56 protein-coding genes, 8 tRNA genes and 1 pseudogene (1 of these 65 running past the window's edge) are annotated in these 57,671 nt (G+C 38.4%); 16 read left to right on the top strand and 49 right to left on the bottom strand.

Annotation, left to right across the window (positions count from 1 at the left end; genetic code table 11):
• The 16 genes from dnaK to HMPREF0848_RS09675 form a co-directional block, all read right to left on the bottom strand.
• On the bottom strand, nucleotides 1–1,784 hold the 5' portion of the coding sequence (dnaK, locus tag HMPREF0848_RS09755) for a molecular chaperone DnaK (protein ID WP_002888263.1). The gene continues 40 nt to the left of window position 1, outside the view; only the first 1,784 of its 1,824 coding nucleotides appear in the window; its start codon is at nucleotides 1,782–1,784; its stop codon lies beyond the left edge, outside the window.
• A gap of 478 nt (nucleotides 1,785–2,262) precedes the next feature.
• Nucleotides 2,263–2,787: a nucleotide exchange factor GrpE gene (gene grpE, locus HMPREF0848_RS09750; RefSeq protein WP_037609553.1), complete on the bottom strand. Its 525-nt coding sequence runs from the start codon at nucleotides 2,785–2,787 to the stop codon at nucleotides 2,263–2,265.
• Nucleotides 2,788–2,825: 38 nt separating this feature from the next.
• Entirely contained in the window at nucleotides 2,826–3,860 is a 1,035-nt protein-coding gene (gene hrcA / locus HMPREF0848_RS09745) for a heat-inducible transcriptional repressor HrcA (protein WP_008536274.1), read from the bottom strand.
• 188 nt (nucleotides 3,861–4,048) lie between these two features.
• Nucleotides 4,049–4,633 (bottom strand): glycoside hydrolase family 73 protein, encoded by a 585-nt coding sequence (locus HMPREF0848_RS09740; protein ID WP_008536272.1) that lies wholly within the window; start codon nucleotides 4,631–4,633, stop codon nucleotides 4,049–4,051.
• Nucleotides 4,630–5,427, bottom strand: coding sequence for a M15 family metallopeptidase (locus HMPREF0848_RS09735; RefSeq protein ID WP_008536271.1), 798 nt, complete (start codon nucleotides 5,425–5,427; stop codon nucleotides 4,630–4,632). Before HMPREF0848_RS09735 ends, HMPREF0848_RS09740 begins: the two co-directional genes overlap by 4 nt.
• A complete protein-coding gene (locus HMPREF0848_RS09730) occupies nucleotides 5,414–6,118 on the bottom strand; it encodes a histidine phosphatase family protein (protein WP_008536268.1) in 705 nt (234 codons plus the stop codon). The genes HMPREF0848_RS09735 and HMPREF0848_RS09730 overlap by 14 nt, the downstream gene beginning before the upstream one ends.
• A gap of 115 nt (nucleotides 6,119–6,233) precedes the next feature.
• The gene (locus tag HMPREF0848_RS09725) at nucleotides 6,234–7,571 is read right to left on the bottom strand and encodes a PFL family protein (RefSeq protein WP_002888271.1); all 1,338 of its coding nucleotides are present in this window, start codon (nucleotides 7,569–7,571) and stop codon (nucleotides 6,234–6,236) included.
• An 18-nt stretch (nucleotides 7,572–7,589) separates the two neighbouring features.
• On the bottom strand, nucleotides 7,590–7,856 hold the full coding sequence (locus HMPREF0848_RS09720) for an ACT domain-containing protein (protein ID WP_002888272.1): 267 nt from the start codon (nucleotides 7,854–7,856) through the stop codon (nucleotides 7,590–7,592).
• A 379-nt stretch (nucleotides 7,857–8,235) separates the two neighbouring features.
• A complete protein-coding gene (locus HMPREF0848_RS09715; RefSeq protein WP_037609552.1) occupies nucleotides 8,236–9,453 on the bottom strand; it encodes a CapA family protein in 1,218 nt (405 codons plus the stop codon).
• 168 nt (nucleotides 9,454–9,621) lie between these two features.
• Nucleotides 9,622–10,458, bottom strand: coding sequence for a class B sortase, LPKTxAVK-specific (gene srtB / locus HMPREF0848_RS09710; protein ID WP_008536263.1), 837 nt, complete (start codon nucleotides 10,456–10,458; stop codon nucleotides 9,622–9,624).
• 86 nt (nucleotides 10,459–10,544) lie between these two features.
• Entirely contained in the window at nucleotides 10,545–10,961 is a 417-nt protein-coding gene (locus tag HMPREF0848_RS09705; protein WP_008536262.1) for an LPKTxAVK-anchored surface protein, read from the bottom strand.
• Nucleotides 10,962–11,601: 640 nt separating this feature from the next.
• Complete coding sequence (locus HMPREF0848_RS09700) at nucleotides 11,602–11,811, bottom strand: helix-turn-helix transcriptional regulator (RefSeq protein WP_008536260.1); 210 nt, start codon at nucleotides 11,809–11,811, stop codon at nucleotides 11,602–11,604.
• Between the two features lie 3 nt (nucleotides 11,812–11,814).
• Entirely contained in the window at nucleotides 11,815–12,396 is a 582-nt protein-coding gene (locus HMPREF0848_RS09695) for a hypothetical protein (protein ID WP_008536258.1), read from the bottom strand.
• A 543-nt stretch (nucleotides 12,397–12,939) separates the two neighbouring features.
• Entirely contained in the window at nucleotides 12,940–13,875 is a 936-nt protein-coding gene (locus tag HMPREF0848_RS09685; protein WP_008536255.1) for an IS30 family transposase, read from the bottom strand.
• A gap of 149 nt (nucleotides 13,876–14,024) precedes the next feature.
• A complete protein-coding gene (locus HMPREF0848_RS10890) occupies nucleotides 14,025–14,933 on the bottom strand; it encodes a hypothetical protein (RefSeq protein ID WP_008536254.1) in 909 nt (302 codons plus the stop codon).
• Nucleotides 14,934–15,107: 174 nt separating this feature from the next.
• Nucleotides 15,108–15,410, bottom strand: a complete 303-nt coding sequence (locus HMPREF0848_RS09675) for an ArsR/SmtB family transcription factor (RefSeq protein ID WP_008536253.1) — start codon at nucleotides 15,408–15,410, stop codon at nucleotides 15,108–15,110.
• Between the two features lie 226 nt (nucleotides 15,411–15,636).
• On the opposite strand from HMPREF0848_RS09675, the gene HMPREF0848_RS09670 reads away from it, so the two are divergent.
• The 3 genes from HMPREF0848_RS09670 (at nucleotide 15,637) to HMPREF0848_RS09660 (ending at nucleotide 17,761) form a co-directional block, all read left to right on the top strand.
• Nucleotides 15,637–16,791 (top strand): MFS transporter, encoded by a 1,155-nt coding sequence (locus tag HMPREF0848_RS09670; RefSeq protein WP_008536252.1) that lies wholly within the window; start codon nucleotides 15,637–15,639, stop codon nucleotides 16,789–16,791.
• A gap of 177 nt (nucleotides 16,792–16,968) precedes the next feature.
• Complete coding sequence (locus tag HMPREF0848_RS09665; RefSeq protein ID WP_000171299.1) at nucleotides 16,969–17,157, top strand: hypothetical protein; 189 nt, start codon at nucleotides 16,969–16,971, stop codon at nucleotides 17,155–17,157.
• Entirely contained in the window at nucleotides 17,150–17,761 is a 612-nt protein-coding gene (locus tag HMPREF0848_RS09660) for a Fic/DOC family protein (RefSeq protein ID WP_008536251.1), read from the top strand. The genes HMPREF0848_RS09665 and HMPREF0848_RS09660 overlap by 8 nt, the downstream gene beginning before the upstream one ends.
• A 180-nt stretch (nucleotides 17,762–17,941) precedes the next feature.
• Here HMPREF0848_RS09660 and HMPREF0848_RS09655 read toward each other — a convergent pair whose 3' ends face one another.
• Nucleotides 17,942–18,697, bottom strand: coding sequence for an SDR family NAD(P)-dependent oxidoreductase (locus HMPREF0848_RS09655; RefSeq protein ID WP_008536250.1), 756 nt, complete (start codon nucleotides 18,695–18,697; stop codon nucleotides 17,942–17,944).
• A gap of 254 nt (nucleotides 18,698–18,951) precedes the next feature.
• Between HMPREF0848_RS09655 and HMPREF0848_RS09650 the strand changes: the two genes are divergently transcribed.
• Both HMPREF0848_RS09650 and HMPREF0848_RS09645 read left to right on the top strand, forming a co-directional pair.
• Nucleotides 18,952–19,314, top strand: a complete 363-nt coding sequence (locus HMPREF0848_RS09650) for a MerR family transcriptional regulator (protein WP_002888280.1) — start codon at nucleotides 18,952–18,954, stop codon at nucleotides 19,312–19,314.
• 134 nt (nucleotides 19,315–19,448) lie between these two features.
• Nucleotides 19,449–19,841 (top strand): annotated as a pseudogene (locus HMPREF0848_RS09645) (tyrosine-type recombinase/integrase); the annotation flags it as partial.
• 110 nt (nucleotides 19,842–19,951) lie between these two features.
• On the opposite strand, the gene rpsI reads toward HMPREF0848_RS09645, so the two are convergent.
• The 13 genes from rpsI to pnp form a co-directional block, all read right to left on the bottom strand.
• Nucleotides 19,952–20,344, bottom strand: a complete 393-nt coding sequence (rpsI, locus tag HMPREF0848_RS09640; RefSeq protein WP_002888293.1) for a 30S ribosomal protein S9 — start codon at nucleotides 20,342–20,344, stop codon at nucleotides 19,952–19,954.
• A gap of 27 nt (nucleotides 20,345–20,371) precedes the next feature.
• Nucleotides 20,372–20,818, bottom strand: a complete 447-nt coding sequence (gene rplM / locus HMPREF0848_RS09635; RefSeq protein ID WP_008536246.1) for a 50S ribosomal protein L13 — start codon at nucleotides 20,816–20,818, stop codon at nucleotides 20,372–20,374.
• Nucleotides 20,819–21,060: 242 nt separating this feature from the next.
• Nucleotides 21,061–21,261: a helix-turn-helix transcriptional regulator gene (locus tag HMPREF0848_RS09630; protein ID WP_008536245.1), complete on the bottom strand. Its 201-nt coding sequence runs from the start codon at nucleotides 21,259–21,261 to the stop codon at nucleotides 21,061–21,063.
• Nucleotides 21,262–21,270: 9 nt separating this feature from the next.
• Nucleotides 21,271–21,741: a hypothetical protein gene (locus HMPREF0848_RS09625; RefSeq protein WP_008536244.1), complete on the bottom strand. Its 471-nt coding sequence runs from the start codon at nucleotides 21,739–21,741 to the stop codon at nucleotides 21,271–21,273.
• Between the two features lie 152 nt (nucleotides 21,742–21,893).
• On the bottom strand, nucleotides 21,894–22,754 hold the full coding sequence (locus HMPREF0848_RS09620) for a DegV family protein (RefSeq protein WP_008536243.1): 861 nt from the start codon (nucleotides 22,752–22,754) through the stop codon (nucleotides 21,894–21,896).
• An 8-nt stretch (nucleotides 22,755–22,762) separates the two neighbouring features.
• On the bottom strand, nucleotides 22,763–23,278 hold the full coding sequence (locus HMPREF0848_RS09615) for an NYN domain-containing protein (RefSeq protein ID WP_008536242.1): 516 nt from the start codon (nucleotides 23,276–23,278) through the stop codon (nucleotides 22,763–22,765).
• A 2-nt stretch (nucleotides 23,279–23,280) separates the two neighbouring features.
• A complete protein-coding gene (gene rlmB, locus HMPREF0848_RS09610; protein ID WP_008536241.1) occupies nucleotides 23,281–24,024 on the bottom strand; it encodes a 23S rRNA (guanosine(2251)-2'-O)-methyltransferase RlmB in 744 nt (247 codons plus the stop codon).
• Between the two features lie 47 nt (nucleotides 24,025–24,071).
• Entirely contained in the window at nucleotides 24,072–25,751 is a 1,680-nt protein-coding gene (locus HMPREF0848_RS09605; protein WP_008536240.1) for a hypothetical protein, read from the bottom strand.
• Nucleotides 25,752–26,043: 292 nt separating this feature from the next.
• On the bottom strand, nucleotides 26,044–26,445 hold the full coding sequence (locus HMPREF0848_RS09600; RefSeq protein WP_008536239.1) for a Mini-ribonuclease 3: 402 nt from the start codon (nucleotides 26,443–26,445) through the stop codon (nucleotides 26,044–26,046).
• Complete coding sequence (cysS, locus tag HMPREF0848_RS09595) at nucleotides 26,438–27,781, bottom strand: cysteine--tRNA ligase (RefSeq protein WP_008536238.1); 1,344 nt, start codon at nucleotides 27,779–27,781, stop codon at nucleotides 26,438–26,440. Before cysS ends, HMPREF0848_RS09600 begins: the two co-directional genes overlap by 8 nt.
• A 376-nt stretch (nucleotides 27,782–28,157) precedes the next feature.
• Nucleotides 28,158–28,778, bottom strand: a complete 621-nt coding sequence (gene cysE / locus HMPREF0848_RS09590) for a serine O-acetyltransferase (protein WP_002886354.1) — start codon at nucleotides 28,776–28,778, stop codon at nucleotides 28,158–28,160.
• A 72-nt stretch (nucleotides 28,779–28,850) separates the two neighbouring features.
• Entirely contained in the window at nucleotides 28,851–29,621 is a 771-nt protein-coding gene (locus HMPREF0848_RS09585; protein WP_008536233.1) for an SseB family protein, read from the bottom strand.
• Complete coding sequence (gene pnp / locus HMPREF0848_RS09580) at nucleotides 29,618–31,855, bottom strand: polyribonucleotide nucleotidyltransferase (protein WP_008536231.1); 2,238 nt, start codon at nucleotides 31,853–31,855, stop codon at nucleotides 29,618–29,620. Before pnp ends, HMPREF0848_RS09585 begins: the two co-directional genes overlap by 4 nt.
• A 208-nt stretch (nucleotides 31,856–32,063) precedes the next feature.
• Between pnp and pbp3 (HMPREF0848_RS09575) the strand changes: the two genes are divergently transcribed.
• Together pbp3 (HMPREF0848_RS09575) and pbp3 (HMPREF0848_RS09570) are read left to right on the top strand one after the other, a co-directional pair.
• Nucleotides 32,064–33,311, top strand: a complete 1,248-nt coding sequence (gene pbp3 / locus HMPREF0848_RS09575) for a D-alanyl-D-alanine carboxypeptidase PBP3 (protein WP_037609545.1) — start codon at nucleotides 32,064–32,066, stop codon at nucleotides 33,309–33,311.
• Nucleotides 33,312–33,455: 144 nt separating this feature from the next.
• Nucleotides 33,456–34,712, top strand: a complete 1,257-nt coding sequence (gene pbp3 / locus HMPREF0848_RS09570; RefSeq protein ID WP_037609542.1) for a D-alanyl-D-alanine carboxypeptidase PBP3 — start codon at nucleotides 33,456–33,458, stop codon at nucleotides 34,710–34,712.
• Between the two features lie 127 nt (nucleotides 34,713–34,839).
• On the opposite strand, the gene HMPREF0848_RS09565 is transcribed toward pbp3 (HMPREF0848_RS09570), so the two are convergent.
• Nucleotides 34,840–37,290 carry an ATP-dependent Clp protease ATP-binding subunit gene (locus HMPREF0848_RS09565; protein WP_008536228.1) on the bottom strand — a complete coding sequence of 817 codons (2,451 nt, stop codon included), beginning with the start codon at nucleotides 37,288–37,290 and terminating at the stop codon, nucleotides 34,840–34,842.
• Nucleotides 37,291–37,746, bottom strand: a complete 456-nt coding sequence (locus tag HMPREF0848_RS09560) for a CtsR family transcriptional regulator (RefSeq protein ID WP_008536227.1) — start codon at nucleotides 37,744–37,746, stop codon at nucleotides 37,291–37,293. It lies immediately after the preceding gene.
• Between the two features lie 313 nt (nucleotides 37,747–38,059).
• On the opposite strand from HMPREF0848_RS09560, the gene HMPREF0848_RS09555 reads away from it, so the two are divergent.
• On the top strand, nucleotides 38,060–38,530 hold the full coding sequence (locus HMPREF0848_RS09555) for a COG2426 family protein (RefSeq protein ID WP_002888314.1): 471 nt from the start codon (nucleotides 38,060–38,062) through the stop codon (nucleotides 38,528–38,530).
• 98 nt (nucleotides 38,531–38,628) lie between these two features.
• On the opposite strand, the gene tsf is transcribed toward HMPREF0848_RS09555, so the two are convergent.
• Together tsf and rpsB are read right to left on the bottom strand one after the other, a co-directional pair.
• Nucleotides 38,629–39,669 (bottom strand): translation elongation factor Ts, encoded by a 1,041-nt coding sequence (gene tsf / locus HMPREF0848_RS09550; protein ID WP_008536226.1) that lies wholly within the window; start codon nucleotides 39,667–39,669, stop codon nucleotides 38,629–38,631.
• Nucleotides 39,670–39,785: 116 nt separating this feature from the next.
• Entirely contained in the window at nucleotides 39,786–40,553 is a 768-nt protein-coding gene (rpsB, locus tag HMPREF0848_RS09545) for a 30S ribosomal protein S2 (protein WP_002886342.1), read from the bottom strand.
• A 273-nt stretch (nucleotides 40,554–40,826) separates the two neighbouring features.
• Here rpsB and ahpC point away from each other — a divergent pair, with 273 nt between their 5' ends.
• The 3 genes from ahpC (at nucleotide 40,827) to HMPREF0848_RS09530 (ending at nucleotide 43,182) form a co-directional block, all read left to right on the top strand.
• Nucleotides 40,827–41,387, top strand: a complete 561-nt coding sequence (gene ahpC / locus HMPREF0848_RS09540; protein ID WP_008536222.1) for an alkyl hydroperoxide reductase subunit C — start codon at nucleotides 40,827–40,829, stop codon at nucleotides 41,385–41,387.
• A 21-nt stretch (nucleotides 41,388–41,408) separates the two neighbouring features.
• Complete coding sequence (gene ahpF, locus HMPREF0848_RS09535; RefSeq protein ID WP_008536221.1) at nucleotides 41,409–42,941, top strand: alkyl hydroperoxide reductase subunit F; 1,533 nt, start codon at nucleotides 41,409–41,411, stop codon at nucleotides 42,939–42,941.
• A 170-nt stretch (nucleotides 42,942–43,111) separates the two neighbouring features.
• A tRNA-Cys gene (locus HMPREF0848_RS09530) sits at nucleotides 43,112–43,182 on the top strand.
• Between the two features lie 188 nt (nucleotides 43,183–43,370).
• On the opposite strand, the gene HMPREF0848_RS09525 is transcribed toward HMPREF0848_RS09530, so the two are convergent.
• From HMPREF0848_RS09525 to HMPREF0848_RS09490, 8 genes are all read right to left on the bottom strand, one after another.
• Nucleotides 43,371–43,799 carry a MarR family winged helix-turn-helix transcriptional regulator gene (locus HMPREF0848_RS09525; protein WP_002888341.1) on the bottom strand — a complete coding sequence of 143 codons (429 nt, stop codon included), beginning with the start codon at nucleotides 43,797–43,799 and terminating at the stop codon, nucleotides 43,371–43,373.
• Between the two features lie 132 nt (nucleotides 43,800–43,931).
• On the bottom strand, nucleotides 43,932–44,162 hold the full coding sequence (locus HMPREF0848_RS09520; protein WP_008536220.1) for a GlsB/YeaQ/YmgE family stress response membrane protein: 231 nt from the start codon (nucleotides 44,160–44,162) through the stop codon (nucleotides 43,932–43,934).
• A 19-nt stretch (nucleotides 44,163–44,181) separates the two neighbouring features.
• Nucleotides 44,182–45,423, bottom strand: coding sequence for an aminopeptidase (locus HMPREF0848_RS09515; protein ID WP_008536218.1), 1,242 nt, complete (start codon nucleotides 45,421–45,423; stop codon nucleotides 44,182–44,184).
• Nucleotides 45,424–45,591: 168 nt separating this feature from the next.
• Nucleotides 45,592–49,986: a PolC-type DNA polymerase III gene (locus tag HMPREF0848_RS09510; protein WP_008536216.1), complete on the bottom strand. Its 4,395-nt coding sequence runs from the start codon at nucleotides 49,984–49,986 to the stop codon at nucleotides 45,592–45,594.
• Between the two features lie 364 nt (nucleotides 49,987–50,350).
• Entirely contained in the window at nucleotides 50,351–51,163 is an 813-nt protein-coding gene (locus HMPREF0848_RS09505; protein ID WP_004182153.1) for a hypothetical protein, read from the bottom strand.
• Entirely contained in the window at nucleotides 51,160–51,816 is a 657-nt protein-coding gene (locus tag HMPREF0848_RS09500; protein ID WP_008536214.1) for a hypothetical protein, read from the bottom strand. Before HMPREF0848_RS09500 ends, HMPREF0848_RS09505 begins: the two co-directional genes overlap by 4 nt.
• A gap of 79 nt (nucleotides 51,817–51,895) precedes the next feature.
• Nucleotides 51,896–52,552, bottom strand: coding sequence for a hypothetical protein (locus HMPREF0848_RS09495; RefSeq protein ID WP_008536212.1), 657 nt, complete (start codon nucleotides 52,550–52,552; stop codon nucleotides 51,896–51,898).
• 148 nt (nucleotides 52,553–52,700) lie between these two features.
• Nucleotides 52,701–53,153: a helix-turn-helix domain-containing protein gene (locus HMPREF0848_RS09490; RefSeq protein WP_004182172.1), complete on the bottom strand. Its 453-nt coding sequence runs from the start codon at nucleotides 53,151–53,153 to the stop codon at nucleotides 52,701–52,703.
• A gap of 320 nt (nucleotides 53,154–53,473) precedes the next feature.
• Between HMPREF0848_RS09490 and HMPREF0848_RS09485 the strand changes: the two genes are divergently transcribed.
• Genes HMPREF0848_RS09485 through HMPREF0848_RS09465 form a run of 5 tightly spaced genes read left to right on the top strand, consistent with a single transcriptional unit; the run spans nucleotide 53,474 to nucleotide 56,964 of the window.
• Complete coding sequence (locus HMPREF0848_RS09485) at nucleotides 53,474–53,947, top strand: hypothetical protein (protein WP_008536210.1); 474 nt, start codon at nucleotides 53,474–53,476, stop codon at nucleotides 53,945–53,947.
• Between the two features lie 40 nt (nucleotides 53,948–53,987).
• Complete coding sequence (locus HMPREF0848_RS09480) at nucleotides 53,988–55,184, top strand: replication initiation factor domain-containing protein (protein WP_004182182.1); 1,197 nt, start codon at nucleotides 53,988–53,990, stop codon at nucleotides 55,182–55,184.
• Nucleotides 55,185–55,186: 2 nt separating this feature from the next.
• A complete protein-coding gene (locus HMPREF0848_RS09475; protein WP_001096844.1) occupies nucleotides 55,187–55,573 on the top strand; it encodes a hypothetical protein in 387 nt (128 codons plus the stop codon).
• Between the two features lie 59 nt (nucleotides 55,574–55,632).
• The gene (locus HMPREF0848_RS09470; protein ID WP_000598356.1) at nucleotides 55,633–55,827 is read left to right on the top strand and encodes a DUF3173 domain-containing protein; all 195 of its coding nucleotides are present in this window, start codon (nucleotides 55,633–55,635) and stop codon (nucleotides 55,825–55,827) included.
• A gap of 3 nt (nucleotides 55,828–55,830) precedes the next feature.
• Complete coding sequence (locus tag HMPREF0848_RS09465) at nucleotides 55,831–56,964, top strand: tyrosine-type recombinase/integrase (RefSeq protein WP_004182166.1); 1,134 nt, start codon at nucleotides 55,831–55,833, stop codon at nucleotides 56,962–56,964.
• Between the two features lie 73 nt (nucleotides 56,965–57,037).
• On the opposite strand, the gene HMPREF0848_RS09460 is transcribed toward HMPREF0848_RS09465, so the two are convergent.
• From HMPREF0848_RS09460 to HMPREF0848_RS09430, 7 genes are all read right to left on the bottom strand, one after another.
• Nucleotides 57,038–57,121: transfer RNA gene (locus tag HMPREF0848_RS09460), tRNA-Leu, on the bottom strand.
• 9 nt (nucleotides 57,122–57,130) lie between these two features.
• Nucleotides 57,131–57,202: transfer RNA gene (locus tag HMPREF0848_RS09455), tRNA-Gln, on the bottom strand.
• Nucleotides 57,203–57,209: 7 nt separating this feature from the next.
• Nucleotides 57,210–57,282: transfer RNA gene (locus HMPREF0848_RS09450), tRNA-His, on the bottom strand.
• An 11-nt stretch (nucleotides 57,283–57,293) separates the two neighbouring features.
• Nucleotides 57,294–57,364 (bottom strand) — tRNA-Trp (locus HMPREF0848_RS09445).
• 5 nt (nucleotides 57,365–57,369) lie between these two features.
• A tRNA-Tyr gene (locus HMPREF0848_RS09440) sits at nucleotides 57,370–57,450 on the bottom strand.
• Between the two features lie 13 nt (nucleotides 57,451–57,463).
• Nucleotides 57,464–57,536, bottom strand: a tRNA-Phe gene (locus tag HMPREF0848_RS09435).
• Nucleotides 57,537–57,539: 3 nt separating this feature from the next.
• A tRNA-Met gene (locus HMPREF0848_RS09430) sits at nucleotides 57,540–57,613 on the bottom strand.
• Between the last annotated feature and the right edge of the window lie 58 nt (nucleotides 57,614–57,671).

Raw genomic sequence — 57,671 nt, 5'->3', positions numbered from 1 at the left:
GAGTTATCGGCTGTTTGTGCACCTTCTGCTCCTGCTTGAGCTTGTTGTGCTGCTGCAGCTTGTTCGTAAAGTTTAACGGCAAGAGCTTGAGCTTTTTCGTTAAGAGCTTCCAATTTAGCCTTCATATCATCAAGATTTCCTGATTCTTGAGCTTTCTTAAGATCGTCAAGGGCTGATTGAGCAGCATCACGTTCTGTATCGAAACCTTTACCTTCTGTTTCTTTGATTGTCTTTTCAGTAGCAAAGATAGCTTGGTCGACTTCGTTACGAAGATCTACTTCTTCTTTACGTTTTGCATCTGCTTCAGCATTTGCTTCGGCATCTTTCATCATTTTTTCAATTTCTTCATCAGTCAAGCCTGAGTTAGATTGGATAACGATGTGTTGTTCTTTTTGAGTTCCAAGGTCTTTAGCTTTAACAGATACGATACCGTTCTTGTCGATGTCGAATGTTACTTCGATTTGTGGGATACCACGAGGTGCAGCTGGGATATCTGTCAATTGGAAACGTCCAAGAGTCTTGTTATCTGCTGCCATTGGGCGTTCCCCTTGAAGAACATGGATATCAACGGCTGGTTGGTTGTCTGCTGCTGTTGAGAAGACTTGTGATTTAGATGTTGGAATAGTAGTGTTACGGTCGATGAGTTTTGTGAAGACGCCACCCATTGTTTCAATACCAAGTGACAATGGTGTTACGTCAAGAAGAACGACGTCTTTAACATCACCAGTGATGACACCACCTTGGATAGCAGCACCCATGGCAACAACTTCATCAGGGTTAACTGATTTGTTTGGTTCTTTACCAGTTTCAGCCTTAACAGCTTCTACAACGGCTGGGATACGAGTTGAACCACCAACAAGGATAACTTCATCAATATCTGACAAGCTCAAGCCAGCATCTGAAAGAGCTTGACGAACTGGAGTTTTAGTACGTTCTACAAGGTCACGAGTCAAATCATCAAATTTCGCACGAGTCAATGTCATTTCCAAGTGAAGAGGTCCAGCCTCACCAGCAGTGATGAATGGCAAGCTGATTTGTGTTGAAGTGACACCTGAAAGGTCTTTCTTAGCTTTTTCTGCTGCGTCTTTCAAACGTTGAAGAGCCATCTTGTCTGTTGACAAGTCGATGCCGTTTTCTTTCTTGAATTCTTCAACCATGTGATCGATGATTTTTTGGTCAAAGTCATCACCACCGAGTTTGTTATCCCCTGCAGTTGCCAATACATCAAAGACACCATCTCCAAGTTCAAGGATAGATACGTCGAACGTACCACCACCAAGGTCGAATACCAAGATTTTTTCTTCTTTATCAGTCTTGTCCAAACCGTAAGCAAGAGCTGCGGCTGTTGGTTCGTTAACGATACGTTCTACTTCAAGACCAGCGATTTTACCAGCGTCTTTAGTTGCTTGACGTTGAGCATCGTTGAAGTAAGCTGGAACTGTGATAACTGCTTTGGTTACTTTTTCACCAAGGTAATCTTCAGCGTAACCTTTCAAATATTGAAGAATCATAGCTGAGATTTCTTGTGGTGTGTATTCTTTACCGTTTGCAGAAACTTTTTCAGAAGTACCCATCTTAGATTTGATAGAGATTACTGTATCTGGATTTGTGACTGCTTGACGTTTTGCAGCGTCACCAACGATGATTTCACCATTTTTGAATGAAACAACTGAAGGTGTTGTACGGTTACCTTCTGGGTTTGCGATAATTTTTGATTCAGTTCCTTCAAGAACTGCTACTGCTGAGTTTGTTGTACCTAAGTCAATACCAATAATTTTAGACATATGTTTTTCTCCTTGAATCTATCTTCTTTTTTTCTTTTTGATACTTCCCTTAAGTGGTGGGGACGTGAGCAACTCCCTTCGGGATTTCATCACTTATTTTTGAGCCTACTGTCTCAAAAATCCCCTGTTTCAGTAGCACACGCTACTGAAACTTTCACCACGACGGGAAATATCTGCTTTGCAAGCCTATGGCTTGCTTCTTATCTTTCTTTCATAGTTTAGTGTCGTTTCGGACAAGTTTCCTATTATGTTACAACACGAGGAGTCGAAATCAATATTATTTCGACGACGAGTTAGTAAGGAGGCTAGGCAAACGCCATAGCGACTGCCGTTTTCTGACGAGTCGCTTTAGCTACCGTCAGAATTGCCTAGTTGAACACGCCCTAAGCTCTGGGTAAAAAAGATAGATTTCCTTGTGTTCATCGAACACTTCGTCAATCTCCTATTTTTACTGTGAGCTTTTTACGGGCTTTGTATCCTAGTTATAAACTACTACCATAGCCGGTCTTAGGACGCGTTCATGGAGTTTGTAGCCTTTTTGGAAGACTTGTGCAATGGTGTCTGCTGGATGTTCATCATCTGCTGGCATGGTTTGAATAGCCATATGGAAGTTGTGGTCAAAATCACCATCGGCTGGGATTTCTTCGATTCCTTCCTCTTTCAGAGCATGTACCAAACTTTCTTGGACCATCTCCAAGCCCTTCTTCACATCATCTGTCAAACCTTCAACGGCAAGAGCACGTTCGAGATTATCCAATGATGGCAAAATAGCTTTTGCCAAATCCTGACTACGATATTTTTGCAGTTGTTGACGTTCTTCATTTGCACGACGCTGAATATTTTGCATTTCTGCATGGGCACGGAGATATTTGTTTTCCAACTCCTCTGCACGCGCTTGTGCTTCTTCAAGTTCAGAAGGGTCTTTTGCTTCCTCTACAACTTTTTCAGTTGTTTCAGTAGTTTCCTCTTCTTTTACTTCTTCTTTTTTAATATCTTCTGTCAAGGCATACACCTCTTTCTATGCTTTTTAAACTTTATATATTAGTTAACTTCGTAATGGTTACTATTGAGATACCGATAATAATCCGTCAACTTCATAACCAAAACCCTACCGATAACATTGACCAAACTAATCATGCGATGATAATCCATTTCAACAGGACCAATCACATGCATAAGTGCCATCCCACGATAAGGAATCAGGAATTTATGACTGATGACTGTTATATTTTCAAGAGCTTCTTCAGTTAATTCAGCAACCGAAACCTTGGTCACTTCATCATCGGAGATAGCTGATCGAAGTTCAAGCGCCACATGTTGTGGATTATCCAAAAACTGATAAGTTTTTAAATCGGCATAGGTCAATGATGCAACCTTACCTTCGATGAAAATCAATTCCCTAAAGAGTTGTGAAAAGATATAATCAAACAAATCCAAAACATTATCTGTTGTTTTAAAATACTTTTGCACAATCTGAGGAATTTCTGTCCGTAATCGATAATGGATATCTAAAACAGTGTTCCCCAAGAAACGTTCTTGAACAAGTTTATGAAAAATTTCCAAATCACTAGACAAGAAATTCTTCGGAATAGCAAACTGAACTGTCACCGGCTTAGATTCATCCAAAGTAAGAACTGCTAAAGCATCATGATTAGACAACTGAACGATTTCAAATCCCGTCAGACGCTGTCTGGTCGGTTCCACATCTTGAATCACTGCTGTGCATCCTGTCATTTCTGCCAGCAACTTTGCTGCTGCGTCCAAAATGTCTTCAAGTTTAAAAGCCTCAAAGTCGAAGGCCTTGACAACTTGATAAACATCCTGCTCATCAATCGTATCAAGATTCAAAGAGTTAGCGACAAAATATTGAAAACCTGCTCGGCTTGGCATACGCCCACTAGAAGTATAGGCTTTTTCAAGATAACCCATTTTTTCTAACTTGGCCATGTCATTTCGAATAGTCGCTGAACTTGAATCGATAGATTCTTGCAAAGCTTTAGAACCAACTGGTTCATGGGTACGAGTGAACATCTCAACAATCAAATTCAAAATAGCGTTTTGTCTTTGCGTAATCACGATGTCACCTCATTTCTATTTATTAGCACTCTCATATGCCGACTGCTAACTTATGATTCTATTATACACCTAAACTCTAACATGTCAACACAAAAAACCAAAAAATTAGCACTCTTTTTGCAAGAGTGCTAAAAATACATCTAAAGACCTAGAAAAAATAAAAAATACCCTCAAGGGGCATTTAAATCTCAGCGATCATATTTTGACAAATGATAGGTTTCAACAATAGAAATGAGATGCTTAGCATAGTCCGGATCACTGTTGAAACCTGCAGCTTGTAATTTTTCCGCCGCAACTTTATAACTAGTCGTTCCTGCTACCTCTTTATAGGTTGATTCACCCCATCTTCCCTGACGAAGACCTTCCAAATAAGCCAACATAGAACTTGACCAATCCTTGAAGACTGCAAAATCTACCTTTTGATATTGCCATTTACCTTTACTATAAACGTTATCTTTCAGAAGGATATGCTCCTGACCCGGCTGAGCAGATAGACTATATAGATTATGATATTTGACCGACAAAAGACTGCTACCATAATTAGACTCATACGCCGCTTGACTGAGGAGAATAGAGGCAGGCACACCGTAGGTTTTGGACATCTTTTGCGCTGTAGGAGCCAAGTTGTCAACGAATTCTTTCTGTGTGTAGGCAACTTTGACTGAACGAGCATTGTCATCCGTAGACGCATGCAAGATGAGTGGCAAGAGGATACCTAGAGCGAAAACAGCAACTAAGATTATGAAGGCTTTTAGTTTAAAACGTCGTCTCACTTAGTCTTCTCCTTTAATAGTGCCAGATATTCTTCTAAGGTAAGGTCATGCTTGGTCATATACTCTGCCGACTTTTTACCAACATAACGGAAATGCCAGTCCTCATAATCTACGCCTGTTGATGACGCCTTTCCTTCTGGGAAGCGAAGAACAAAGCCATATTTTGGTGCTAATTCCTTGACCTTAGCAACCGTATCAGGATCTGCTTCGTTTAGGCTATCAACGGTACTCATATCAATTGCAAGACCTGTTTGATGTTCACTAGCACCAGGAGGTTGTGAGTACGTTTGAACCTTTTTCTCTGCTTGAGATTTCGTCAAACTTGGATCTGTAGCCATTTCTTGTTGAACATAGGTGTTATAAAGTTCTGTTTGGTAAGCAACACTGCGGTAACCTGAAATGAGATGATAACTTGGATCAATTTCTTGAGCTGCTGCTAAAAATTCTTTGACGTTCTTAGCAATTCTTGAATCTACGGAAATACCATCAACATCTGCAATCTTTGGATTAAGCTCTTTAGACTTATTATCTCGATTTACCAAAAGCAATTCCCAGTCTTTCGGTGATACATCAGGAAGTCCTTTCGTATCTTTACTCTGAGTTGCACTTGCAGTTTGCTTGTCACTCTTTGTGACTGATGTTCCACTGGTTTGTTGAACCGTATGATGCACACCAAATAGTGAATAGGCTCCCGCCATAACTAGCAATACTACAATCAAGACACTACTAACAATCAAAAACCAATTGGTTTGTTTTTTCGCCTGACGACGACTTGGATACTTATTTTTTGCCATTTTCTTTTTCTATTATCTCTCGTCCAACCTGACGATAAGTCATCTCGCCAAGCGTTTCTAATGTGAATTTCCCATTGTCATATGTAACGACAGTTACCGAACCATTATCTAATGAAGGATGTTCGACAGAAGGGTCAATTAACCAAGCGAGGGTCGCAATAGTCATGCCGTGACTGACGACAATAGCATCACCACCACCAGCTTTTAACACATCCTCTGCAATAGCTGTAAAACCCTCTATAATACGTTTTTTAAGAACTTCCCAAGGTTCTGCCCAACCAGCCGTATCCACATCAAGAATACTCTGTGCAAGCTCGGGGTAGCTCACTTCGTATAAATCCTTACCTTGAAAAGCATCTGTTCTCGGTAGCACACCATAGAAAAGTTCGCCATCGTAGCCACCATCTAAACTACCAAAGCACCACTCACGAATGCGCTTGTCCCGTTTATACGGAATGCTCTCAAAACCAGTCTCACGTAAGATAATGTCCATGGTTTGAATGGTACGTCCCGAATCACTAGAATAGGCAGACTTGAAAGGAATACCTGCCGCTTTTAGACCTACACCCAGCTCACGAATGCCCTCTTCACCAGATGGCGTTAAAGGACTATCGGACCAACCTTGCGCACGTCCAATAGTATTAAACATGGTTTTTCCATGTCTCGCAATATACAACTTAACCTTACTCATGGCGCCCCCTTCTTTCCGTCATTTTGAATTCATTATAGCACAAATCTACCTGACTATCTAGCTAGCGAAACCATCAGAAAATGCTTCACCAATCGGTAAAGCACTTATCATCACTTTAGTTTTTAAAGCTATGAACAGGAGCTGGGATTTGACCACCACGCGCTATAAAATCAGCCGAAGAAGCTTTATTTACCTTCATTACTGGCGCATAGCCAAGGAGACCACCAAGTTCAAGCATATCACCTTCCTTACCATAAGGAATGATGCGAACAGCTGTTGTTTTCTGGTTAATGACACCAATAGCCGCTTCATCAGCAATCATAGCTGCAATTGTTGTATCTGGCGTATCAGCTGGAATAGCAATCATATCCAAACCAACAGAACAGATAGCCGTCATGGCTTCCAATTTTTCAAGGTTGATATGACCAGACTTAACAGCTGCAATCATCCCCTCGTCTTCAGAAACCGGGATAAAAGCACCTGACAAACCTCCGACTTGGTTACATGCCATGATACCACCCTTTTTAACTTGGTCATTAAGAAGGGCAAGAGCTGCAGTAGTACCATGCGTACCAACAACTTCAAGACCCATTGCTTCAAGTACACGAGCCACTGAATCACCAACTGCTGGAGTTGGTGCAAGAGACAAGTCTACAATACCAAATTCAACGCCTAGTCGTTCGCTAGCCATCTGACCAACCAACTGACCAACACGTGTGATTTTAAAAGCCGTCTTCTTAACTGTTTCTGCTAGAACATCGAAGCTTTCACCTGGAACCTTCTCAACAGCACGCTGCACCACACCAGGGCCTGAAACCCCAACATTGATTACAACGTCAGCCTCACCAACACCATGGAAGGCACCTGCCATAAAGGGATTATCTTCAACCGCATTGGCAAAGACCACCAATTTACCTGGGCCCATTGGATCTGCTTCAGAAGCTTCTTTGATGATACGTCCCATGTCACGTACTGCTGTCATGTTAATACCAGTCTTTGTTGAACCAATATTTACAGATGAGCAGACAAAATCAGTCTCAGCAAGCGCACGTGGGATAGAATTAATAAGAATCTCATCACCTTTTTGGTAGCCCTTTTGAACAAGGGCAGAAAAACCACCAATAAAGTTAACACCGATTTCTTTAGCCGCACGATCAAGTGCTCTGGCAAATGGTACATAGTCTGTCGCATCTGTCGCTGCACCAATGATTGAGATTGGCGTAACTGAGACACGTTTGTTAACAATTGGAATACCAAGTTCAGCCGCAATTTCGTCACCAACTGCTACCAAATTCTTAGCTTTAGAAACAATCTTGTTGTATACCTTTTCCGCAGCCTTATCAATATCTGAATCAATACAATCAAGGAGTGAGATTCCCATGGTAATGGTACGAACATCAAAGTTCTGTTCCTCAATCATGGCAATGGTTTCTGTAACCTGTTTAATATCCATTTTTTAGCTACTCCTATCTTACAAGTTGTACATAGCATCAAAAATCGCTGAACTTTGGATGTTGATTTTAACGTTCAATGATTCACCAAAGGCTTCCAATTCACCACGTAGGTGAGTAAAATCCTGCTTATCTTCTGATGATACCACTGCCATCATCGTAAAGAACTCATCAAGGACTGTTTGGGAAATGTCGTCAATGTTCAAGCCAAGCTCTGCAACCTTAGTCGCAACTCCTGCAACAATACCCGCTTTATCCTTACCTACAACTGTAATAATCGCTTTCATGACAAGCCTCCATCATTTTATTTTGTATAATTTTAGCATATTTTACGTAAAAAGGCTATTTTTTATAGAAAATATACCTTTTTAAGCGAAAAAGACGAATATTTTCACCCGTTTTAGCTAGTATCGTTTATGAATTAGATTCATACCAATATCTAAAAACGTGTGGATAACTAAATTTACAGCGTCAGTCTTTTTTATGATTTCTCATCTTAAAAATTCAATGATGCACACTGTCCACTGACTTATCCACAATTGTGGATAACTCTGTGGGTAACTTGTCGATAAATAAAAAATACCACCCCAATTGAACGGCATCCCAAAAGTTAGACAGAAAAAATCTAACTTTTGAGATCAATACAATTCAGGTGATATTATCAATTTATTTCCACTTTAAATTAACATGAGCATTCATTTCTTTATAGGCAGTATCCACACGTTCTTTGGTTTCTTCGTCTAGTTGATTTCTATATTTTCCACCTTTGATGAAATCCTCTAAGATGTAGGTTTGGTAGGTATACAAAGGATAACCTTCCGGTGAAACTGTTCCCTTAGGTGTACGGTTAACCCAGGTTGGGTGCGCTTGAGCTGTCTTAATCGTGGTTTGACCATTTTTCTTTTCAAGAGTCAGGTCCATCAAAACACCTCTCTCCGTCCATTTCGCGCTATCCACACCGTCCATTGTCTCTATACGCTGGTTAGAAATGAAATTCCCCATCGAGTAAATGATAAGCTTTTGCTGTCCATCTTTTTTTACCACCTCAGACGGCTCAACCACATGAGGATGTCCTCCAAAGATAACATCAGCCCCCCAATCAATCATCTTATGATAAAGGGTAATCTGCTCTTTTGTCGGTTCCAAACGATACTCAACGCCCATCTGCGGCATGATAACAGTGATATCAGCTTCTTTTTCAGCACGTTCAATCTCAGCCTTCATACGTTTTTCATCTAGATTCGACAAATAATCCGCAACCTCTTTCTTAGTCAGATTTGAATCCAGACCGTTGTAACCATAAGAATAGGAGAGTATCGCAATCTTGATACCATTAACATTCTTGATGAGTAGGGGTGCCTTGTCACGCACAGGTTTTTCATAAACACCGATAGGGTCAATGCCTACTTTTTTAAAGGCATTAGCTGTTGTAAAAGCCCCCTCTAAACCAGAATCCAAAATATGGTTGTGGGCCAAATCCATGACATTATAGCCAGCATCCTTGATTGCCGTAGTCACTGCTTGAGGAGCATTAAATAAGGGATAACCCGACAGAGGATAATCAGGATTAATGGTCCCTTCGAAATCACCCAAAACCAAATCAGCCTGCTTTAACCACGGTTTCACATAAGTAAAATTTTCCGTAAAATCATAGCTACCATCTTCCTGAAGGGCACTCATATAAAGACCGTCGTGATAAAGCAAGTCACCATTTGCCATGATACGTGCCGTCTTTACTTGATTCGAACCATTTTTCCGCTGTTCATTATTCCCATTAACAATTAAAATTTCAAGAAAAAGCAAACCTAAGACGAGGGCAATCAACCCCATCAAAATCTTATTAGTCATTGCAATGTCACGCTTTTTAGCACGGCTCTGTTCCATAATAATCTCCTTTTTCACACTTCTAGTGTACCAAAAAAAGTTATCCATAAATCGTAAATAAGATTAATAAACGATTACATCTCACCTCTATAATGATTGACAAGCATAGAAGCTGTTTCGAAACAAGATAAAAACCCTACTTCATCAGAAGTAGAGTTCTATTAATCATTATCGTGTTGGTGTATATTCCAAATCTTTGCCATGCTTAGCAACAAAATCTGTCATTTCAGAATCTGGAATTTGACGCAAGTAGAGATTAGCACGAATCGTTTCATCCTCCTCACGACAAGTAGAAAGAACGAGGTATTTATCTGAAGCACTAACCTTCAAATCCTTGTTTTTAACACTAGCATGATCATAAATGATATCCAACTGTTGTTTAAAGTCTTTATCATTTTCAAAAGATGTACGATAGAACGCTGTATCCTCAGGTACGATGACCATCGCAAGGGCTTCGTAATAATACTTACGTTGAGGTGTTTCTATAACAACATATTTGTGTTTGTCAAAGAATGACTGATCACTGTAGTAGTTAACATCATTGAACATACGGCTATCAGCAACCTTACTTCCTCGAGCATGACCAAAGAGCCAAGTCAAGCGGTCACTGAAGTCTTTCTTATTATCTGTGTCCATGAAGACTGTTCCTAAATAAGGAACATTGCCCCCATCAAACGTTTTGTTCAAATAAGTTGAGTTATCTGTTGTTTGAACAACTGGCTCATCTAATTTCGTCCCTGGTGCATAAACATAGGCGATAGTATCAGGGTTAGTTGCAGTAAGGCCATCAAACTTGTTCTTTAGATAAGATTTTTCCTCATCTGAAACCTTATAAGTGCTTGCTTTTTTGGTAGTCAAAGCACTCTTAATACCATTAGAAGATGACGCTGTTGGCGACATGTACTGGAAGCCAAGGAAAATTGCCAAAGCAGCAATCACTAAGGCTGAAATCCCAGCAATCAGTTTTTTGCGAGATCCAGTAGATTTACGATTATGACTACTCATGAAATATGAAATCCTTTTCTTTATCTATAGAAAAATATCACCGAAGCCTAAGCCCCAGTGATATTCTTTTCAGCAATAACGGTTAATTATTTAACTGCTGCTGTGTTTGGAAGAGCTTTAGCGTCAGCTTTAGCTGCTGCTGGAGCTTTTTGTTCTGCAGCTTTAACAGCTTTAGCTTCGTCTTTAGCATCTTTGTTAGCGTTAGCTTTATCAGTAACTACGAATTCATCTTTGATGATGTTTCCGTTAGCGTCACGTTTTGGTTCGATGTGTTCACCAGCATCTTCAAATTTTTGTTTAGTTGAATCTGCATCAACGTTGTTAAGACCATCTTTAGCAGCTTGAGTAAGTCCACCTTCGTTGTTTGTGAAGAAGTCGCTACCAGTTGCTGCTGTAGTGTTATCAAGGTTTCCTGTGTGAACGTTACCGTCGTTAGCGAATACCGCAGCTGATGATGCGAATACTGCAAGAACTGCAGCTGATGTAAGCAATACTTTTTTCATAATTGTTTCTCCTCTAATGGATTATTATATTTTATATCAGGACCTCCCTGACATTTATAGATTATAACACTATTTAGGGATATGTCAACAATTTTTTAAAAACTTTTTTAAATTTTTAATATACACTACAATTCCTACGAACAAAGGAGTCGACAGGCATGTTATTACCCAAAAACAATTAACAGTTTTTAATCTTAGTGTTATTTTGAACTATTTATTATGCGCTACCTTAAGTTAAAATACACACCTTTCTTCATATATAAAGATAAAACCAGTAAAATATACATTCCTTATCATAAAAAACAATGGCTAGAAGAGTCCTGTAAAATGACCAACTCTAAGTTACTGGAGGTGTAGAACAATATCAACTCTCAAATAACCTCACCTACTTATTTTCTGATGTTTTTGGATGATAAATACATAATATGCAGAACTTTAGTTTGTTCCATTAGATAAAAATTAGGATTTATGAGAGTTGTTTTGTTTAGGAATTCGTTTACATCAGTTAGAATTATGGAAAAATAAGCTGCTATCTTATTTTTGATAGAGTTTAAACTAAAATTTTTTTAAGAAAATGATTTTGACAATTTTTTCGTATACACTATGAGTAAAACTCAAAATAAGGATTGTTTTACTTCTCTTATTTCAGATGAAATAGTTCTTCCACTTGTTTATTAAAGACTTGTGCTATTTTTAAAGCCATTTCCAACGAAGGGTTGTAGCGGTTATTTTCCAAGTGAACAATCGTTTCTCTCCGTATCCCTACTTGATCTGCTAAATCTTGTTGAGTCATACCATAAGCTTCCCTTACTTCTTTCAAGTTAGTCTCTATTTTACTTTCTTTCGCCATATTTCATCCCCTTTTTTCAATGATAAAGTAAGTAATGGCAAATAATAAGAGTAAAAAAGCCACCAAAATATAAAGAAATCCAGCATTCAAAATGAAAACTCCACCGACGGCTATCAAGGTTGCAATTAGAAGTAATATGAAGATTGCTATTGTAAACAAAATGGAAGAGGACTTTGCAATATTTCTATAAAATCGTTCATCGGGTTCTTCATTAATTCTCTTGAATAAGAAGTAAAACATTAATAACAATTGAACACTTAATCCAATTCCTAACATTATATTCTTAATCAAAGAATCAGGAGTTAGAAGCCAAACTCCAATAGTATAGATCGAGGACGAGAGAAGTACAAGCACTGTATATAATTTTGCAGTAATCCCAAACATGTTTTTCTCTTTCTTTTGATAGGTTGATTTTGAGAGGACCGATAGCATCGTACAAGCTAAATACGTAGGAAGCCAAGACATCGTCATAATAGCTCCTTTTGCTAGAATCGGTAGGTGATTCCCCAGTAATAAAACTAAACATACAACAATAAGCACGCTAAAGATATAAAGGATTATCTTTAAATTCTTCGATATTTTCATCTTTGTCAGCTCCTTTTAAAATGTTATAAATATATCACATCTCATATGTTATAAATATATCACATTGTTGTAGAATTTTCAAGATGAATGCAAAATTCAAGTAAGATTTAGAATATTTTTTAGAAATCCATACAAAAAAGCCCCATAGGGCAAACCTGTGAGTGCTTTGAAACGTTGATATAATTGTATTGATTAACGTTTTGAGTGAAGTGGTTGCCATCCAATCAAACGTCGCTTTGCTTGTTTTCTTGGGGCAACTGTGCATAGCATATCTCTATGCGACTAAAGTCGCTAAAGCTATCCTAATTGCGCACCACCAGTTCTCATACAAAAAAACACCTTGCAAGCTGCAAAGTGTTTTCGTTTGTACTCTGCTGTCCAGTAACGAATTAACGTTTTGAGAACTGGCTAGCTTTACGAGCTTTCTTAAGACCTGGTTTGACAAGGCTTTATTTTAAGCAATTTTAAAACAGCTTTACATCAAATTCTAGCAGACTTGTACTGCTTTTTTTATTTGATAAATTGTAAGAATAAGTGCAACATTTACTCAAACTCATCCTCTAGAGCTTCACAAGCAGTTCTGTAAGCTAAACATTTTCGCGGTCTGTGATTGATATCATATAAGGCTTTGGTCAAAGCCTCCTCAGAGATAGCGGCTAAATCTGTTTTCTTTGGGAAATATTCTCTTAGTAAGCCATTTGCGTTTTCATTGCTTCCTCTCTGCCAGGATGAATAGGCGTCCGCAAAGAAAAAGGGAATTCCTAAGTTCTCTACCAGAGGATAGCAGGCAAACTCTTTTCCCCTGTCTGAAGTGAAGGTTTTAAGAGCCTCTTTTGGAAATAGCTTACAAAGTTGTTTGATGGCTGAAAACATGGATTTGGCTGTTCTGTCTGGTATCTTGAAAGCTAAGTAAAAGCGCGTTTTTCGCTCCAGAAAGGTCGCTAAACAGCCCTTGCTTTTGGCTCTGGAAGACACCACAGTATCAAGCTCCCAGTGGCCAAAAGTCTCACGATTCCTGACCTCTTTAGGACGTTTGGCAATTGATGTGCCAATCCTAAATGTCCCTCGTGTTTCTTTGGGTTGTCGAGTCTTTCCTTTACGACGAAGGACGCTTAAATCCAGATCAATCAAACCAGCGTAGAGCCAGTTATAGATGGTTTTAAAAGCTACCATTGGCTTTTGTTCAAGCTGATAGCGGCCACAAATCTGTTCAGGCGACCAGGAGGATTTTAAACCGTCCTCAATTTCCTTTTTCAACTCTGGTGTCAAACAAGACTTCCGACCTTTTTGTTTAGACCTGTGGTCGTACTGTTCCTGTGCTAAGGCTGCGGAATAACCATTTTGGCATCTTCTTAATTCTCTTGAAATGGTAGACTTATGGACGCCAAGTTTACTTGCAATTTGGCAAGGTTTCAAATCTAATTCTAAGTAGGTTTCTATCTTTATTCGGTCGGTTATGGTAAGATGGGAGTAGCTCATAGTTTTTCCTCGGGTTCTGTTTGTGTGGTTACTTACAGTTTACACCAATGAAAGGCTATGAGTTTTTTTGTTGCACTATATTTTACAATCTATCATTTTAAAAAAATTGAATAAGTTTGTTTGAAATAGGGAAATTTCAAGTAAACAACTTAGCTGTTATTACTACCGAATAGAGTTTCCCACTGAGTTATTGATAATGGGAGTATGGGTTTATTTTTCTTGTAAAAATCTAATAGGTCATCATTATTTATTCGAATCACATTATCAATCTGATCTATATTAATTACTTGCGGTACATATAGGTAAACTATATATCCCTCTTCAACATATTGTTTAAAATCTAAAGCATCAAGTACTTTCGCTTTCTTGCCCTTCACCTGGACCACAGCTTTCCTAAAGTTACCAACCTCTCTAGAAATCATTTCACACTCGATCTTAATTGTAGTAGATTTATTTGCTATTGAATTAGATAGAACATAGTAGTTCTCTTTTATTTGCAAATAAGATATCACAAGTTCCTCTAAGTCAAAATCTGGTAGATTATCCAAAAGATTATCCTCATATGGAATAACCTTATAATATTTACTGTTCGATAATTGATTAAAAATTGTTTTCGAATACTCAATTATTATTCTATCACGAATTCTTTCAACAGTACCACCTCGAGGTCTATTAAAAGACGATTTAATTTGTCCAGGTACTTGCATTCCAAAATTATAAGCTTCTACTGGTAAGACTGCTCCAATATCCAACCGTTTATCACATAATACTTCAACAGGCGAAATGACTCTACAAATCCAATAATTACCATTCAGATCTCGCGTCCAGAATAAGTCGTCTACTTCAGCATCCCTAAAAACGTTAATTGCTGGATTAGCTCTTCCAGACAACTCTTTAACCCTATGATAATACTCTTGAAAACTCTCACGATAGAGATCTTCACTCTGACTACTCCACCCAATAGCAACATACTGTTTTTTACTATTTAAACAGAAATCTACCAATCCCTGCCTGAAGTCAGTCCCAGTCTTCAAATGTAATCTTACTACATAATCCATGAATTTTGCCTCACCTAAGGATATAATGTTTATTTTTTTAATTTCCTAAATTATCAAACACCATACCAAGTTTTTCTGAGTTACATGACATGAAAAATCTAGCTTAATTTGACAATTTAGGTATACCTCCCCGTTAACACAAGAAAACTACTGGTCTAGTTGAAATGCATTTGCTTATTTGTCTAAAGAATTAAGAAAGCCAGGTAAGAAAATATCAAATGTCTCATGATTTAACTTTACAAATTTATTCTGACCTACTTTTCTTGTTGTAGTAAGGCCAGCTTCTCGCAAAGTTTTAAAATGATACGAAGCAGCTGATTTACTAATAATGAGCAAATCGCCAATTTCTCCACAACTTAGTTCAGTATTCGCTCTGTACAGTAATCTAATAATTTTTAGACGAACATTATCTGCTAATGCTTTAAAAATTTTAACTCTTAAATCATCTTCGCTAAGGTTATATTGTTTCATAGTCATAAAGTAATTTTACTATTGAAATAAACACTTGTCAATTTTTTGTACGGCCGTCGTTGACTTTTCTGCATTATAGTGATAATATAAAGTTTAATAGTTCAATAATTGTTTAACTATTAAATTTAAAAAGGAGGTGTTTTATGAAACAGAACTGGATAGCAATTATTACGTAAAGTATCTATTTATAACTTATAACAAAAATATTCTTAGAAAGTGATGTTAATATACAATGAAAAAATACTCTCTTTTGTTCTTCTTAACAATGTTCATTATAGGAACTGATACATTTTTAATTTCTCCACTGCTTCCAACTTTAGCAAACCTATATAATATAAATTCTTCAGTTTCTGGTTGGATGGTCAGCGCATATGCAATAGGTTATGCTGTATTTGCCCTTATCTCAGGCCCAATTTCAGATGGTCGTGATAGAAAAAAAGTAATGACTTATGGGCTGATTGCTTTTACCATTTCAACTTTTCTATGTGGTTTTGCAACAAGTTTTCCTTTAATGCTCCTTTTTCGCTTATTTGCAGGTATCAGTGCTTCATTTATAACTCCACAAGTTTGGGCTTCAATTCCTATTGTTGTTGATAAAAAGTATATTGTGCAGGTTATGGGATATGCGACCGCTGGTTTATCCGTTTCTCAAATGGCTGGGGTACCTATTGGTGGCTATCTGGCAAACTTTTCTTGGCAAACTCCCTTTTATACGATTGCGTTTGCTTCCTTAATACTTCTCATTTTAATCCATATTTTTCTACCAAAACTTGAAATTGGAAAAGCAAATAGAATTTCTTTTACAGAGGCTTATAAAAATATCCTAACTAATAAAAAATCAGTTAGTTATCTAATTGCTTATTTTGTTTTTCAAACAGGTTCTTTTACAGCCATTACCTTCATATCTACATGGTTTACCAATGACTTTAATATGAGTTTAACTAACATTAGTACTGCAATTATAGCTATTGGTGCAGGTAACTTATTGGGTTCTTTATTTGGAAGTCAATTGGTTAAAAAATTTGGTTTACAAAGAACTTTTAAAACTGAATTACTTACATTAATTATCCTCTACCTTATTCTACCTTTTGCTAATAATTTTTGGGTAGCCGAAATTTTATTAATAATTATCTATATAAATAATGGATTTATTTTTCCTTTGTTTATGGCGACTTTGCAAGGTACTGTTGAAAATGCACGAAGTACGATTTCTTCATTATCAAATGCAGTAATGTATTTAGGTGAAACAATTGCAGGTATAGTGGGAGGAGTTCTCTTTGTGAAATTTACAGGATTCTCAGGAATTTCTGTTTTCGCAGCTATTATGATTGCCTTATCATGGTTATTGTATGCACAAGCAGGGGCGTTTAAGAAAGATAAATCTTAAGCTCAATATTTTAATTCTAAAAACAATATAAAATAAAGAGGTTGGAACAAAAGTCTGACCTCAAATATAAAAAGCGAACAAAACTAGTTTTCTGGCTTTAATAACAGTCTCTATCCTTTAGGTGAAAATACCGATTTTATGGTATAATAAGGATAACTCTATACAAGGAGGTGTGCCATGACTCTTGATGTGAATAAAGAAGAATTAACAATTTTAGGGATTCCCTTTGATAACTTTTCAGATTTTGATACTGTCTGGTATGCTATTGGGTCATCAATGATTGAAAATTATGAACCTACTGTTCAAGATGTGATTGATTTAAAAACTTATGTTATCAACAAACGAAAGGAATTGAATATTGGTTAAAAATCAATACGAAGGCTATGAGTACATTGACCCCAATCACCAATATACCTATCCAAATTCTACAGTCTTAATCAACAAACAAAATATTACAAAAATTGAAGAAGCCTACCGGAATGAGCATTTATTCGTTACTAAAAGGCTTGCAGACTTGCGCTTGAAAACCATTGAAGTCTACTCCATTAGTGATATTTTAGCCATTCATAAATATTTATTTCAAGATGTCTATGCTTGGGCGGGGCAATTTCGCAAGGTGAATATCTCAAAAAATGGGAATCCTTTTATGTCAATACAATCTTTCAGTACTGCCCAAGACTATATCAACCATCTTATTCATACCTATTATCAAACTGCTAATTCAAAAGATGAGATTATTAAACAATTAGCAAAAATTCTTGATAATCTTAATTATTTCCATCCCTTTCGAGAAGGGAATGGACGAACTCAACGAGAAGTTATTCGTTCCTTAGCACTATCAAAAGGTTATTCTGCACAAGTACGCGTGGAACAAGATGATGAAGTTTACAATCTTTATATGGATGGGACAGTCTATGGGGACTTAGGAAAGTTAGAAGAACTACTTGGCAAAATACTGGAAAAATTGTAAATTAATCTACAAAAACACTTGTATATTTTTTAAATATCCTAAATATCACAGAAAATTATAACTTACTCAAAACTTAAAGACAAAAAGCTTCTGAAATCTAACGTTTCAGAAGCTTTCTTCTTATCATAAAACGACTGCAACTATTAATCGATACCACATTATCTATATTTATTAAAATAATTAATGTTTAAGTAGTGGTCCGCTAAGATGAAATTCAAAATTTGTAACATCAACTAAACCAACAACTTTGTCACTTTGATATAATTCCATCAAAAATTGTGCCATCTCTTCACTTGTGTGATATTTAGCAAAATGCTCATCATAATTGTATTCTTTCGAATCTGTAGCAACTTGACCGAATTCCGTTTTTGTGGCAGCTGGAGCTAAAACCTTAGCTTTTAATTGATGTTGATTTGCCTCTAGTTCCAATGCCAAGCCTTCTGTAAAAGCACTGACATAAAATTTACTTGCACAGTATGTAACTGCATTTGGAACCATCATGTATCCGCCTCTAGATGATAAGTTAATCAATTGAGCGCCTTTACAATCTTTATAATCTCTCACATATAGAGTTGATAGAATTGTTAAAGCTTCAATGTTTAGATGGATTAATGTTATTATCTTTTCTAAATCTTGAGATTCAACCTTATCATAATTTCCAAAACCAGCATTATTTATTAGAGTAGTAATGTGATATTTTTTCAAGCTTTCATAAAGATCAAAAACATTACTGGACTTCGATAAATCAACAACTTTAATAACAATATCTAAATCCGGATAATGGTTCAAAATATCTTGCTTCAATTTTTCTAGTCGTTCTTGACGCCGAGCAATTAAAATAAGATTCGTTCCTAATTTTGCAAATTGTCTTGCTGTCTCCGCTCCTATACCAGCACTGGCTCCAGTAATACAAGTATAATTCTTCGTTTGTTCCATACTATTTTCTCCTTTACAGATTGCTATTTGCATTTTTTATAAGAGTCGCTGCTCCCATTCCGCCACCTACACAGAGAAGCGATTCCATAATTTCCTTTATTTTCAATCAACTCATAAATTAGAGTACTTTATATCAAATTCCTTTGATGCTATGTATTTTACATAGTAAAGTGCACTTTATGTCAAGAGAAAACTGAAAATTTTTCGATTTTTTTAAAATTATGCTAAAATATTAAAAAAAAGGGGGAAATATTATGGCTCACTATTCTATTGGAGAATTTGCTAAAAAAACTGGACTTTCTATTTCCACACTTCGATACTATGAGCAAGAAAAATTGATTTACTCACACAGAGAAGAAAATAATCGTAGATACTATGATGACTCTGATATAGCGTGGACTCAATTCATTATTAGATTAAAAAAGACGGGAATGTCTATTAAAAATATGCAAGAATACGCTGACCTAAGATATAAAGGAGACTCCACAATTCCTCAACGACTTAGACTGCTATTTTTTCAACTTGATGAACTTCATAAGCAACAAACTGAAATTAACCAACATATTGATTTTCTTGAAAAGAAAATTAAAACTTATTTAGGTATTAATCCTAATTAGCACCATTATTATTTTCTTTATCTAAAAAAGGGATTGAAAATAAAATTTCAATCCCTTTTTATTATGCTATTTACTCTTATTTTCCTAAAAATTAATACAAATCAGCAAAAATAGAATTATTCATACTTATTTTTTTCATTATTCCTATTGAACTAACTGATTTACTCTGTGCTTGGAAAAAACAACAAAAATTGGAATTGGCAAAATTCAATATTATCCAATCTGATGAACAGTATATTTTTACTTATATTGATACAAAAGGGAATGTTAATAGTCCCTTACACGCTGATTATCTTAATAATAAGATGAAGTCAGTCGAACGCCGTCATAAGGAACTAACACACGCTACACCTCATAAATTACGTCATACGGGTGCAACTCTTGCCAAACAATTTGGCACATCACTAGAGGACATTTCAGAAGCTCTAACGCATAGCGATACTCTCACAACTAAGACCTATGTCAACACTTCAAATGTCATACCAATGGCTGTTGGTGAAATTGCCTACCGTAACCTTAAAAAGTAATGGTGTGAATTTGGTGTGAAAAGTGGTGTGAATTTTGCTAAAAAAACATCAAAAAACACCCCATGGTGTGAACCATGAAGTGTTGATAAATGCTGTATTGTAGCCGTTTCTTAACGTTTAGAGAACTGGCTAGCTTTACGAGCTTTCTTAAGACCTGGTTTCTTACGTTCAACCATACGTGCATCACGAGTAAGAAGTCCAGCGCGTTTCAATGAATCGCGGAAGTCTGGGTCTACTTGAAGAAGTGCACGAGCGATACCGTGACGGATCGCACCTGATTGACCAGCGTATCCACCACCTACAACGTTAACGTGTACGTCGTATGAACCTTCAGTTGAAGTAACTGCGAAAGGTTGGTTGATAACGAGACGAAGGTCTGCGTGTGGGATGTATTCTTCTACATCTTTTTTGTTAACAGTGATTTTACCAGTACCTGGAACCAAACGTACGCGTGCAACAGCGTTTTTACGGCGTCCTGTACCTGCATATTGTGCTTGTGCCATTATATTAGTGCTCCTTTCCTCTTAGAATTAGATAAGTCCTGAGATATCAAGTACTTCTGGTTGTTGTGCAGCGTGAGTGTGCTCAGCTCCAACGAAGACTTTCAATTTCATACCTTGTGCGCGTCCAAGAGTGTTGTGTGGAAGCATACCTTTAACTGATTTTTCAATCAAACGAACAGCGTTTTTAGAACGAAGTTCACCTGCTGAGATTTGTTTCAATCCACCTGGATACATTGAGTGAGTGTAGTAGATCTTATCAGTTGCTTTTTTACCAGTCAATTTAACTTTTTCAGCATTGATAACAATTACGAAATCACCTGTATCAGTGTGTGGTGTGAAAGTTGGTTTGTTTTTTCCGCGAAGTACGCTAGCAACTACTGCAGAAAGACGTCCAAGTGGCACATCAGTTGCGTCAACGACATACCATTTACGTTCAACTTGGCCTGGTTTAGCCATAAATGTTGTTTTGTTCATGATTTCTCCTATATATAGTTCGATTTTTGTTTACGAGTGATGGGTGTTCCTTCCCATCGAAAAGTATTTGGAAGGTTCCGGGGCCTTTCAAATGGGGTAAACAATACCGTTTAACATAATATCAAAAAAACACGTCCAAGGCAAGTCATTTGGAGGTGTTTTTCTTTTATTTTTTTAGCCTCTGTTTTATAAGGTAGGTAATAGAATTAGCCCTCAACACCCCCTCCTCTAAGGGATGCAAACTAGTCCTCAGATTCCCAAAAAAGCTGGTCCAGAGTTTTGTCTAATGTTTTACAGATAGCAATGCACAGATTTATAGTCGGGTTGTAGTCTCCCTTTTCAATAGCAGAGATGGTCTGACGAGAGACCCCTATAGCATCTGCTAAGCCTTGTTGAGTGAGGTCTTTTGCCACACGCGCTGACTTTAATTTTAAATTTTTCATTTAAAAAACCTACTCTTCGTCTTCTAGCTCTTCCAAACGGTTTTTCTTGATTCTTTTAATAATAACCCAGCAGTCACAAATAAGGATCAAACCCAATGTCAAAAATGCTACACTACTCATAAGATTCTTCCCTATCTTAAATGACTGAAATAGACTTAAGAGGCCCATTAGCAATATAAAAATTCCCAAAAAACACATTACCCAGGAAATTATAAGCATCTTCTTCTCAAGTTTTTTGTCTAGTAACCATGGATGCCCATTACGTGATACGCTGTGGACTAAAACCACGCACATAGAACCAAAGAAAGTGATGATTAATAGTGACTGCACTAATTCGACGGAGTGTGTCTTACTAGCAACCATAATCGTTACAAACATACCAAGCATGGCCACCCAATAACCTCCAGCAGCAGATTCTCCACTGATTAACCGAGCACGTTCATCCATCGTGCTAACTACTTTTTTCTTTGACTTCTTCATTTTGTTTCCTCCATTTTCTAGATTTATTATAGCACTATTTTACATTATGTCAAATATATCATTCATTTTGTATAGACTATCTTTTTATATTCTATTAATCTATCATTTTAGAAAACAAAAAATCAGATAGGAAATCCTATCTGACACTTTTTCTATCTAGCTTCTTTACCAATCGTGAAGACGGCCAAGGTATCTGGTCCGACGTGGGTAGAAATAACTGGCCCAAGTGGCATAATAAGAACTTGCTCAATACCATCAACTGCTAACAAATCTTCTTTGAGCTTTTCTGCCGCTTCGATGTCGTTAGCATAAGCAACAATTGCTGTGCTATGACCAATATCTTGAGTAGCATGCAGAAACATTTCCTTAATAGCTTTTTTACGTCCTCGAATCTTGGCCAAAGGAACCAACTTGCCTGAGGCATCTAACCAAAGGAGAGGCTTGATATTAATCAAACTACCAATAATGGCTGAACTCTTAGAAAGACGCCCCCCACGCATCAAATGGTAGAGATCATCAACCAAGAAGTAAGTGCGTAATCGTGGCAAAATAGCTTCAATCATGGCTTTGGTTTCAGATAAACTCTTACCTTGATCACGAGCTTCTGCCGCCAAGATAGAGAGATAACCTTCCCCACCTGCTGCCGCTAGAGTATCTACAATCTCAATGACAGCTTCTGGGTATTCATCCAAAATCATGTCACGTGCCATAACAGCGCTTTGATAAGTACCTGAAAGCACTGATGAAAAGGCAATATAAAGAAGGGCATCACCATTTTTGGCGTGACGACGAAAAACCTCTTCAAATTGACCAACATTCACTTGGCTAGTAGTCGGCTGACTGCCTTCCTGCATACGTTCCAAGAGACGGCCACTCGTTAAACGGTTAGGTCCTACGGTCTCATAGGTAGTATCATCCAGAGTAATGGTCAAACCAACGAGTTCTACCTCATTTTCCTGAGCCCATTTTTCATCTAAATCTGCTGTTGAATCTGTCAAAATTTTGAATGTCATATGTCCCTCTATTCTATTTCATTTAAAAGATCCTGTAATTGACCTAATTGTGTATCATCCCATGGACCTAACTTGGGTGTTTTTAAGTCAATATGTGCCGACATCTTGTCTAAGTCCGATTTAACGGTATTGACACGTTCTTCCAACTCTCGTGCTGAAACACGTAAAGCCCCCTGAGAAAATATAGCCCACTGTTCATTTAGGTCACTGGTTGCTACCTCAACTAGATGTTGAACGGTATTCATCTCAGCTGCTGCTCGCTCAATGTAGCTATCTGCTGTCTCGTCTTCCTCAGTAAAAATAACACTGATACGATATTGGTCATAGCGCTGACGGGTTCCTGGAACGAACTGAGCATCAAATACACAGATGACATCAATATGTTCAAAGTTGGCATAATGATTAAGTTTACGAAGCAGTGTTTCACGAGCTTCATCAAGCTGATTAGTCTTAAAGAGTTGACGGGTTTCTTGCCAAAAGGCAATCATGTTATAACCATCAACCAAAAGTATTCTTTTTTTCATCGTTACAATCGGTTTCGATAAACTTCATACATGAGTACTGCAGCTGCCACGCTAGCATTAAGACTCTGTACATGGCCACTCATAGGGATAGTAATCATTTCATCTACTTGTTTTTTGATGTTAGCAGAGATACCTTTTCCTTCATTACCGATAATCAGAGCAAGTCTCCCAGCGGTGTTCCATTTATGAGATGGTGTACCATCCATGTCTGTTCCAAATATCCAGAAGCCTGCTTCTTTAAGCTTATCAAGAGTTTGACTAAGATTAGTCACTCGAGCAATGGGAATATGCTCCACTGCTCCTGTTGAGGTTTTGGCAACGACAGGTGTTACCCCCACAGCACGGTGCTTAGGGATAATAACACCTGTTACCTGAGTAGCATCGGCCGTACGCAAGATGGAGCCAAAGTTATGAGGATCGTTGAGTCCATCTAAAATAAGAATGAGAGGATTTTCCTCTTGCTCAACCTTGTCCATAATATCTGAGAGCTCAGAATAAGCAAACTCCGACACACGAAGAACAAAACCTTGATGGACAGCTCCACCTGTCATATCAGACAAGGTTTTCTTAGGTGTCCAAGAAATAGAGACCTTCTTTTCAGCTGCCAAAGCCTTGATAGCATCAACATTCTTCCCTCGAAGATCATCTTGAATATAGAGTTTATTACCAGTATTAGCCTCGAGACTTTCTGTTACAGCGTGCACGCCATAAACAATGTCTAGACTTGATTCTTTAGTTGTTTTCATAAGCCCATTCTATCATAAAAAAGGCCCTCTTACGAGGGCAAAGCATATTAAATAAACGTAATTGCTGCTAGGTAAAGCACGAGAAGAACAAGAACAACGGTTGCAGCAGCCAAAGCTTGCTTACCAATTGTATCTGGATCTGAGATTGATTCTGCAATCTTTCTCGCAGCTTGAGTAATGGTTTTACCTGCTGCTTGGAAGATATCAATTGAACCTGTGCTTGTTGAACTATTTCCAGAAATCGCTGAAGACCAACCACTCAAAACCTCAGCAATTTGATCTGCTAATTGCTGTGTCAAGGCTCTAGTTGTCTCAGCCAACTCATTAACTGCTGTAGCCTGAATGTGATTAGCTGCTTCAGTATAGTTGTTTACACTAGTATTATAGGTTACCGGTATAGTCATTGTTGTCGTGGTCGATGGGTACTGGGTCCTTTGATAACCACCAGGAGTCACCGGCAGATCTCCATCATTGAAGACGCTAAATGTTTGTGTCAGATAATGGATATTATTATCTGTATCGATCAACTCAAAGGTCATCTTATGGATACCAGTCGTTTGCTCTGCCAAGTGGTAGGCACTCAAACCAGCATTTACTTCATCCAAAGTTCCTTCAACAAAGTAGCTATGGTGAATTTGTTTCCCATCAAGAACAAGATTAAGACCCTTAATCTTCTTACCGTCCATCTTGTTAACATCGAAGTTGACGTTAAAGATTTCACCACGTGCCAAATAGAGAATATCTGTATTTCCTGTAACAGCTGGGTGATCTTCAAGAAGAGAACCGGTACTATCACGTTTAGGAACTACAGTGTAAACTTCGGAGGTGATTGGAGTCGCTAGAATTTCTGAGATAAGCCCATCCGTAAAGGTTACTTCTGACGAATAAGTCAAACTCTCGCTCTGCAACATTGAAACCACTACAGAAGTTTCAAAAACTTCAGAAGTTGATGTTGAATCTTTCCATCCAACTGTGAGGACAGTCAGACTCTCCTCTGTATTTTTATTTGACTGACTTGCTTCTGCGTTCGTTGACGCAAGAGAGCTGGCAGTGCTTGCAGCTTCTGAAGCAAGTTCGGAAGTTGCAACGGCTTGGCTAAAATTAGTAGCACTTACAGATGTCGTATGAGAATTTAGGGAAGAAAATTCCGATTTTTCAACAGCATGTGTATTCCCAGCAAGTTCAGATGTATAAAGTGTGCTTTCACTTTTATACATGGATGTCACCGCTTGAGATTCAGCTGTCGCTGTAGCCTCACGAGACTTATCATAAGTAAGCACAATGTTTGGCTTGGCTTGCTCAGAATCAGATGCCGGCTTTGCATCACCTCGCTCAGATGTCGCTGTTGAACTACCTACACTAAAAGCTTGTACTTGAGCCCCTTCTGAATGAGGTGTAGCCTTAGAAACTCTTGTCTCTACGATATCAACTTGAGAGTGCACTTCAAGAAGTCCCTCATCCGTTTCACTCGAAGAAACGACCATTAGTGATGTTGATGTCACTACTGAAGTTACTTGACTCGCTGGCTCTGCCTTTGCTTCCACTGCTGAAAAATCAACTTGGGGAGCAAGAGGAGCTGGAGCTGGAGCCTCACTATTAACATAATCTATATCAGCTTTGTCAGGACTTGCCTGAACTTCATCTGCTTTACCTGTTTGTAGCGTAAAACTAGATAAAATCAAAGCAGCAAACGTCGTATATAAAACTTTTTTCTTAGCTATTTCCATTCACCTCCTCATTTTTTATATGGCTTTATTTATTAATATTATAGACTTTTTTTTTACTTTCTGTCAAATTAGTTTTATTAAAAAACGTTATAATATCAGGGTTTTACACGTGTCAGACCCTCCTTAATTTTCTCATTTTTGACCTTCTAAATATCAGTTTTATCTTATTTTTTATTGGCAAACCGCTTAATTTCTTTGATTCTCAAACCATTTTGATTTTGAGGATTTTATTATTTGTTACGACTAATAGGAGCTGTAAGATAAGCAAAAAATCCTGCAATGGCAGAATTTTTTAGGTTTCTCTTTCGACTTGATCAATACACCAAGTAATTAATTCTTCTAAGCGAGTCAGGTCTTCAGTCATATGAAGATAGCCCATGACGGCTTCAAAGCCTGTTGACATTTTATAAGTAATAACATCCGTATTTTTAGCCTTGGTGTGACTATGGGCATTACGACCTCGTTTGTAGATGTCCAGTTCTTTTTCAGTCAAGACTTCTTGGTCTAGCATTTTCTCAATGAGACTAGCCTGAGCTTTGGCCGAAACATAGCGTGTAGCTAGACGGTGCAGTTGATTTGGCTTGGTCTGACCTTGAAAAATCAGGTGACGACGAATGTACAAGGAATAAACAGCATCTCCCTCAAAGGCAAGTGCAATACCATTGATAAGGTTGACATCAAGGTGTTTAGTCACGTGTCCACCTCACACCATCCTTGGTATCAAGAAGTTTGATACCTTGAGCAGCCAACTCATCGCGAATACGGTCCGCTGTCGCAAAATCCTTGTTAGCACGCGCCGCTTGACGTTCTTCAATGAGTTTTTCGATATCTTCATCAAGGACTTCCTCTTTGAAAACAATTCCAAAGACTTGAAGTACTTTTTCAAAAGCATCTTTAACCGTTTGATCATAATGGCCTGAATTAATCCATTTGGCCATGTCAAACAGGACAGTTACACCGTTTGCTGTGTTAAAGTCATCATCCATAGCTTCCTGGAAAGCGTCCAGATAAGTTTGTAACTCAGCTTGGTCCACCTGACCTGTTAATGGAAGACTGTGGGTGTTTTTTAAATACTTAAGATTGACTTCAGCATCATGAATAGCTTTTTCGGTGAAGTTAATTGGCTTACGGTACTGTTGTGTCGCTAAGAAGAAGCGAAGCACTTGACCATCAACTGTCTTAAGCATGTCATGAACCGTTACAAAGTTACCCAAAGATTTTGACATTTTCTCATTGTCCACATTGACAAAACCGTTGTGCATCCAGTAATTAGCAAAGGTCTTGCCAGTCTTGGCTTCTGATTGGGCAATTTCATTGGTATGGTGTGGAAATTCCAGGTCTGCACCACCACCGTGGATATCAATAGTATCCCCAAGAATTTCAGTCGCCATCACTGAACATTCGATGTGCCAACCAGGGCGACCAGGTCCCCAAGGGCTATCCCAAGAAATTTCGCCTTCTTTGGCTGCTTTCCAAAGGGCGAAATCCAAAGGATTTTCCTTACGAGCGGTTTCGGCATCCGTACGACCACTAGCACCAATTTCAAGATCTTCCAAGGTCTTATTAGCTAACTTAGCATAATTTTTTGACTTAGCTACTCGGAAGTAAACATCACCTTCAGAGACATAAGCAAACCCTTTGTCAACCAAGGTTGACACAAATGCAATGATTTCATCCATATAGTTAATAACACGAGGATTCTGTGTCGCTGGTTTGACGCCAAGCTGTGCAGTATCTTCCATAAAGGCTGCGATAAACTTGTCTGATAATTCTTTGGTCGAAATACCAGCTTCATTGGCTGCCTTAATAATCTTATCATCTACATCTGTAAAGTTAGAAATGTAGTTAACAGTGTAACCACGATACTCAAAATAACGACGAATGGTATCAAAAGCTACTGTTGAACGGGCATTTCCGATATGAATATAATTGTAAACAGTTGGTCCGCAAACATACATATTGACAACATTCTCTGTCAAAGGTACGAAATCACGGAGCGAACGTGCCATAGTATCATAAATTTTAATCACTAGAGATTCCTTTCAATTAATTGGAAGCTATTTTTTATCCTTGATATGGTTTAGGTATAAACATAAAACTACAACAAGGACGATAATCAATAAAGCCGAAACCAACTTATCTTGAGCCAAGAGAGAGACGACTGATACAAAACTTCCCACCATATAGAAGACCAAAAAAGGATTATTTTTGAAAAAATGGTTCATGATTCAGCTCTCACTTATGACGTTGTTTGTAAACAAGACCTGCCCATAAAAGTGAAATACAGAACCATAAAGCTGCCATGCTATAATCAGCTCGGTGTAAAGCTATGTAAACAAGAGCGAGCGGACCTACAACGGTCAGTCGAGTCACCTTTGAACTAAAGAGTTTCATCTTTTTCTTTCCTTATAGACGTGATGAGTGAAAGCTAGCTGCTTTTAGAAGGTCTTCTAGCTTTTCGCTATAATATTCACGGCCTTCCTCAATGTCATGAATCACTTCTTCATCCTTTTGGCCATGAACACGTACAACCTTAGCAGGAACACCAACAACTGTAACATCTTCTGGGACATCTGCAACTACCACAGCTGCTGCACCGACCTTGGCATTTTTTCCAATCTCAATAGGACCTATAACTTGAGCATGAGCTGAAACCAAGGCCCCTTCACGAACGGTTGGGTGACGTTTTCCGACATCTTTACCAGTACCACCTAAAGTGACACCATGGTAGAGCATAGCTCCCTTTTCCACAACGGCTGTTTCACCAATGACAAGACCAGAACCATGGTCAATGAAAACACCTTCGGCAATCTGAGCCCCAGGGTGAATCTCAATCTGAGTCCAAAATCGCCAAAATTGACTATGCATACGAGCTAAAAGTCGGCAATGGTGGCGCCAGAGAAAATGTGAGATACGATGAGCTGCCAAAGCCTTTAGACCAGGATAGGTTAAAAGAACCTCCAAACTTGTCCGAGCCGCTGGGTCATTTTTCTTTACAATATCAATACTTTCTTTCCACCACCCCATATAGGTCACTCCTTATATCATTATTGTTTACTGTGGCCTTATTATCTTTTTAGAGGTTTGATAATACTAGGACTACTTACTATCATCCTCAAAATAAGACCAGTCCACTAACTCAGGCTGCTCATCAAAAGGATTGATGACAATACCTTGAACCTTATCCAACTCGTTTTCACCTGTTGAAGGCTTATAAATTTCTGACAACGGCCACTGTAGAATAGTTCCCTTGGCCTTACGGAAAGGAAGTCCAAAAGTCTCGTTTCCGTACCATTTGGCAAAGCTCGTCAAGTTCGTAAATACAGGCACATAGCTCTGTCCCTCTGCATTAGACATGGTTGCAAAGAAGCGGTCTTCTTGCCCATCCGTCTCACGCTTATGAACAAAGGCCGGAACAAGATAAATCTTATCTTTAGGGGCTGCCTTTTGATTTTCCTCACTCAAAAGATTATTAAGAGTCTGAGTAAAGTAGTTGATAAATTGAATCAATTCACTGCTTGCAAAAAGAGTGGTGTTCGAAAAATCACCATCGGATTTAAGATTGAAAGCAAGGCCAAAAAGTCCTGCCTCAACGAGCTGCGATAGAATATCTAAACTTGAACGTTTTACCCATGCTTGTTCTCGAGCACTCTCTTGAGTATCTTTAAAGGCTTGCAAATCCTGCTCGCTTGTAAAGACAGGAACAACCTTCTTCCCTTCTACTTCAACCGCATAGAGGTCTTGGGCCGCCAATACTGGAGTACGTTGCAGGTGATTAACCAAAGCCAGACTAGTCAAAAAATGGTCTGGTTCTGTTAAAAATTCTCTCAAGGTTTCATCAAAGACTTGCAATTCTTGATTTTCTGTCATTCTTCTGTTTGTTCTTTCGTTTCTGATTGATCAAATTTTTTCGGTGCTTCCCCACTTTCCTTATGGTGGCGTGGTTTATGATGAGAACGACGGCGATGACGAGACTCTCCTCCATTTTCTCCGTCCTCAATTTTTTCAGGTTTTGGAAGCAGGGTCTTGATTGAAGCATCAACACGGCCTTTTTCATCGATTTTGATGATTTTAACAGTTACCATATCCCCAACCTTAACCACATCTTCGACATGCTCTGTACGTTTCCAAGCTAATTCTGAAATGTGGACTAAAGCATCGGTTTTATTGAATAGGTGAACAAAGGCACCAAACTTTTCAATACGCACAACTGGTACTGTGTAAACCTCACCAACCTTAGCTTCACGCACAAGGTCGGAGATGATTGTTTTGGCACGGTCAATAGCATCCTGATCACTAGAGAAAATCTGAACAAGTCCTTCTTCATCAATATCAATTGTGACACCTGTCTCAGCGATAATCTTATCAATGGTCTCACCACCCTTACCGATGACAATCTTAATCTTGTCAACAGGAATCTGAATACTGTCAATCTTAGGAGCCGTTGGTGCCAATCCTGGACGTGGCTCAGCAATCGTTGACTCAATAACATCAAGAATTTCAAAACGAGCCACCTTGGCTTGAGCTAAAGCTTCCTCAAGAATAGCAGGTGTAATCCCTGAAATCTTAATATCCATCTGAAGAGCTGTAATCCCTTGACGTGTACCAGCTACCTTAAAGTCCATATCACCAAAATGATCTTCCAAACCTTGAATGTCGGTTAGAACAGTGTAGTTTGTTCCATCTGAAATAAGACCCATGGCAATCCCTGCAACAGGCGCCTTAATCGGCACCCCACCTGCCATAAGAGCCAAAGTGCCTGCACAAATAGAAGCCTGTGAAGAAGAACCATTTGACTCCAAGACTTCGGCTACCAAACGGATAGCATAAGGAAACTCTTCAACGCTTGGGAGAACTTGAGCAAGGGCACGCTCACCCAAGGCTCCATGACCAATTTCACGACGGCCTGGCGCACCATAACGCCCTGTTTCACCTACTGAATACTGAGGAAAATTGTAGTGGTGAAGGAAACGTTTCTTGTATTCCGGGTCCAAACCATCAACAAGTTGTGTATCACTCATAGGAGCCAAAGTCAAAACTGATAAAGCCTGGGTTTGCCCACGTGTAAAGAGACCTGATCCATGAACCTTTGGCAGAAAGTCAATCTCTGCGTCCAAAGGACGAATTTCGTCCACACGACGACCATCGGGACGGACCTTGTCTTCGGTAATGAGACGACGCACTTCAGCGTGTTCCATCTGTTCAAGAATTTCTGCCACATCACGTAAGATAGTATCTTTATCGTCATCTTCTGCAAAGCGTTCTTGATAAGAAGCGAGAACCTCTTCTTTGACAGCCTGGGTTGCTGCTTCACGCGCTAATTTTTCTTCCACCTGAACAGCCTTAGCTAACTGATCATAATAAGCTGTTTCAATTTCAGCCTTCAAATCAGCATCGACTTGGAGCAGTTCAACCTCAGCTTTCTCCTTACCAACAGCCGCAACAATGTAATTTTGGAAATCAACCAACTCTTGAATAGCTTCATGCCCTTTCAAGAGTGCCTGCAACATAATATCCTCTGATAATTCTTGAGCTCCTGATTCCACCATATTAATGGCTTCCTTGGTCCCTGCTACTGTCAAGTCTAAATGAGAAACTTCTTTATCTGCTGCACTTGGGTTGATGATAAAATCTTCCGCTGCATAAGCTACTTGAACTCCAGCAATCGGACCATTAAAAGGAATATCAGAAATAGAAAGTGCTAAAGAACTCCCAAACATAGCTGCCATTGGCGCACTAGCATTTTCATCATAAGAGAGAACAGTGTTAATGACTTGCACTTCGTTACGAAAGCCCTCCGCAAACATGGGACGAATAGGACGATCAATAAGACGAGCAGTCAAAGTGGCATCAGTTGAAGGGCGTCCCTCACGCTTGTTAAAACCACCTGGGAACTTTCCAGCTGCATACATTTTCTCTTCATAGTTAACTTGTAAAGGAAAGAAATCTGCCGTTGCCATCTTTTTAGACATGACAGCTGTTGATAATACGGTTGTATCTCCATAACGCACGACAACAGCACCGTTAGCCTGCTTGGCTACCTGTCCCACTTCCACAACAAGCGGGCGTCCTGCAAAGGTCATCTCAAAAGTTTGTTTAGCCATGTTTGATCCCTCTTTTTATCCATAACCAGCCCTACAAAAACGAACTGGTCAACTTTATGTCATTCATTTGATATAACTTCCATTTTACCATATTATAGTCGAAAATGGCAGAGCTTCGGCATAAGTTGTCTCCCAAGCTTTTCTCGGTTCCAGATATTTAGGTGGTTTTGTGATATAATAAACACTCATAAGAGACAGAGGAATGAGTATGAAAAAATTACAACACATCATTATGGTTGCCTTAATCCTAATAGGCTTAGTAACACCTGCCCTAGCACAAGAGCAGACTGATGACTTCAATGTTGCTGCTAAACATGCGATTGCTATCGAATCAACTACAGGGAAAGTCCTCTATGAAAAGGATGCTACCACTCCCGATGGTGTTGCTTCAATGACGAAAATCCTAACAGCCTACATGGTCTATAAAGCTATTGATCAAGGTAAAATTACTTGGGATACTGAAGTAAATATCTCAGATTATCCATTCAACTTAACAGTTGATTCAGAAGTTTCAAACGTCCCACTAGACTCTCGAAAATACACTGTCAAACAACTCTTAGATGCCACCCTCATCAGTAGTGCTAACAGCGCAGCAATTGCTCTAGCTGAAAAGATCTCAGGAACAGAGAGTGCTTTTGTAGATACTATGAAGGCCCAATTAAAGAAATGGGGAATTACTGATGCAAAACTGTACAATGCCTCAGGGCTCAATAATAAGTATCTAGGAGATAACCGTTATCCTGGCTCTAAACCAGATGACGAAAATACTATGAGTGCTCTGGATGTTGCGATTATCGCAGACCACCTCATCAAGGACTATCCCCAAGTACTTGACATCACCAAGCAAGGCGAAGTTGATTTTGAAGGTGACAACAAATTAACCACTCATAACTATATGTTGGAAGGTCAAGACAACTACCGTGAAGGGGTTGATGGACTTAAGACCGGAACAACCGAACTCGCAGGAGCATCCTTTGTTGCTCACTCTAATGAAAATGGCATGAGCTTGATTACAGTGGTTATGAACGCTGACAATGGTGGGGAGGATGAAGCCGCCCGTTTCACAGCTACCAATGACCTCTTAGATTATGTCGTCCAACACTGGAAGATAAATAAACTCAACACTAAGGGACAAATCGTCAAGAAAAATGATATCAAGGTAGCCGATGGAGTCAGTAAGACCGTCTCTGCTAAACTTGAATCAGACCTTACTGTTGTCCAAAAGATAAATAGCCAAAATGACACTGTTAACATCAAAGCAAAAACGGTAACAGCACCTATCAAAAAAGGAGATACCATTGGAACAGCAACCTATGATGATAAAGACCTCGTAGGAACAGGATATATCTCTGATCCACCTCAAGTTGCTGTAACAGCCAACCAGTCCATTAAGAAAAGCTTCTTCTTAAAAGTTTGGTGGAATCATATCGTTAATTTCTTTACCGGAAACAAGTAGGCACTGAACTCCCTTTTGATATCAAAAAGGAGTTTTTTTTGCCTTATGAATTAATGATGAAATCGTAAAACCTTCTTCTCAACACCTTAAGTTCCTCTCAAAATGTGGTATAATGAATATCCAAAATACACGAAGGAACAAGCCATGAAGAAACTAATTACGCTTATTATGACCTTCTTACTCTGTCTGGGAAGCGTAGCTCCTGCTTTTGCAGCAGAGAAGAAAAAAGGATTTGACGCCGCAGCCAAGCATGCTATCGCTGTAGAAGCAACTACCGGTAAGATTTTATACGAAAAAGATGCCACTACTTCTACAGGGATTGGTTCTATCACCAAACTCCTAACAGCCTATATGGTTTATCAGGCGGTAGACAAGGGAGAGCTTAAATGGAACACAAAGGTTAATATTTCCGACTATCCCTTTGAATTGACTGTTAGTGCTGGAGTTTCCAACATCCCATTAGATGCCAGAAAGTACACCGTCAAACAACTACTTGACGCAACTCTTATTTCCAGTGCCAATAGTGCATCCATTGCCCTAGCTGAGGAAATCGGAGGAACAGAAAGTAAATTTGTCGACAAAATGAAAGCCCAACTTAAAAAATGGGGAATCACTGATGCTAAAATTGTCAACGCCTCTGGTCTCAATAATTCCTATTTGGGTGATAATATCTATCCAGGTTCTAAATCTGACGAAGAAAACACCATGAGTACCAAGGATGTTGCTATCATTGCACAACATGTGATTAAAGAATATCCTGAAATTCTCGACATCACTAAAAAAACAGAAGCCAAATTTGATGGTGTTAATAAACTCAAAACCTTTAACTATATGCTTAAGGGGCAACCTAGTTACCGCAAGGGTGTTGATGGCCTCAAAACAGGTACCACTGATTTGGCCGGAGCTGCCTTCGTAGCCCATTCAAATGAAAGTGGTATGAGTATTATCACAGTCATCATAAATGCTGAACATACCGATACGGATGACTACGCTCGTTTTACCGCAACCAATGACCTGCTTAACTATGTGGTCTATCATTGGGAAAGTAAGACCGTTGCCAAGAAAGGTCAAGACATAGATAAGAGTCAAGCAAATGTCCTTGATGGTAAGTCTAAACAGGTCTCTGCTGTAGCCAAGTCTGACTTTAATATCATCCAAAAAATAGATGACGACAACACTAAACATATTAAAGTCTCCACCAACCAGATTCAAGCCCCTGTCAAATCAGGAGACAAGGTGGGAACAGCTACCTTTGAAGATAATACCCTTGTAGGAGAGGGCTACCTACCGGATCAGGGCATGCCTAGCATGGAACTTGTTGCTGGTAAAGAAGTTAAGAAAAGCTTCTTCCTTAAGGTCTGGTGGAATCACTTTGTCACCTTTGTCAACGAGAAACTTTGACCGTTACAGTCGAGCTTGGCTCGGCTTTTTCTTTTACACCCGCTTTACTGAAGCCTTTACACTCGCTTGACTCCTATTGACACAAAAAGACAGATTACAAGCGCAATCTGTCTTTGTTGTTTAGCCTTTACACTACTGTAAAGGTCAATTTATCTTTAGAGCAGCCAATCTTAAGGGTCTGTCCACTCACTACTTGGCCACCTAGTAAGAGCTCAGACAACTTATCCTCCACTTGAGTTTGAATCGCACGACGCAACGGACGAGCACCCATCTCAACATCATAGCCATCTTGAGCTAAATACTTGAGGGCAGCTGGTTGGAATTTCAATTCAATCCCTTTTTCAGCCAAAGCTGATACCAACGGTTTTACCATAATCTTGACAATTTCACGAAGCTGTTCTTCCTCTAGACTATGGAAGACAACCTTCTCATCGATACGGTTGAGAAATTCTGGACGGTAGGCCTTCTTAAGTTCTTCCATGATACGTGCCTGCATGGCTTGATGGTTATGAGAAATGTCTCGAGCACCAAAACCAACAGTTTTGTCATCACGAAGAGCCGTCGCTCCCAAGTTTGAAGTCATGATGATAATGGTATTTGAAAAATCAACTTTACGTCCACGGCTATCTGTCAGAACACCATCATCCAAAACCTGTAAGAGAATATTGAAAATATCAGGGTGAGCTTTTTCGACCTCATCAAAGAGTAGGACTGAGTAAGGCTTATTGCGAACTTTCTCTGTTAATTCACCACCCTCATCATATCCAACATACCCGGGAGGGGCACCATTAAGACGACTAGCCGCAAATTTTTCCATGTATTCTGACATGTCAAAGCGAAGCAAAGCTGACTCATCATCAAAGAGGACTTCTGCCAAAGTCTTAGCCAATTCCGTCTTACCAACACCAGTAGGTCCAAGGAACATGAAGGAACCAATCGGACGTTTTCCAGTACGAATACCTGACTGGTTACGACGAATAGCACGACTAATCGCTGAAACTGCTTCGTCTTGACCAATAACACGTTTGTGAAGCTCTGCTTCCAGATTCAGGTAACGTTTGCTATCTGCCTGAGTCATCTTCTCAACAGGAATACCTGATAGGCGACTAAGGGTTTGCATAATCTGGTCCGTATCCACCAAAGCTGGTTTCGGTAATTTTGCCTTTTGACTAGCCTTATATTGTTTAATAGCAGCTTTCATATCACCAGCTAAAAGTGCTTCATCCAAAGGCGTTATCTCACGTTTGGCTTCTTTCTTGATACGACCTTGAACAGTTGCACTCGCTTCATCTAGAAGGTCAATAGCCGAATCAGGTAAGTTTTTACTCGTCAAATAACGGTGTGCTGCCTTGACAGCTGTCTCAACGGCTTCATCAGTGATAGTCACACGATGGTAGACTTCATATGACGAACGCAATCCCTTCAAAATATCAATAGCTTCAGATACGCTTGGTTCTTCAATTGTAATCTTAGCAAAACGACGAGAAAGGGCTGCATCTTTCTCAATATGCTTTTGGTACTCAGCTTGTGTGGTTGCTCCAACCATGTGAAGTGTTCCACGTGCTAGAGCAGGTTTCAAAATATTTGCCGCATCCAAGGTACTATCAATACCAGAACCAGAGCCAATAATCGTATGCAATTCATCAATAAAGAGAATGATTTTTCCATCAGCTTCAATCTCATCAATGATTTGATTCATACGCTCTTCGAAATCACCACGAAAACGGGTCCCTGCAACCACACTCATCATATCAAGTTCTAAGATACGCATATCAGCTAATTCGAAAGGTACGTCACCCGAAGCAATACGCTGTGCCAAACCAAGGGCAAGGGCCGTCTTACCAACACCTGCTTCACCTACAAGAACAGGATTATTCTTCGTTTTACGACTCAAGACCTGAATCATGCGTGAAATTTCTTCGTCACGCCCAATGACTGGATCAAGGGCTCCCGATTCTGCTACTGCAGTCAGATCTTTTGTATAATCTGACAGTTCCCCAGTAGAAGATTGAGGAGGCTGCATCATATTAGCAAAATTTCCAGATGCTTTTGCTTTTTTAGGCTTACGCAGGTCATGAATCGCCTTCAAATCTTGCTTACTAAGACCTGCATAACGCTCCAAAGAACGTCGCAAATCAATAATACGAGGCTTGTCACTGTCATCCTTATATTGAAAACCAGCAACTTCAAGGAGACGGCAAACCATCAAATCCTTATGGAGCAAAAAAGCCATCAAAACATGTTCAGAACCCACCTCAACGGCACCAGTCACCTTAGCAATTCCCTCTGCCTCTTGCAGCATAGCCTCTAAAGCATGTGACTGTGCACGTAAATCAATAATATCTGATTTGGACAACTCTATTGGACTCTTCTCCAAAGCCAAGACAGCAGCCGTCTCAATTTCTTCCGCACGAATACGGTCTTCAAAATCAGTAAATGTTAGGTAGGCTACAGTTCCTGGAACTTCAAGCATAGCTAGAAGCACATGCCAAGTCTCCAGAAAAGGACTACCAAAGCGCTCTGCTTCAATCTGAGCACGATGGAAAATGGCTTGCATTTTTCTTGAATATGTCGTCATCTAATTTCCTTTTCTATCCAATCTAAGTAAAAGCGAGCGTAAGATACGCGAACGAATTGTAGCAGCGTCCTCACCGAGAATATCATCACTAGCAGTTGCTAAAATCAAATTCCCCTCACGTTCTGTGATAATTTTTTCATCAAATAGCAACTGAATCAAATCCGTAAAAACCTGTTCGCTGAGCTGATCTGCTAAGTTTTGAAGTAGAGCATTGATTCTGTGATGTTTATCAGAGAATCTGACCTTGACGATACGAATATAACCGCCACCACCACGCTTACTCTCAACAATATAACCACGACTCTCTGTAAAACGTGTCTTAATAACATAGTTAATCTGACTCGGTACAACTTGAAAAGTATCTGCTAAATTCGAACGTTGAATCTCAGCAATCCCAGACTGGCCCAGCAATTCTTTAATATATTCTTCTATACTGTCTGATGTATTTCTTGCCATCTTAATTCCTCCAGTCTAATTTGACTATAACTGACTATTATTATACCAAAAATGTCAGCACATGGGAAACTATAGTCTCAAAAAGCTTTTTAAAGTTGTCATTAGAAGTTATATAAGATACAATAAATAAGACAAAATGAAAAGGCAACCTAGGTATTCTGCTGAAACAACTTGAACAATCGAAGAAGCTAATCCTCATCCGAACAAGAGCTTTTCACTTTATACCATGGTAATATTCCTCTTACCACTATCGAGAAATACTCACTTCACCTGAGACTTCTCACTAATTTTATTTCCCTATGAAAGGTTATTCATGAAATACATCATTGCATTTTTAATCTCTATGATTCCCCTTGTTGAGCTCCGTGGAGCCGTACCTGTCGCTATTGCCTCAGGTATTCCTTGGTGGCAAGCCCTCATTCTTTGTGTTATCGGGAATATGCTTCCAGTTCCAATTATTTTCTTCTTCGCCCGCCGTGTTCTCGAGTGGGGTGCTGACAAACCTCTTATTGGTGGCTTCTTTACCTGGTGTCTTAAAAAAGGCCACAGTGGGGGGCAAAAGCTTGAAAAAGCCGCTGGAGACAAAGGTATCTTCTGGGCCCTCCTACTCTTTGTGGGTATCCCACTTCCAGGAACAGGCGCTTGGACAGGTACGCTTGCAGCATCCATCCTAGATTGGGACTTTAAACGCAGCGTTCTAGCTGTTATGCTTGGAGTTATCCTTGCAGGTATTATCATGGGAACGCTCTCTCTTCTCCTTGGTGTCAATACCTTCGCTCATTAATATTTTTTACGTCTAGGGAATACTCAGACGTTTTCTATTTACGACAAAAAAGAAGCTACGATTACGTAACTTCTTTTCTTTTTATCTAGCAACTAGAATTAGTTGTTAAGAGCTGCTGCCATTGTAGCTGCAACTTCTGATTCAAAGTCGTTAGATGCTTTTTCGATACCTTCACCAACTTCAAAGCGAACAAATTCTACTACTGAAGCATTTACTGATTCAAGGTAAGCTTCAACCGTTTTGCTGTCGTCCATGATGTAAACTTGAGCAAGAAGAGTGTAAGCTTGGTCAACTTTAGTGTTGTCAAGCAAGAAGCGGTCCATTTTACCTGGGATGATTTTATCCCAGATTTTTTCTGGTTTACCTTCAGCAGCCAACTCAGCTTTGATATCTTCTTCAGCTTGAGCAAGAACAGCATCAGTCAATTGAGCTTTAGAACCAAATTTAAGGTGTGGAAGAGCTGGTTTGTTAACCATTGCACGGCTTTCATTATCTTGATCGATTGTGTGGTTAAGTTGTGCCAATTCATCTTTAACAAATTGTTCATCCAATTCAGTGTATGAAAGAACAGTTGGTTTCATTGCAGCGATATGCATTGAGATTTGTTTAGCAAGAGCTTCATCTCCACCTTCAAGAACTGTAACAACACCGATACGTCCACCGTTGTGTTGGTAAGCTCCGAAGTGTTGTGCATCTGTTTTTTCAAGCAAAGCAAAACGACGGAATGAAATTTTTTCACCGATAGTAGCTGTTGCAGATACATATGCAGCTTCAAGAGTTTCACCTGAAGGCATAGTCAAAGCAAGTGCTTCTTCGTTGTTTGCTGGTTTACCCTCAGCGATTACTTTAGCTGTTTCGTTTACCAATTCAACGAATTGAGCATTTTTCGCAACGAAGTCAGTTTCAGCGTTAACTTCAACGACTGCTGCAACATTACCGTGAACATAAACACCAGTCAATCCTTCAGCGGCAACACGGTCAGCTTTCTTAGCTGCTTTAGCCATACCTTTTTCACGAAGCAATTCAATCGCTTTTTCGATATCACCATCAACTTCAACCAATGCTTTTTTAGCGTCCATGACACCAGCACCAGATTTTTCACGCAATTCTTTAACAAGTTTAGCTGTAATTTCTGCCATTTTGTGTTTTCTCCAAATTTATTTTATCAAACTAAGGGGCAGGGCTGAGCCCCGCCCCTTAGGTGTTTGTCTTATTTTTATTTTAGTGGGCATCGAGCCCTAACTAACCTTAAAGATTAGTTGTTGTCACCTTCGACAACTTCAACGATTTCTTCGATTGAATCAGCTGCAGCTGCTTCTTGGAAGTCTGCAGAAGCATCTTCACCTTGGTTACCTTCAATGATAGCATCAGCCATTTTAGAAGTGATCAATTTAACGGCACGGATAGCGTCATCGTTAGCTGGGATGATTACATCAATCTCATCTGGATCAGCGTTTGTATCAACCATCGCTACAACTGGAATACCAAGTTTTTTAGCTTCTTTAACAGCGATTTGTTCTTTGTGTGGGTCAACGATGTAGATTACATCTGGAATACGAGGCATATCTTCGATACCACCCAAGAATTTTTCAAGACGTGCACGTTGTTTGTTAAGAAGTGCAACTTCTTTCTTAGGAAGAACTTCGAAAGTTCCATCAGCTTCCATTTGTTTGATTTCTTTCAAACGAGCGATACGTTTTTGGATAGTATCCCAGTTTGTAAGAGTACCACCCAACCAACGGTGGTTGATGTAGTATTGACCAGCACGAGTAGCTTCTTCAGCGACTGCTTCAGCTGCTTGTTTTTTAGTACCAACGAACAAGATTACTGCATCGTTAGCTGCTGCTTCACGAACAAATTCGTAAGCTGTATCAGCCATTTTTACAGTTTGTTGCAAGTCGATAACGTGGATTCCGTTACGTTCTGTAAAGATGTATTTAGCCATCTTAGGATTCCAGCGACGAGTTTGGTGACCGAAGTGAACACCAGCCTCAAGAAGTTGTTTCATTGAAATTACTGCCATGAGTATTTCTCCTTAAAAATTGTTTTTTTCCTCTTCTAAGCTTTAGACTTGCAGTCCCACCCTGCGGCAACAAGACCACAATCGGCTTAGAATGAGTATTTGTTACTTTACGTAACTATAGTAGTTTATCAAAAAAAGTAACATTTGACAAGCTATAAAATCAGGCTATCCATTAGAAGAGCATCCCCTCCTTATAAAAGGTAATCGTTTCCTTTGAGATTCGAAAATATTTCGTTTATAATTAGGCTATCAAAAATAGAGGAGGACATTATTTTGTCATTAGTCGGAAAAGAAATTATTGAATTCTCAGCACAAGCTTATCACAATGGAGAATTCATCACTGTTACAGATGAAGATGTTAAAGGAAAATGGGCTGTTTTCTGCTTCTATCCTGCAGATTTTTCATTTGTTTGCCCAACTGAACTCGGTGACCTTCAAGAGCAATATGAAACACTTAAATCTCTTGATGTAGAGGTTTACTCTGTCTCTACAGATACTCACTTTGTTCACAAAGCTTGGCATGATGACTCAGATGTTGTTGGAACTATCACTTATCCTATGATTGGAGATCCTTCACATCTCATCTCTCAAGGTTTTGATGTTCTTGGTCAAGATGGTCTTGCACAACGTGGAACATTCATCGTTGATCCAGATGGCGTTATCCAAATGATGGAAATTAACGCTGATGGTATCGGACGCGACGCAAGCACTCTTATTGATAAAGTTCGTGCTGCTCAATACATTCGCCAACATCCAGGTGAAGTTTGTCCAGCCAAATGGAAAGAAGGAGCTGAAACATTGACTCCTAGCTTGGATCTTGTAGGTAAAATTTAACAACCAGGGGGTATCGTATCCATGGTCTTAGATAAAGAAATCAAGGCTCAATTAGCACAATATTTAAATTTACTAGAATCTGATATTGTATTACAAACCGATTTGGGAGATGACGATAATTCTCGAAAAGTAAAAGAATTTCTAGATGAGATTGTCGCTATGTCTGACCGCATTAGTCTTGAATCAACACATTTAAAACGTCAACCTAGTTTTGGTATTGCACAGAAAGGGCAAAAAAGTCGTGTTATTTTCTCTGGCCTACCGATGGGGCACGAATTTACGTCTTTCATTTTAGCTCTTTTGCAAGTTTCTGGTCGTCCACCAAAAGTTGATGAGGATATTATTGAACGCATCAAAAAGATTGACAAAACTATCAATCTTGAAACTTATGTTTCACTAACATGCCATAATTGTCCAGACGTCGTTCAAGCCTTTAATATAATGGCTGTTTTGAACCCAAATATCACCCACACTATGATTGAAGGTGGTATGTATCAAGATGAAGTCAAAGCCAAAGGTATCATGTCTGTTCCAACGGTTTACAAAGACCAAGAAGAATTTACATCTGGTCGTGCAACCATTGAACAGCTTGTAGAAAAATTGGATGGTCCACTTGATGCTGATGCTTTTGCCGATAAAGGGGTCTATGATGTCTTGGTCATTGGTGGGGGTCCTGCTGGAAACAGTGCTGCAATTTATGCTGCCCGCAAAGGACTAAAAACTGGTCTTTTAGCAGAAACCTTTGGTGGACAAGTTATTGAGACAGTCGGTATTGAAAACATGATTGGTACGCTATATACAGAAGGTCCTAAGTTAATGGCCCAAGTTGAAGAGCATACGAAATCTTACAATGTTGATATCATCAAAAGTCAATTAGCTACTGGTATTGAGAAGAAAGAACTCATTGAAGTCACACTAGCTAATGGTGCTATTCTACAGGCTAAAACTGCTATTCTAGCCTTAGGAGCCAAATGGCGTAATATCAATGTTCCTGGTGAAGATGAATTCCGTAACAAAGGGGTTACTTACTGTCCACACTGCGATGGTCCTCTATTTGAAGGAAAAGATGTTGCTGTTATCGGTGGTGGTAACTCAGGTTTGGAAGCCGCTTTGGATTTAGCGGGTATTACTAAACACGTTACGGTCTTAGAGTTCTTACCTGAACTAAAGGCAGACCAAGTTTTACAAGAACGTGCTGCTAAAACTGATAATCTAACCATTCTTAAAAATGTTGCAACCAAAGAAATCGTTGGTCAAGATCATGTGACTGGTTTGAATTATGTTGAGCGTGATACAAATGAAGAAAAACATCTTGATCTTGAAGGTGTCTTTGTTCAAATTGGTCTTGTACCAAGTACTGCTTGGCTCAAAGATAGTGGCATTGAACTCAATGAACGCCAAGAAATTGTCGTTGATAAATTTGGTTCAACAAACATCCCTGGTATTTTTGCCGCAGGTGACTGTACTGACAGCGCCTACAAACAAATCATTATTTCCATGGGATCTGGCGCTACAGCAGCTATTGGTGCATTTGATTACTTGATTAGACAATAATCAAAACTTACGTGTTAGTAATCTGTCTGCAACAGTTATAATTACTATAAAGAGGTTGACTAAATTTCAGCCTCTTTTTTTGAATATACGTAGCTTTAATAGTCCAATCGCCTATTTGATGAAAGAGACTTGACGAATCATTCTTTTTTCGATAGAATGGTATTTGTTATGGCGGTATAGCCAAGTGGTAAGGCACGGCTCTGCAAAAGCTTGATCGTCGGTTCAAATCCGTCTACCGCCTTCATAATTTGAGGACACCTAAGGGTGTCTTTTTTTGCTATAATCGCATAAAAAATCCCCGAAGCCAGAAGCTTCAGGAATCCATAAATCATAAACTAATGAGCATATCTAATAGCAGCTATCTTAAAGATACGCTCTCAAACTTTAATCAAACTAAGATTGTAATATTTAAAACACAAATAAATATGTTCAGACATTCTTAAATTTTTTCAGGAGCTCCACCAGCTGTGTTTGTTCTTCAGAAGTCAAAACGGAAAAAGTCTCCTCAATTGCTCGTTGATGCGGTGGAATTGCTGCTTGAATGATTCGACGGCCCTCATCTGTCAAATCAACCTCGAAAGCTCGCTTATCCGTTGGACAAGCTTGTCGACTCAACCAGCCCTTTTTCTCCATATTTTTTATGACAACAGTCATATTACCAGAAGTGGCAAGCATGCAATCAATTAATTCACCAATCTTCATACGTCCCTTGGCATTTAACACATCCATAACTCCAAATTGAGTTGGTGTTAAATCAAATTCTTTAAAAGTCTCAGAGACCTTGGCATCAATGGTACGAAAAGCCTTACGCATAACAACCATACTCTTGACAGCCATGTTTTTATCTAAGTCGCTCATTTATAGTCCTTTCCAAATAGATGCTGTATTTATTACTCTACCACAGTTTTTCTAAAAGTGGTATATGAAAAAGAAGAAATAAGAAAAAGAGTTCTTAGATATCTAACCAACACCTCAGAACTCTTTCATTTACTAACTATTACGATTCCAAAAAAGAGCCAATAAAATCACCGCACCTAATACTGAAGGAACAATAGCGGTGCCTGCTAGCATCGGTCCCCAATTTCCAAAAAGAAGTTGCCCAACAAAAGCGCCAAGCCATCCTAAAAATGTCTTACCAATACAGCCCATTCGCTCACCTCGGTTTGAAATAGCAGAGGCAATAAGACCAATTAGAAAACCAACTATCATACTTCCAATCATAAGAATTCCTCCTTCTTACTTAAATTACCCAATCACCATTTCGGAAGATTGGTACACGACTACCATCTTGACGGATACCATCAATATCCATTTGATTTGAACCAATCATAAAATCTACGTGTACATCTGAACGGTTAAGACCAGCTTCCTTAAGCTCCTCTTCTGTCATGTCTGCTCCTCCCTCAACACTGGTAGCATAGGCTGCTCCAATAGCTAGATGGTTGGAGGCATTTTCATCAAAAAGGGTATTAAAGAAGGTAATACCAGACTGTGAAATAGGACTTGGATCTGGTACCAAGGCACATTCACCTAGAGCACGCGCTCCATTATTGTTGAAGACGAGATTCTTCATCACTTCATCACCTTGGTCTGCTGTAACGTCTACAATCTCACCGTCTTTGAAGGTTACCTTGATTCCCTCAATAATATTGCCATTGTAACTTAGAGGCTTTGTACTTGAGACATAGCCATCTGCACGACGAAAATCTGGTGCCGTAAAGACTTCTTCGGTTGGCATATTAGGTAGGAAGCCTTCACCCTGTGCATTAATTGCCCTTGCAGATTCCCAAACGTGATTTTTGGGCAATCCTAGAGTCAAATCTGTTCCAGGTGCTTGGTAATGCAAGGCTGAGAATTGTGCCTCATTGAGTAGGCGTGCTTTAGCATCCAAACGATCAGCATGTTCCTTCCAGGCACGTACAGGATTCTCTTCATAAACACGACAGGTCTTGAAAATTTGGTCCCAAAGTAAATCTACAGCTTCCTCATCACTCGAAGCATCAGGAAAGACCTTCTTAGCCCATTCTTTACCAGCTGCAGCAGCTACAGTCCAACTAACTTTATTAGACTGAGTTGCCACCTGCATAGGTTTAAAGGCCACCCCAGTAGCCTTAGCATGAGCAGATAGACGTTCAGGAGCTACACCATTAAGGGCCCCTGGATCTGATGAACGAACACCTAAGCGACTTGCCTTCTTGTCCAGCAAATATTCCATCTCAGCTTTTTTATAGGCAGGAACCTCTTCAATTCGGTCCATACCAGCATGCAAAAATCGTTCTCGATTAATGATATCATCCGACCATTGAACAATTACCTCAGCTGCTCCTAGAGCATAGGCCTCTTTAACTAAAAGATGAGCTAGCTCTGCTTGCTCTACATCTATACTCAAGGCCATCGTATGACCAGGTTGTACATTAATCCCATTGGCAACCAATAATTTAGCATATTTTTCAAGATTTTCTTTAAAATGTGGTAAAACCATAATCAACTCCCTGAAACTATAATTTTCTAACAGTATACCATAAGACTAAGAAAAAAGTTTCTTCACAGCTTTAACCTTGCCTTACCCACTACAGTTGGCAAGAAAAATAAAAAAGAGAACAGAGACTAACTCCATTCTCTCAAGTTTATGCACGACTTCTTTTATCTCCTAAAAGAAATCATCAAAAAGACTTAACTGATTATCTTCTGGCATATTGCCTAGGATTCCCATTTCATCTAGCTTTTCAACCAAAGTGGATGAAAGGCCTCCTCGTTTACGCAATTCTGTTTTAGAAAGGAATTCTCCTTCCTCACGTGCAGCAACTACCTGCTTAGCAACATTCTCGCCCAAACCTTCAAGTGCAATAAACGGTGGAATCAAGGTATCTCCCTCAATCAGAAATTCAGTTGCCTGACTTTTGTAAAGATCTAACTGACCAAAGGTAAAGCCACGTTCTAACATTTCATTGACAATTTCAAGAGTCGTAAACAAATCAATTTCCACATTAGTCGCTTCATTTCGTTGACGCTTTTCTTTAATATCTTCCATTCTCGCTTTAACAGCATCAAGCCCTGCCGACATAGTCTTAAGTTCAAAAGCTTTGGCACGGATAGAAAAGTAGGCACAATAGTAATAAATAGGATGGTGTACTTTGAAATAAGCGACACGCAGGGCCATCATAACGTAGGCTGCCGCATGGGCTTTCGGGAACATGTACTTGATTTTTCCACAAGATTCAATATACCAGTCTGGAACATTATTTTCACGCATGGCTTGAATATAGCCATTACGCTCTTCTTCAGAAATCTTCAACCACATTCCCTTACGCACACGTTCCATGATGGTGAAGGCCATCTTAGGATCTAATCCCGCATGCATTAGGTATACCATGATATCGTCACGACAACCGATAACGGTTTTCAGAGTGGCAATACCTTCCTTGATCAAATCTTGTGCATTACCCAACCAAACGTCTGTACCATGAGACAAACCAGATAACTGTAAGAGTTCCGCAAAGGTCGTCGGATGCGTCTCATCGACCATACCACGAACAAAGTTAGTCCCAAACTCAGGGATTCCCAACATTCCCGTTGGTGTCCCAATCTGTTCAGGTGTTACACCTAAAATATCGGTACCTGAAAAAAGCTTCATTACATCTGGATCATCTGCTCGAATATCTTTGGGATCAATTCCCGATAAATCCTGCAACTTACGAATCATCGTCGGATCATCATGTCCCAGAATATCAAGCTTCAACACGTTCTCATCAATATCGTGGAAGTTAAAGTGAGTCGTTTGCCAAGCAGCAGTCACATCATCGGCTGGATATTGGACGGGGGTAAAATCATAGACATCCATATAATTTGGAATAACAACGATACCACCTGGGTGTTGACCTGTACTTCGCTTAACCCCAGCAGCTCCCATGGCCAAACGATCGACCTCGGCATCACGGTAAAACTTATTGTAATCACGCTCATAACCCTTGACAAAACCATAAGCCGTCCTATCTGCAACAGTACCTACTGTTCCAGCACGAAAGGCATATTGCTCACCAAAAATATCTCGAACATCTAAGTGGGCTGACGGCTGATCATCTCCTGAGAAGTTCAAATCAATATCAGGAACCTTGTCCCCATCAAAACCTAGGAAGGTTTCGAAAGGAATATCTTGACCATCTTTCTTATACTCGGATCCACATTCTGAACACTTCTTATCAGGCAAATCAAAACCAGAACCATAAGAACCATCTGTGATGAACTCAGAATGTTGACATTTAGGACATAAATAATGAGGAGGCATAGGATTTACCTCAGTAATTCCTATCATTGTCGCAACAAAACTAGAGCCAACAGACCCTCGAGAGCCAACCAAGTAACCACGTTCATTTGAACGGTTAACCAACATCTGTGAAGCCAGATAGATTACGGCAAAGCCATTACCAAGAATTGAAGACAATTCTTTCTCAATCCGTAGGTCAATAATATCAGGTAGAGGATTACCGTATAGCTCAAATGCTTTAGCATAAGTCATCTCAGCAACTTGCTCCTCCGCACGATCAATAAAAGGCGTGTACAAGTCTTTTTTGACAACCTCGACCTCTTCAATTTGGTCAGCCATAGCCTGCGTATTCGTTACTACAACCTCATAGGCCAACTCTTTCCCCAAAAAGGCAAAGTCATCTAGCATCTCGTTGGTTGTTCTAAAATGTGCTTCGGGTAAAGGAGCCGGTTTAGCATTTTCTCCCTTACCAATCGGCCTATTAATCATGGCTCCTTGTCCCAAAGCACGAACAATGATTTCACGATAAATGGCATCCTCAGGATTGATATAATGTACATTTCCGGTAGCAAGTACAGGCTTGTCAAGACGATTAGCAACCTCTATCAAATCCCGAATCAGCTGTTCTACAGTTGCCTCATCCTTAATTAAATCCTTTGCAATCAATGGCGCATAAATTGCCGGTGGCATAACTTCAATAAAGTCATAATATTTAGCAACTTCAACTGCCTTTTCAATACCATGAGACAAGAGCGTATCAAAAACCTCACCGTCCGCGCAAGCAGAACCTACAATGATTCCTTCACGATACTCATCTAAAACCGTACGAGGAATACGGGCTACTCCCTCAAAATATGATACATTTGATAGGCTGACCAATTTAAAGATATTCTTCAAACCAGTTTGATTCTGAACATAGAGCGTCGCATGTTTGACACGAGACTTTTTATACGAATCCTCAGAAACCAACTCCGTGTTCAACTGTTCCAGATTAGTCAAACCATGCTTATCAAATACATCTTTAATGAAAATAAACAACAAACGACCCGTAGCTTCCGCATCATAATTGGCCATATGGTGGTGATCCAAAGCTACACCAAAACGTTTGGTTAAAGGTCCCAAACCATGACGCTTATACTCAGGATAAAGATTTCTAGCAAATTCCAAAGTATCAATAACCGGTTGTGAAATTGTTGGTAATTGATTTCTTTCATAATTGGCATTCATAAACCCAACGTCAAAGGTCGCATTGTGGGCTACTAGCACCGTTCCCTGACAAAAAACTTGAAACTCCTGTAATACTTGTAACAAAGGTTTGGCACCTTTAACATGATTGTCAGTAATACCAGTCAATTCAGTAGTAAACGCAGACAAGGGGTAACCTGGATCAATAAATTCATCAAATTGCTCAATAATATTACCTTTATGCATTTTTGATGCCGCAATCTGAATCAAATCATTATGAACAGCAGACAAGCCCGTCGTTTCAACGTCAAAAACAACATATGTTGCTTCTTTTAATTCCAATTCCTCAGAATTATAAACAATAGGAACCTTATCCTCAACAAGATTAGCTTCAAGACCAAAAATAGCTTTAATCCCTGCTTTTTTAGCCCTATGGTAACCATGAGGAAAACTCTGAACATTGGCATGGTCAGTTATAGCAACTGCTGGATGCCCCCAAGAGGCCGCTGTATCAATAAGCTCCTCAACGGTAGGCATCGCATCCATAGTTGACATATTGGTATGAGCATGGAATTCAACACGCTTTTGTCCCTCAGGCATCAAATCCTTACGAGGTGTATGAGAAATCTCCTTAATATCTTGTACATTCATCGTCAAACTATGTGTATAAGGATTATTCTCAATACGTCCTCGAACCCTTACCCAGTTTCCCTTTTTAATCATATCGAACTTAGCGAGCTCTTCACTATCCTTCGCCCAACGTTGCATCGCAAAACTTGAAGTATAATCAGTTACTTTAAAATTAATGATAATACGTCCTGTCTTCGTTTCACGTTGTTCAACATCAAAGATATATCCCTCAAAGACAATTCTGTTTTCTTCAGAATTAACATCAATCATCGGGGTTATCTCAGCCTTATCAAAGCTTGCCTGACGTTGGCTTTGTTTCTCGGTATATCTTGGACTCTGCTCAAGTCGAGAAGTTGATACTGGTTCACTTTCAACAATAGATTGAAGAACTTGTTTGGCTTGAGATTCAGCTTGCTCTTGCAAGGAAACTTTATTTGTTTCATAAGCCGTTTCGAAAGAAGAAGATACATCTTTATCTTCAATAACGGAAACTTTAACATCAGACAATCCAACATTTGAAAGAACATTAGAAACTAAAAAAATAAATCTATCCTGAACATTCTCTCTAAAAATATGAGATGGAGCTTTAACGAGAATTTCTTTATTAAAAAATTCAACACTGAGATTGGAGAATAAAGAATAAAGGGAAAAATGTGAAACTTTTAAAGACTCTAAAGCATAAGAAAAATAGAAAGATAGTAAGTCATTATCACAAGACGATGACTCCAAAATAAACTCATAAGAAACTTCTGCACCAAGGGTATTAAAAGTAGACTGAAGTAACGAATTAAAAAGGTTAAAGCCCTCACTTGACAAAACATTTTGAAAAGTAAAAACAAAAAACCAACGACGTTTTGATTTTGATAATTTTACAGAGTGAATAGAACCATCTTTAATTTCATTATAAGTTTTATGATCCTTAGGAAAACGAATTTGTTTTAAAAGAAGCTGAAATTTATCAGACATAAAAAATAACTCCTATATACAAAAAAACACTCCTCATGGAGTGTAACTTATACCGGCGGCCGGGGTCGAACCGGCACGTCCTTGCGGACACTGGATTTTGAGTTCCATAACTCCATTATTTAAATCTTACAACCCTGATTTAATAGGGTTTTAAGCCTTTTGAATCTTGCAAAATAGACTCATTTTTCAAATTTTAGTAACTTTTTGGTAACACTCCATACCTTATCGTTCTAAGAGCATCATCAGAGAATAGACGATATGTCCCAACAGGTTATATTCATCCAGAGGTATTCAAGACACTTGTACGATTAACAGTTAATGTAATCATTTTATTTTCTCCTTTAATTAGGGTAAGTGTTTTTTATTATTTTAACAAAAATAACTCTTTAGCCCAAGAATTTGATAATTCATTTTCTAACAAAACTTTTTCTTGCCATATACCAGAATATTTTAAACCACAATCTTTAGCAGAATTTTTATGATTCCCATTTATATTTTCAGGCATAAGCGCTGGTATCTCTTTCCATACACTTCTTGATTTACCATTCATTGTTAATACTCTGTCATCGTGAAAATTAAAAGTTCCATATCCTTTTTCTTGAGGTAAAAATGATAAGTTCTCACTTGGGATATAAAGCATATTTGATTGCAAATTACTCATATGGTCGCAAGAATGAGGATGAAATGGATACATATTTTGCAGAGATTCTTTATCATTCATCATATTACCAATTTGCAAATAACCATAAATGATATTTAGATCCGGGGCATCTTTTTTAAAATGCAATGTTCCGTTGTAAATATCTCCTTCGGTTTGTCTAAACCATCCGAAAAATAGAAAAAGATCCCCGATAGAAACATTTTGATTTCTTAATAATCCCTGTGAGCTTTTAATTTGACCAAATGCTGCTCTCCAGTTAGAAACAGGAGTATTCCTAAGATTTTCTCTTATATCTGGATCAAGATGACAATTATAATGATTTGTTTTATCTTCTTTCCCTTTTAGTTGTCTTAAGATATCTGAAAATAATACTCCGTTATAGTTTAAGTCGTCAAAAGAGATACTATCAAACTTGGCAGGTATTGGCAATGAAAGTAGCGTCCCATCAGGTAATATAGGACTCGGGATGGAACCATTGGATGAATCAAATCCCTTTCTTGATAAAATTATTTTCACAATTCTTTTCCTCGTATAAAGAATGGATGATAGGGCAAATCCATTACTTTGTTTTGTGAACCTAGTATAGTTTCAGCAAATTCCATTAATTCTAACACATCAGTAAATCTCTCTTCCGAATTATAAAATCCATTTTTAGCATTCCATCTTGGGAATGGTTTCCCATTCATTCTTGCTCGTTCTCCCATCGGAAAAAAGTCTAAAATTTCTTTAGGAATTTCAAGTGGAGACTTACCAAAATAATTAAAACGGTCTGCAAGAATCACTATTTCATTCATAAAACTTGATTGGTTTAATCCATTCTTTTCAATCAGCCATTGATAAGTATAAGCATCTCTTCTATTATTAGATTTTGGAGATAGTAAATATTCTTTCATTGTTAAAATTTCACTAATTTTAGCAACAAAAATTAGATGATTATATTTTGGAGTGATAAACATCCCTTGATCATCTCTCCATTTTTTCCCATCATTTGAATGCCCTGCTACAGCCATTATGTAAGCATCTACCGACTTAGAGTTTATTTTATCCGCCCAGTTCTTTTTAATATTCCTTCTTAACTGAAGCATACACCCTCCTTCGGTAAGAAGATTGGGAGTTGTATCATAATTTTCTGTAAAAACACAAGGATTGATACCATAATCATGAGTCATTCTATAGCAGTAAAAAATGGTTTGTTTGTCCACTCTTTTTATCTCCTTCTCTCTAAATTTAATAAAGTTTTAGAATCTTTTACTTTCTTTTTCCTAATAAATTCTCTGAATCGTATATAAAGATTGATAGTAATTCACCTTTCTTAGTTGACTTACTCCCTAGGTCCTTTCTCATCTCATTCATCACTTCTTCAACAGCATTCAGTAATTCTTTAGGTTCTAGTTGTTTATTACCTTCTAAAGACTTTTGTCTAAAATCATTCCACTTTTTAACTACCTTGGGTGAGCCCCAAAGTGATAGTTTGCTATTGAAATCATTGATATCCTTAATCATGTCTTCATTAGAATATACAAAATCACCTTTTCCACTTAGAGAAACTTTGTGAATCACTGTAAATAAGTCGGAGTATGGTCCCTCTCTTTTAGTAGCTAAATATTCCCTTTTTTTATTCCTTTGTTCTGAATATCTCGAATAAAATGAATTTAATAGGGTAATTGAACCTGTTATTAATGCTACTAATACTACAACATCCACACTTGAAGTCATATTTTGTAAGTACGTAACGATACCTTGAATAAAAGTCGGAACATTATCATACAAGTATAGTGCTATATAATAAATATCAACCATTAGAAAAAGGATAAGGCAATAATTCCATTTTTTATTTTTTAGGGTATTGTTGCCAATATAATTAGCCAATATAATTGTTAATATAAAACAAATCCAAAATAACATATTACTCTCTCGCTTTAATATTATCTACACTGTCAATTTCATATCTACATTTTTTAAGATAAAGTAAACTAATAACAAAATCTAAATGTAAAATCATTCAACAAAAATATACTAATCTTTACCTATTGAGACTTAATCTTATAAACCATCAATCTGCATTAAAATAATCAGAAACCTCTTTAAAGAGAGTCTGTAATATTTCTTGCTCCTCTTCATCTAAATTGTTTTCAGAGACTAGCTCATCCAAATACTTAGGTAGAGTAGAATGGTTTTTAATTCCATTCATGACAATTGCAAATTTCAGATCATCTAGTTCAGTTTTATTAAACCCTTTTAGCTTCTTCAAATCAATTCTAGTGATTGGATGTGGGACAACATCTAGAGTACTGTAAATGGTTTTTCCTAATAAGTAATCTGTCGTGGTATCAAATAATTTTGCTAATTTGACAACGGCTTCTAAACTAGGCTCTAAAGTTCCATTTTCCCAACGAGAATAAGTACCTTGTTGTACATCGATCATCTCGGAAACTTGTACCTGAGTTAATTTCTTACTCTTTCTCAGTTCCTTAAGACGATCTCCAAAAGAATTATTATTAAACATTGTTTCCTCTTTAATATTCGATTCTGTATATTTTGTCTTGACAAAATATTCTAAACGGTATAAAATAGAATTATTCCATAAGGAATATTTATTTTGAGATTGAATATTCCATTGAGAATATTATAGCATAAAAGGAGGTAAAAGCGTATGTAACTAGTAGTCGATTTAAAAAATTTTAATAAAGGAGGTAGGATTCGACAAAATAAAAAAATCTTGAAACAAATGTGCCGTTCGTTCCAAGATCAAAACATATTATGTAACAATTATACCACAGAAAACTCTTCAGTTGCACAAGAAATTTTCGGAGGTTTCACAAAAAGATGACCAATAAAGAGTTAGTCAATCAAATTTCTGGCCTAAACTCTACCTCTACTCTTAAAAACTGGATTCAACTGATTAAAGAGATAAGTGGCAAGGAATTTAAGAAAATTAAAGTTCCTATCAGTAGAAATCCCAGAACTCATCAATTAAGTTATACAGTTGCCTATGACTTTACAGACGAAGACCTTAGACAATTTCAAAAGTTAGCTAACCTAAAACTTGAAATAGGTCTCAAAAAGGCTATACAAGCCGTATTTGGGAGTCTACCAGACAATGAGCAAGAATCCCTAAACCAAGTAATAGATGAGCTCTACGATGAACTGAGCGCCTTAAAACAGGAATTTAAGCGAGAAATACGACTGATACAAATTGAGAATACCAACCTAAAAAAGAGAATCCAAGATATTGAAGAGTCGATGCAAACCGGCTTACTAGGGTTTGTTAACAAGAGGTCAAAAAATAGGTTCGGCTAATAGCGAGTTTTCGGCTGAGCCAGGAGGCAGAAAGTCGAAAATGAGCGTAGATGCGGACGGACCATTTTTGACCGATAGGGTGTGTAGTAACACCACCCTCTGCAAGTTAGGTGTACCATCGAAAAAATTCAGTATTACCAAGGGTTTTGGAGATTTTAAGGGTGGCAAAATTAGGCAAAAAGTTGAATCAAAATCTATGGCAAAAAATGAGCATTTACGTTCTGTATTTGACTGGATTCAAATTCAGTTTGATAAGACTGAATTTTCGCCAAAAGAAATAATCGAAGATATCCTATTTCTTGACTTTGACCTATTTATTGAGAATAAGGGGAGCCTTAAATACTATAACTATGATAGCCAGCTTCATTATGGGAATATCCGTATCTACTATGGATCGAAAGAGTCGTCCTACATGCTTGTCATGTCAGGACAGGCACTAGAGTTCTATAGAGATATGGTATTAGATCCAAATAGTCTCTCCGAAAGACAGTTTCTGAACAACCTCTACTACAATTACATTCATTTTTCAGTAAGACGAATTGATATTGCAATAGATGATTTTAATGAAACACCCTATTTCACTCCTAATCAACTTCTAAAGATTTGTCAGAAGAAACGCTTTCTATATGGAAAAAGCACCTACTACAATACCTACGGAGATGAAACGATCGGTCAGACCTTATATTTAAGAAAACCCAATGATGATGAAAGACTTAGAATTTACGATAAGCGCTTAGAACAAGCTGAAAAGCTCGGGATCAGCAAGCGGTATATAGAAAATTGGATAAGAACTGAGTTAGAACTTAGGAAAGCAAAAGCTCACTACTTCATTCAAGAATGGTTGCATTCAGAAATAGATCTTCTTAACTTTACCAAGGGATACCTCAAAGAAAAAGTGAGGTTCTATAGTGATAGTCACTTCTCAAAACCTTTGAGATCTTGGGAAAAGTTTTTAGGTCACTCAAAACCTGTCTCTATCATTATTTCAAAACCAAAGACAGAACTAGAACAAAAATTAGAATGGTTTACCTATAAAGGTTCTGGAGCTATTCTAAAAGCGTATAAATTTCTATACGACAATAACTTACTGCATGAGTATGAGAAATCTAACTATCTCGCACTCAACAATATGGAATATCCACCAGATTTAGCAAGTGGATTAATAGAAAGGGCAATTCTCTTTAAAAGAGAAGATTTAATCCCTACAATCAAAGAAAATATCAAAAGGAGAAATTAAATATGGCAAAAATGCTCTCACAAAATGACTGGAATTTCAATAACATTGGAACAAAATTTGAATTGGATGAAGTCATTCCAAAATTTGAAACGGAAGTCCGAGCAGATGCAAACGGAGAAATTATCAAAAACCGAGATGGTAGCGAAAGACGTTTTAATACCGATAAAATCATTGGTTGGAAATACAATGTAACGATCAAGGATGGACAATTCAAAAAGAAATCAACCCAAGTCTCAGTAGACAATCCAGAAGCTTTAGTCGATAATGACTATATCCAAGCAATGGATCAAGTACCAGTTACATTTGACAATTTACAAGCTACTATGATTAGTTCAACGATGTATTACAAGGCGGATGCTATCCATTTAGTAGATGTAAAACAAAAATAAGTATAAGACAAGGGGAGTTAATCCTCCCCGTACTTAATCTAATTAGAAAAGGAGAGCACATGATTAAAACTGTAACAAAAGATGACCTTATCGAACTTGGATTTGCTCCAGGAACTGCAAGAAAGATTATCCATACTGGCAAATTACTATTAGTGAATCGTGGTTTTAATATCTACGATAACAAACGGATTGGTACAATTCCAGCCAGTGTCGCTGAAGAACTACTAGGAATTGAACTCCAGAAAGAAGCATAATGAATGACTATTCGTAAAACTAAAAGTGGTAAATGGACTGTTGATGTTTCTAACGGTTTCCACCCAGTCACACAAAAAAGAATACGTATTATTCGTAAAGGATTAAAATCTAAAAAGGAAGCCCTAGAACTTGAACAACATATTAGAGTTGTAGAATTAAAAGAAAAACAATTTGACTTTGTAGTAACAACGGATATGTTATTCGACTTACTTGAAGAAGATGATTTGAAAAATGGCAGAAAAGTAAGCTACACAAGTACACAAAGAAATAATTATGAGCGTCATATTAAGCCATATTTTAAAAATACAAATTTAAATAAATTAACGTATGACCATATATTCGAATTTCGTGAATACCTAAAAACAAAACCTAAAAAACAAAATGAAAATGAAGTTTTAAGCTATAATACAATTAATAAGGTTCTGATTCTACTTAAAAAAATTTTTGATACTGGTATAAGAAAATCACTCATTGATAAAAATCCAGTTAAGAATCTGAGAAAATTACCAATTAGGAAGCCTGATATTAAATTTTGGAGTATAGAAGAATTCACGAGATTTAGAGGACTTATTCGAGATGATGAAATAAGTTATGACCTGTTTTTCGTAATTGCTTTCTTTACTGGAATGAGAATGGGAGAAATCCTCGCATTGAACTGGAATGATATAAATCTTTTAACAAATACGATTTACGTTACCAAAACGGTATACTTTGTTAATAATACAAGCTACATTAATACAACAAAAACACGATCAGGAACTAGAAATATAACAATAAATCAGAAATTAGCAGAAATGCTAATAGATTGGAAAGTAAAACAAAAAGAAAAACTTGAGGAATTTACGAAAAATACTGAAGAACTTCAAATAATACAGAGTACACCAATATCAATTACAAAAAATATGATTGATAAGAAGTTTAAGCAAATACTAGAAAGGGATAAAGATTTAAAGAAAATAAGAATTCATGATTTAAGACACTCTCATGCATCATTACTTATAAATCAAGGAGAAGATTATCTTGTTGTCAAAGAAAGATTAGGACACGCATCTATTACAACAACAATTGATACTTATTCTCATTTGTACCCTAGCAAACAGAAAACATTGGCTAATAAACTTGATGATTTATTTTAAAATGGAAAAAATTGGTAACTCAACAAAAACAGAGAAAAAAAGACAAGGTCCGAAAACCTTGTCTTTTTTACTATACCGGCGGCCGGGGTCGAACCGGCACGTCCTTGCGGACACTGGATTTTGAGTCCAGCGCGTCTGCCAATTCCGCCACGCCGGCAAAGTATAACTGGGGTAGCTGGATTCGAACCAACGCATGAGGGAGTCAAAGTCCCTTGCCTTACCGCTTGGCTATACCCCAAAATATAGGCGAATGAGGGGAATCGAACCCCCGAATGTCAGAGCCACAATCTGATGTGTTAACCACTTCACCACATTCGCCATTATATTAACACGGGCAGTAGGAATTGAACCCACACTGAAGGTTTTGGAGACCTTAGTTCTACCTTTAAACTATGCCCGTTACTATGGAAGGGGAGGGATTCGAACCCCCGAACCCGAAGGAGCGGATTTACAGTCCGCCGCGTTTAGCCTCTTCGCTACCCTTCCAAATATAAATAAATGGCGCGAGACGGAATCGAACCGCCGACACATGGAGCTTCAATCCATTGCTCTACCAACTGAGCTACCGAGCCAAATTGCGGGAGCAGGATTTGAACCTACGACCTTCGGGTTATGAGCCCGACGAGCTACCTAGCTGCTCCATCCCGCGATAAAATTAAGGAGGATGTGGGATTCGAACCCACGCACGCTTTTACACGCCTGACGGT

Source organism: Streptococcus sp. C150 (genome assembly GCF_000187445.1).
Taxonomy (GTDB): Bacteria; Bacillota; Bacilli; order Lactobacillales; family Streptococcaceae; genus Streptococcus; species Streptococcus raffinosi.
The sequence above is the reverse complement of the archived record's forward strand: the minus strand, read 5'-3'. Positions and strand labels throughout refer to the sequence as shown.

Bases quoted from the DNA above. Each gene is read 5' to 3' on its own strand.
- HMPREF0848_RS09670 (WP_008536252.1), top strand. From the start codon at position 15,637: ATGAAAAAATACTCTCTTTTGTTCTTCTTAACAATGTTCATTATAGGA.
- HMPREF0848_RS09465 (WP_004182166.1), top strand. From the start codon at position 55,831: ATGACTATTCGTAAAACTAAAAGTGGTAAATGGACTGTTGATGTTTCT.
- HMPREF0848_RS09675 (WP_008536253.1), bottom strand. From the start codon at position 15,410: ATGACTATGAAACAATATAACCTTAGCGAAGATGATTTAAGAGTTAAA.
- HMPREF0848_RS09520 (WP_008536220.1), bottom strand. From the start codon at position 44,162: ATGATTGGAAGTATGATAGTTGGTTTTCTAATTGGTCTTATTGCCTCT.
- HMPREF0848_RS09480 (WP_004182182.1), top strand. From the start codon at position 53,988: ATGAGCGTAGATGCGGACGGACCATTTTTGACCGATAGGGTGTGTAGT.
- HMPREF0848_RS09695 (WP_008536258.1), bottom strand. From the start codon at position 12,396: ATGAAAATATCGAAGAATTTAAAGATAATCCTTTATATCTTTAGCGTG.
- HMPREF0848_RS09615 (WP_008536242.1), bottom strand. From the start codon at position 23,278: ATGAAAAAAAGAATACTTTTGGTTGATGGTTATAACATGATTGCCTTT.
- HMPREF0848_RS09725 (WP_002888271.1), bottom strand. From the start codon at position 7,571: ATGGATATTAAACAGGTTACAGAAACCATTGCCATGATTGAGGAACAG.
- rpsI (WP_002888293.1), bottom strand. From the start codon at position 20,344: ATGGCACAAGCACAATATGCAGGTACAGGACGCCGTAAAAACGCTGTT.
- HMPREF0848_RS09560 (WP_008536227.1), bottom strand. From the start codon at position 37,746: ATGGCAAGAAATACATCAGACAGTATAGAAGAATATATTAAAGAATTG.
- pbp3 (WP_037609542.1), top strand. From the start codon at position 33,456: ATGAAGAAACTAATTACGCTTATTATGACCTTCTTACTCTGTCTGGGA.
- pnp (WP_008536231.1), bottom strand. From the start codon at position 31,855: ATGGCTAAACAAACTTTTGAGATGACCTTTGCAGGACGCCCGCTTGTT.
- rplM (WP_008536246.1), bottom strand. From the start codon at position 20,818: ATGAACAAAACAACATTTATGGCTAAACCAGGCCAAGTTGAACGTAAA.
- pbp3 (WP_037609545.1), top strand. From the start codon at position 32,064: ATGAAAAAATTACAACACATCATTATGGTTGCCTTAATCCTAATAGGC.
- HMPREF0848_RS09720 (WP_002888272.1), bottom strand. From the start codon at position 7,856: ATGAAAGCGATTATTACAGTTGTAGGTAAGGATAAAGCGGGTATTGTT.
- HMPREF0848_RS09585 (WP_008536233.1), bottom strand. From the start codon at position 29,621: ATGACAGAAAATCAAGAATTGCAAGTCTTTGATGAAACCTTGAGAGAA.
- HMPREF0848_RS09650 (WP_002888280.1), top strand. From the start codon at position 18,952: ATGGCTCACTATTCTATTGGAGAATTTGCTAAAAAAACTGGACTTTCT.
- HMPREF0848_RS09685 (WP_008536255.1), bottom strand. From the start codon at position 13,875: ATGAGCTACTCCCATCTTACCATAACCGACCGAATAAAGATAGAAACC.
- cysE (WP_002886354.1), bottom strand. From the start codon at position 28,778: ATGGGGTGGTGGAAAGAAAGTATTGATATTGTAAAGAAAAATGACCCA.
- HMPREF0848_RS09490 (WP_004182172.1), bottom strand. From the start codon at position 53,153: ATGTTTAATAATAATTCTTTTGGAGATCGTCTTAAGGAACTGAGAAAG.
- ahpF (WP_008536221.1), top strand. From the start codon at position 41,409: ATGGTCTTAGATAAAGAAATCAAGGCTCAATTAGCACAATATTTAAAT.
- HMPREF0848_RS09730 (WP_008536268.1), bottom strand. From the start codon at position 6,118: ATGAGTAAGGTTAAGTTGTATATTGCGAGACATGGAAAAACCATGTTT.
- srtB (WP_008536263.1), bottom strand. From the start codon at position 10,458: ATGAGTAGTCATAATCGTAAATCTACTGGATCTCGCAAAAAACTGATT.
- HMPREF0848_RS09625 (WP_008536244.1), bottom strand. From the start codon at position 21,741: ATGAAGAAGTCAAAGAAAAAAGTAGTTAGCACGATGGATGAACGTGCT.
- HMPREF0848_RS09715 (WP_037609552.1), bottom strand. From the start codon at position 9,453: ATGGAACAGAGCCGTGCTAAAAAGCGTGACATTGCAATGACTAATAAG.
- HMPREF0848_RS09495 (WP_008536212.1), bottom strand. From the start codon at position 52,552: ATGTTATTTTGGATTTGTTTTATATTAACAATTATATTGGCTAATTAT.
- HMPREF0848_RS09510 (WP_008536216.1), bottom strand. From the start codon at position 49,986: ATGTCTGATAAATTTCAGCTTCTTTTAAAACAAATTCGTTTTCCTAAG.
- HMPREF0848_RS09630 (WP_008536245.1), bottom strand. From the start codon at position 21,261: ATGAAAAATTTAAAATTAAAGTCAGCGCGTGTGGCAAAAGACCTCACT.
- HMPREF0848_RS09515 (WP_008536218.1), bottom strand. From the start codon at position 45,423: ATGGTTTTACCACATTTTAAAGAAAATCTTGAAAAATATGCTAAATTA.
- HMPREF0848_RS09555 (WP_002888314.1), top strand. From the start codon at position 38,060: ATGAAATACATCATTGCATTTTTAATCTCTATGATTCCCCTTGTTGAG.
- HMPREF0848_RS09735 (WP_008536271.1), bottom strand. From the start codon at position 5,427: ATGGCAAAAAATAAGTATCCAAGTCGTCGTCAGGCGAAAAAACAAACC.
- HMPREF0848_RS09705 (WP_008536262.1), bottom strand. From the start codon at position 10,961: ATGAAAAAAGTATTGCTTACATCAGCTGCAGTTCTTGCAGTATTCGCA.
- tsf (WP_008536226.1), bottom strand. From the start codon at position 39,669: ATGGCAGAAATTACAGCTAAACTTGTTAAAGAATTGCGTGAAAAATCT.
- HMPREF0848_RS10890 (WP_008536254.1), bottom strand. From the start codon at position 14,933: ATGGATTATGTAGTAAGATTACATTTGAAGACTGGGACTGACTTCAGG.
- HMPREF0848_RS09565 (WP_008536228.1), bottom strand. From the start codon at position 37,290: ATGACGACATATTCAAGAAAAATGCAAGCCATTTTCCATCGTGCTCAG.
- HMPREF0848_RS09605 (WP_008536240.1), bottom strand. From the start codon at position 25,751: ATGGAAATAGCTAAGAAAAAAGTTTTATATACGACGTTTGCTGCTTTG.
- HMPREF0848_RS09665 (WP_000171299.1), top strand. From the start codon at position 16,969: ATGACTCTTGATGTGAATAAAGAAGAATTAACAATTTTAGGGATTCCC.
- rpsB (WP_002886342.1), bottom strand. From the start codon at position 40,553: ATGGCAGTAATTTCAATGAAACAACTTCTTGAGGCTGGTGTTCACTTC.
- rlmB (WP_008536241.1), bottom strand. From the start codon at position 24,024: ATGAAAACAACTAAAGAATCAAGTCTAGACATTGTTTATGGCGTGCAC.
- HMPREF0848_RS09470 (WP_000598356.1), top strand. From the start codon at position 55,633: ATGATTAAAACTGTAACAAAAGATGACCTTATCGAACTTGGATTTGCT.
- HMPREF0848_RS09500 (WP_008536214.1), bottom strand. From the start codon at position 51,816: ATGACTCATGATTATGGTATCAATCCTTGTGTTTTTACAGAAAATTAT.
- HMPREF0848_RS09485 (WP_008536210.1), top strand. From the start codon at position 53,474: ATGACCAATAAAGAGTTAGTCAATCAAATTTCTGGCCTAAACTCTACC.
- HMPREF0848_RS09620 (WP_008536243.1), bottom strand. From the start codon at position 22,754: ATGACATTCAAAATTTTGACAGATTCAACAGCAGATTTAGATGAAAAA.
- HMPREF0848_RS09655 (WP_008536250.1), bottom strand. From the start codon at position 18,697: ATGGAACAAACGAAGAATTATACTTGTATTACTGGAGCCAGTGCTGGT.
- HMPREF0848_RS09700 (WP_008536260.1), bottom strand. From the start codon at position 11,811: ATGGCGAAAGAAAGTAAAATAGAGACTAACTTGAAAGAAGTAAGGGAA.
- HMPREF0848_RS09525 (WP_002888341.1), bottom strand. From the start codon at position 43,799: ATGAGCGACTTAGATAAAAACATGGCTGTCAAGAGTATGGTTGTTATG.
- HMPREF0848_RS09475 (WP_001096844.1), top strand. From the start codon at position 55,187: ATGGCAAAAATGCTCTCACAAAATGACTGGAATTTCAATAACATTGGA.